Raw genomic sequence first — 57,671 nt, 5'->3', positions numbered from 1 at the left:
GCAGCGACCAGATTAACCGTTATGTTTTTCATATCTGCAGCCACGGTGGCGGCAGGAACTGCTGTATACCTGTTTCTTATGAAAAGCATATTTGGCGCGGAATGTATGAAAAACTCCATACAGATGGTGTACTCAGCAGTGAGTCTGCCTGATATGAACCTGGGACAGATGCTTTTAGTGGGAGCCGGGGTTGGTTTCCTTACCATTATAGCTGCAGTTTTGTGCACACTGGTGATATCATCTATATGCAGGAGTGTTCAGGCAGCAGTCATCGCAGGCATGGTCCTCTGTCTGCTCCCCATTATTATCGGACAGATGAGCAGCGGAAATCTGGCCGGCTGGATACGCTGCATACTGCCCACAGGAGGGCTTGGTCTGGGAAGCAGCTTTTTCTATGAATTGTTTGATTTCAATTTCCTTTATCTGGGCGGGGTATCATTTTGGATACCGTTCGTGATACCTGTGGCTCTGGCGGTGGAAATTCCGCTGTTTGCGGGAATGACCATATATTTTTATAACAGACATATGGCCTGACAAGGAGCCAGGATGTAAGAATATTATAGAAGAAGAACACTTTTTTTAATGGGAAATACGCACAATGAATGCTATGATAAGTCCATAAGAATTGTATATATTATATAATACAAGGAGGACGAAATATGAAAAAAAGGATGATGAAACTGGCAGCCATATCCATGTCCGTACTTATGGCGGCAGCTTTGGGTGCGTGTGGTTCCAATGGAGGGGACAGCAGCAGCGGTACAGAGGAAGGCAAAAAAGAAGACAGCGCCACATCCTCCGACAGCAAGGACGGGGATAAAGAAATTATCATGTGGGCTAACGGTACGGAAGACCCGGACAAGAGTATCTGGAATTATGCGATAGACAAATACAATGACGGCAAAGGGAAAGAGACCGGCTATCAGGTGACCTATGTTCCCACCCAGAATGATACCTACAAGGAAAAACTGGTGGTGGCTGTCAGCTCAGGTGAATGCCCTGACATCTATCAGACCTGGTCCGGCGGTCCTATGATCGAGTACGTGGAAGCAGGATTCGGTCAGCCTCTTGATGAGTACATCGAAAAATACGGTCTGAAGGATGTACTTATGGACGCAGCTCTGGAACAGGGAACTTACAATGGAAAAGTATATGGACTTCCGGTGCTGAATGTGGCTATCTCCGGTATTTATTACAATAAAGATATGTTCGAGCAGTATAATTTGGAAGTGCCCACAACCATCAGCGAGCTGGAAAAAGTATGCAATACTCTCGTAGAGAACGGGATCACCCCATTCGCACTGGCCAATGCCTCCAAATGGACAGGCTCCATGTACTTCATGAACCTGGCTACCCGTTACGGCGGTCTGGAACCTTTCCAGAAAGCAGTTTCCGGCGAGGGAACCTTTGAGGATGAGAGCTTTGTCTATGCTGGGGAGAAGATTCAGGAGTGGGTCGAAAAAGGATATTTCCCGGAAGGTGTGAACTCTCTGAGTGAGGATGACGGACAGGGCAAACAGCTTTTATATCAGGATAAAGCTGCCATGACCTGTATCGGTTCCTGGTATACCGGAACTATTAAACAGGACAGCGAAGAGTTCTACAACAAATTGGGCTGGTTCCCGTTCCCGGCAGTTGATGACTCCTCAGCGGATGCTTCTATCATCATAGGTACCATCGGGGATGGATTCCTGACATTTAACTGTACAGGTGAGAAGCTGGATGCGGCGTTTGAGATGGCAAGCTACTATTTTGATGATGAGGAATTGGATTTCATGGTAGAGAACGGCAAGATTCCTCCGGTCAAAAAAGCAAAAGACATGATCACAGATCCGGTCAGCCAGCAGATCCTGGAGGCCGCCACGAATGCGTCCTCTGTACAGCTCTGGTATGACCAGTACCTGCCGCCGGTTGTATCTGAGGCACATAAAGATACCTGTCAGGAATTATTCGGTCTCACAATGACACCGGAAGAGGCCAATAAAGAACTGCAGAAAGCAATGGATGAGTATAACAGCAGCCACGGCGAGGAATAAAGGCTGATACAAAAATAAGATGAGTTTTCGGCAGAAAGCCGGCAATGGATGGATTTCATTGTCGGCTTTTTCTCTTTTTTCTGTTTTGTCAGAGGAAGATTTGGAAAAAATATATAAATAATCCGCCTTTCAGGTAAGAATATTATATAATGAGGACACTTTATTTTATGGTTATTAGTTCAAAAGTGGACTATGATATAAGACATAAAGATAACTGTTCAGTGCATTCACAGTTACAAGCAAATATCCATGCAGAATCGCCTGTGGTGATGGGATTTTTACTTGGCTTCTGAACGTTTTCTTACGGTCAGCGCAGTAAATGCGCAGACCTACTGAATGGTTACACGTAAAGTAACATATGTATTTCATTTAAAGGAGGAAAAAAATGAAGAAAAGAATGACAAAACTGGTTGCTCTTTCTATGACCGCACTCATGGCAGCAACACTGGCGGCATGCGGCAGTGATGGAGGGAACAGCGGCGGAAGCGAAAGTAAAACCTCAGGGGAAGACACAACAGCAAAGAAAGAGTCCGGTGATGACAGCAAGGAGATCATTTATTGGAATATCGGTACAGAAAGCCCGGACAAAGATGTTATTGCAAAGGCAGTAGACAAATTTAACTCCGAGACAGAATCAGGCTATACCGTTACAACCGTGCCGACACAGAACGATACTTATAAAGAGAAACTGGTGGTTGCCATGAGCTCAGGCGAGTGCCCGGATATGTATTCCAACTGGTCCGGCGGTCCTATGTATGAATACATAGATTCCGGTTTCGGACAGCCCATCGACGACCTGTTCAATGCATCTGATATCAAGGATAAACTCATGGATGCCGCTGTTTCCCAGGCTACATACAATGACCATGTGTACGCAGTTCCTTATCAGAATGTATCCCTTGCAGGTATTTTCTACAACAAGGAAATGTTTGAAAAATATGGCCTCTCAGAACCGAAAACACTCAGTGACTTAGAGAATATCTGTAAGACACTCAAAGACAACGGCATTACTCCTTTTGCCCTAGCTAACGGTTCTAAATGGACAGGATCCATGTACTTCATGAGCCTTGCAGCACGTTACGGCGGACTGGAACCATTCCAGAAAGCAGTTGCAGGCGAAGGCAAATTTACAGATGACTGCTTCATCAAAGCCGGTGAGAAGATCCAGGAATGGGTGAATGCAGGCTACTTCCCGGAAGGTGTAAACTCTCTGAGTGAGGATGACGGACAGGCAAAACAGCTCATGTATCAGGAGACTGCAGGCATGCTCCTGTGCGGTTCCTGGTATACAGGTACCTTCTCCTCTGACAGTGAAGACTTCTATCAGAAAATTGACTGGTTCCCATTCCCGGCAATTGAAGGCTCTGATGCAGACGCTACCATCCAGATCGGTACAGTAGGTGACCAGTTCATCACATTCAACTGTGAAGGCGACAAGCTGGCAGCAGCATTTGAATGCGCAGAGGCACATCTCTCTGATGAAGTTATTGACTTTGAGATTGAAAAAGGAAAGATTCCGCCAGTAAAAGGAATCGAAGAGAAGATCACAGACCCGGTTGCCAAAAAGATTGTTGAGACAGCCAATAACGCTCCGGAAATCCAGCTTTGGTATGACCAGTATCTGCCGCCGGCAGTTGCAACTGCTCATCTTGATGGATTACAGGAAGTGTTCGGTCTGACCATGACTCCGCAGGAAGCACAGGATTCCATGCAGAAGGCAATGGATGAGTATTTAAGCACTAAGGCTGAATAATTTTACATGATAAAAAGCGCTCTGTCCCTTGCGGGCAGGGCGCTTTCTAGTACATGATTTTTCTGTTTTTAAAAGACAAATATTTATAGATAATGCGTAGATTGTTCTATGTCTTTTCAGTACCCGGTTTGTTAGTATATATAATAAGAAAAGAAAGGGTAACGAAACAGTTACGTAAAAGATTTCAGAAACAAAAAGGAGGGCTTCTATTATGAATGAAAAAGGTATTTCTCTGGCCCAGATGAGGCAGAGAAACACACGAAGAGTTGCGGCGCTTTTCCTGGCACCGGTCACCATTTTAATGGTAATATTTATTTTCTATCCCATCGTAGATACTTTTATTACAAGTGGTTACCAGTGGAACGGAATCTCCGCGGCTAAGAAATTTATCGGAATCGGAAACTGGAAAAAACTTATTGCAGATACCAGCTTTTGGGTTGCGTTCAAGAACAATGTTATCATTATGATCTTATCTATCTGTATCCAGATCCCCATTGGACTTGCGCTGGCAACATTCCTGGATTTCGGAGGGAAGAAACTTACTCCTTTTAAGGTTATCTGGTTTATTCCCCTGCTGATGTCATCTGTTGCGATCGGTTTTCTTTTTACATATGCACTGGCAACAAACGGCGGTCTCGTAAGCACCATCTCAGGCTGGTTCGGAGGCGGCAACATTGACCTTCTGGGAAATCCCAAGACAGCTTTGCTGACGGTTATCATGGTCATCTGCTGGCAGTTCACCCCATTCTATATGGTGTACTTTATGGCAGCGTTTACCAACATTCCATATGATGTATTTGAAGCGGCAAGGATTGACGGAGCCACCAGAGGACAGTATTTCTGGAGAATAGCACTTCCCCTTCTGGTTCCATCCATGAAGAGTGCGGCGATCCTCTCCATGGTAGGATCTCTGAAATACTTTGATTTGATCTATGTTATGACCGGCGGCGGTCCAGGAACCTCTACGGAATTGATGGCAACCTATATGTATAAGCAGTCCTTTAAGACGTTTAATATGGGTTATGGTTCCGCAGTAGCCGGCGGTATGTTTATCCTGATCAGTATGGTATCCCTGATCACCATGAAGCTGTTAAATGGAAAGAAGGAGGACTGAAAAAATGGATAATTATAAGAAGAGCAGAGTAAAAAGTGTAACAGCCTGGACGGTTGCCTTTATTCTGGCGATTTTCTGGCTGGCAGTATCCTTTATGCCTTTTGTATTTATGGTATTGAACTCTTTCAAAGAGAAGTTTGAGATGCTGACAAAAGGTGTGTTCCAGCTTCCGGATGCCTTGAACTGGAACAACTACACAGAAGTGTTAAAAGGCGGATTCGGTACATATTTTAAAAACAGTGTGATCGTTCTTGCTATCTCCCTGATACTTTTACTGTTTATTGCTTCCTGCGCATCCTATCCGCTTGCAAGATTTAAATTTAAACTGGCCAATCCGATCTATGCGCTGATCGTGGCATGTATGTCCATACCAGTGCATATTACCCTGATCCCTGTGTTCAAGATGGCAAAAAGTACAGGTCTGTATGACAGTATCTGGGCACTGATTGGACCTTATATCGCTTTTGCGGTTCCTATTTCTGTTTTTATTCTCACAAGCTTTATGAAAGAGATTCCGCGGGAGATTGAAGAGTCCGCTGAGATCGACGGCTGCGGCAAGATCCAGATGTTCTTTTCTATGATCCTTCCGCTGGCAAAACCCGGCCTTGCTACATTGGCAATTTACAACGGTGTAAATATGTGGAATGAGTTCTCCTTTGCCTACACACTGACACAGTCATCTGCCAACCGTACCCTGCCTCTGGCAATCTGGGAATTCCAGGGCCAGTACTCTATGAATACACCTATGATCATGGCTGTTTTGACACTGACTCTTCTGCCAATGATCATCATGTTCATCATTTTCCAGGATAAGCTGGTAAAAGGTATGACTGCAGGAGCTGTTAAAGGCTGAGTGCTGCTGTGACTTCAAAGCTGCTGCCGGATGTATATCCAGGCGGCAGCTTTTTCTGACTGAGAAAAAATGCTTTCCCGTAAATTGCGATGCAAGGCTTGGCAAAAACAATTTTCAGACACAAATTGGCTGTGGAATATGGTATGATATAGGACAGAAAACAGTAGAAGGGCAGGAACATTTATGAGAAAGTGGATGGAAAAAATAAGCCGATGGAAATTTGACAGAAAAATGCAGCTTCTTGTGACGGTATCCATTATAGCCACCACACTTATTGTACTGGTGGTATCCACAATATCTTCTGTCACATCCATGAAACAGCAGTCCATAGAGCTTTTGCAAGCACAGAACAGCACAACGGCTGAAAACTTTAAAAGCTCACTGGACAATTATAAAACACTTGCAATCGCCACAGTTATGGACACATCCATTCAGCAGTACCTGAAGACGGCTAATTTTTCTAAAGAGACAGGCGGGCTGAAAAACAATGCGTATAATATACTGGCGAGTATTTCCAACATGCATTCAGATATGAATTTTATTGCCATTGTGGGAAAGTCCCCGGATGACTACATATACAAGGGGCAGATCGCCATATCAGCCGCACAGTTTTCCCAGGTTTACACCTTTGACTCCCAACAGTGCAAAACGGTGCAGGACACCTCTATTAAGATGTGCTTCAACAATGCGTATTTTAACGGAAGTAAATATACGCTGAATATTTATTTCCCCATCTATGACACGAACCGGGTACTGGGGGAGCTGGGGCTTCTCTGTATGAACTTTACAGATCCGAGTCTGCAGCAGATCCTGGAATACGACAGTTCAAAAAGGCTGGAGTCCATGGTGGTTGATACAGATGGAATGATGATCTCCGCCAGAGATAAGGAGAAGATTGGGACGAATGTGGACTTTATCCCAAAGATGAAGGGAGTATCCGGCACTTTTAGTAAGGACGGCAGGCTGTATATCTACCAGAAGGTCTCCGACTGGCGTTTCTATGTAGTGAGCAGTGTGCCTATGATGGAGCTTTACAAATCCAGTATCCGGACCATTTTCCTCATGGCATTCATCTTGCTGTTTCTGCTCACATTGAGCCTTATGGTGGTCAAGCGTATCATCAGCAAGGTATACCGTCCGTTGGACAAGGTGGTGCGGAAAATGGACGATGTGGCGTCAGGTTCCCTGAAAACACGTATCAACGTGGAACATATGGGGGAAGATTTTACCAAGCTTGCAGTTGGGTTTAACTCCATGATGGAGGAGATCCTGGTACTTATGGACCAGGTGAAAATGGAGCAGCATCAGATAGAACAGATCCGTTTTAATGCCCTCCAGTCCCAGATACAGCCCCATTTCCTGTACAATACCCTGGAGTGTATCCACTGGCAGGCCATGGTGGACGGCAATGAAGAGATATCTACGCTTGTGAAGGCTCTGGCAAAGTATTACCGCATCTGTTTAAGCGGCGGTCATGATGTGATCCCGCTGAAAATGGAGCTGGAACATGTGCGAAATTATCTGATCATCCAGAATATGCGGTATGATGACATTATCGGAAGTGAATTTGACGTGGAGGAGGCTGCATCCGATGTGATGATCCCTAAGCTTACACTGCAGCCGTTGGTGGAGAATTCCATATACCATGGAATCAAGGTGAAGGAGGGAAAGACAGGAAGCTTATTCCTGAAAGTGAGAAAGCGAAGCAGCGATGTCCTCATCACCCTGGCGGATACGGGAACCGGCATGAGCCAGCAGCAGATTGATGAGATGAACCAGCATCTCTCAGAATATGACGATTCTTTTGGCTATGGTGTGAGAAATGTAAATAAAAGGATTGAGCTTCTCTATGGGGAGGAGTTCGGACTTTACTATCTGAGAAACGAATCCGGCGGGGTGACAGTGGAGATACGCCTGCCTTATGTGACACAAGTGGAAGACGGTATCATACGGGGAGAGATGATTCATGTATAAAATTTTGATTGTTGACGACGAGAAAATGATTCGCCTGGGCATGAAAAAAGTTCTGCCCTGGGAGAGCCTTGGAATCAGTGAAGTGTACGACGCGGCCTCAGGGAAGGAAGCATTGGGTATCATCAGAGAGAAGAAACCGGAAATTATGATTTCTGATATCCAGATGACAGAGATGACTGGTCTGGAACTCATTGAGGAGGCACGGAAGATAGTTCCCGAGCTTAGGGTCATCGTGCTCACAGGATATGATAATTTTGAGTACGCGAGGCAGAGCCTCCGCCTTCAGGTACAGGACTTTTTCCTGAAGCCCATTGAGGAGGAGGAGCTTGCGAGGGCTGTGAGCAAGCAGGTGAATTATCTGGAGGACTTAAAAGCAGAGGAAAAGAATCTGAGACTTCTCCAGAGGACCCAGGGAACGGCAGAACAGACAGAGCTGGAGCATTACATGAGGAATCTGGTGCACAAGCGGGAGGATATGTGCGGCATTATGGATAATCTGAGAGAATATTATCACATTGATACAGAACGTGATCTAAAGCTCATGTTGATCGTGCCCACTCTGTATATGAATCAGCAGCCGGCGGAAGAGAACTTCCAGGCCATGTCTGTGAAAAATATCTGCATGGGCATGGTGGATGCCCAGGAGAGGGGAATCACCTTCTCAGACGATGACAGCACCATTGCCATCGCCTGGTTCGAGGCAGAGACGGGAGACGTGGTGCTGGATGCCATTGAGGAACTGTCAGATATCCTCAGGGATGAATTTGACGTAAAACCCAAGATGGTGGTGGGCAGCGCAGTGCATGGATTTTGCAATCTCTTCATCTCTTACAATGACGCCCGTTATCTGCTGGACAATGAAAAAGAGGGAATACGTGATATTGTACAGACCTTCGGCGCGCAGAATAAGGCGGATATTTTCAGAGATATCTATGCGGAGTTAAAGTGTATCATGTGCGCAAATGTGGGAAATACGGATTATGTCATGAAAGCATTTAATACATTTTCAAAAGCGACCCAGTCCTATAATCTGTCACCGGCTATGGTGCGCAGAAACTGTTTTGAGATCGCGTCTGCCCTCTATTTTTCCTATTTGGGAGATTCCGGGGAGGTGGAATCGGGAAAACTGGATTCCCTCTCAAAAAGTCTCATCTGCGCTGACAGGGAGGAGGCATGTGAGGTGACACGCATGTTCATCTCCCAGCTTCTGTGCAAAGAGGAAGAGAATGTCCATGAGATCATAACAAAGGCAAAGCATTACATAGACGAACATCTGACAGAGGAGCTTTCCGTATCCAATATCGCGGCAAGCCTGTATATCACGCCCAATTATTTTTCCAGACTTTTTAAGCGTGTGACAAAGGAGGGCTGCAACGAATACATAGTGAGAAAGCGCATAGAGAAGGCAAAATCTCTGTTGGAAACCACCAGCATGAAGACCGGAAAAATTGCTATGATGGTGGGATACCGGGATACGAATTACTTCTCTCTGGCGTTTAAGAAGCACACAGGAAAGTCCCCCACAAAGTACAGGGAGGAGATACAGCATTTCGTATAGGAGAAAGGCGGAAATTTATAGAAGGAAGTAACTTTTTTTTATTACGGTTGGAATACAGGTATGGTACACTATGCTTAAAGGTATATAGTGCCATACCTTTTTGCAGTAGATACACTTTGCCGCAGAGAGGACAAACGCAGTTACTGTTCATGGGTCCGTGAATAATAACCAAACGCAAAAAATGAGCAGGAAACAGCAAGGAAATATGTGCATCCCCGTCACGTATGGTGTAAGATGAAAACAGAAAACGGGAATCCATGTGAAATGGTTCCGGAATATAAAAAATTAAAGGAGAAAGATTGATGAGAGACCACAAAAAAGAGAGAGCAGCCGCCAGAGAAAAAGCGAGAGAACTGGTATCTAAAATGACATTGATGGAAAAAGCATCCCAGTTAAAGTATGACGCATCCCCGGTGGAACGTCTGGATGTCCCCACCTATAACTATTGGAATGAGGCTCTGCACGGCGTTGCAAGGGCAGGTGTGGCAACCATGTTCCCTCAGGCCATCGGTATGGCAGCGGCTTTTGACGACGAGGAAATGAAAAAGGTGGGCGATATCATTGCCACAGAGGGACGTGCAAAGTACAATGAGTATTCCAAACACGGAGACAGGGATATCTACAAAGGACTGACCTTCTGGTCCCCAAATGTAAACATTTTCCGTGACCCGCGCTGGGGAAGAGGCCACGAGACATACGGAGAGGACCCGTATCTGACATCCAGATTAGGTGTGAAATTTGTGGAAGGCATCCAGGGTGACGGGGAAGTGATGAAAGCCGCAGCCTGTGCCAAGCATTACGCAGTTCACAGCGGTCCGGAATCCATCCGTCACGAATTCGATGCTGAGACAACCATGAAGGATATGTGGGAGACATATCTGCCGGCTTTCGAGGCTCTGGTCACAGAGGCTGACGTGGAATCTGTCATGGGTGCTTATAACAGAACAAACGGAGAGCCGTGCTGCGGCCATACCTATCTGATGGAAGAAGTTCTCAGGGGAAAATGGAACTTTGAAGGACATTTCACCTCTGACTGTTGGGCCATCAAAGATTTCCACGAGAACCACAAGGTGACGAAAAATGCCAGAGAGTCCGCTGCCCTTGCGCTGAAAAAGGGATGTGATGTAAACTGCGGCAATACATATCTGCATCTTCTGGGTGCCATTGAGGATGGACTGATCACAGAGGAGGATATCACACTGGCAGCGGAGAGACTGTTCACAACCCGTTTCCTTTTGGGACTTTTTGACGGAAGTGAGTATGACAATATTCCGTATGAAGTGGTTGAGTGCAAAGAGCATGTGGAAAAAGCTCTGGATATGGCAAGAAAGGGCTGTGTTCTTTTAAAGAATGACGGTGTTCTGCCTCTCGATAAATCTAAACTAAAGACCATCGGTGTCATTGGTCCTAATGCAGACAGTCGTGCGTCCCTTATCGGAAACTATCACGGAACCTCATCCAGATATATCACAGTTCTGGAAGGTATCCAGGATGAAGTGGGAGATGATGTGCGTGTACTCTATTCTGAGGGCTGCCATCTGTATAAAGACAAAGTGGAAAATCTGGCCTGGAACCAGGACAGGATCTCAGAAGCAGTTATCACAGCAGAGCACAGCGATGTGGTAGTTCTCTGTGTGGGACTGGATGAGTCTCTGGAAGGTGAGGAGGGAGATACCGGAAACAGTGATGCCTCCGGCGACAAACACGACCTTCATCTGCCGAAAGTACAGGAGGAACTCATAGAAAAGGTGACTGCTGTGGGCAAACCTACTATCGTGGTGCTTATGGCAGGCAGTGCCATTGATATGAACTATGCGGATGAAAACTGCAATGGTATCCTGCTCGCATGGTATCCGGGCGCAAGAGGCGGAAAAGCAGTGGCAGACCTGCTGTTTGGCAAAGTTTCACCATCAGGAAAACTTCCGATCACCTTCTACAGGGATTTAGAGGGAATGCCGGAGTTTACCGATTACAGCATGAAGAACCGCACCTACCGTTATATGGAAAAAGAGGCACTTTATCCATTCGGCTACGGACTCACATACGGCGATGTAAAAGTGACGGACGCAGAGATCACAGGAAAGGTGACAGCCCAGTCAGATATTGAAGTGAAGCTCACCGTTAAAAATGAGGGCAGCGCGGCAACAGAAGACGTGGTGGAAATCTATATCAAGGATATGGAATCCCCCCTTGCAGTGCGTAATTACAGCCTGTGCGCATTTAAGCGTGTGTCCCTTGCAGCAGGTGAGAGCAGGACCATTACTGTGACAGTTGCCAATGTAGCCATGAATGTGGTGGATGAGGCAGGCGAACGTCATATTGACAGCAGACACTTTAAACTGTTTGCGGGAACCTCTCAGCCGGATGCAAGAAGTGAGCAGTTGACAGGCAGAAAAACAGTGGAGCTGGATGTGATCTTATAAGACAGGAGAGATGAATATGAGGAAAATTTTACGGAAACTGATGATTTTGGGTATCGTCTCATCTCTGACAGCCGGAGTGATCTCAGGCTGCGGTCAGGAGACAAAAGCGGAATCTGCGTCCCGGGAAAAGACAGAAAAAGCAGAGACGGAAAAGGGAAAAAGTGAAGCAAAGGCCGCGGAAGAGAAACCCGGGACAGCAGTGTCGGAACATCCTCAGTTCATCCCGGACGGTGTCCGCAGGCTTGTGCTGGTACAGGACGGAAACGAAATTTTTAATCTCTCCAAAGAGCCGGCTGATTATAAGATGGATTTTGATTATTGGGAGATACTAAACCCCTATGATGAGATCGTCACAGTCAACACGGAAACCATGTACACGCTGTTTGATATCCTGAAGGAAATGGATTTTACGGCTCCGGTGGCAGTGGAGGAGGGTGTGGATACAGGAATCACAGGAACCTCCACCATTATGACCATTGATTTTGTGAATACCATGGATGCGGATACTGCCAAGAAGACAAAGTATGCGGACAGTACCGCAACTCTTCTCATAGGCAGTGAAGACGGAGAGGGAAACCGCTATGTGGCAGTAGAGGGATATGAGGACGTAGTGTACAAGATTCCTTCCGCCTTGCTGGATGCGGTTTATGGACTGAATCCTTTTGACTATATCCTGAAGATTCCGGCGCTGGTCAACATTGAAACCGTGGAACGTGTGGAAATCAAGACCGACAGCAAGGAGCACACCATGGAACCGGGCGGGGACCAGTATAAAATGGACGGAAAGAAAGTGGAAAAAGAGGACTTTACAGCCGTCTATCAGGCTCTTTTAAGTGTAATGCTGGATTCGGAGATAGAGGAGGGCGGCCTGCAAAAAGGCAGCAGGGATGTGAAGCTGCAGGTAGTCTTTAAAAGGAACACAGAGGATGCCCCTGATGTAGAGCTGACATATTATCCTTATGATGATACATATGACAGTGTTTCCATTAACGGCAGTGAGCGTTTCCTGGTAAAATCAGCGGATGTGGACGCGCTGACAGAACAGATAAGAGATGCATTTTAAAATTTAGAGGAAGAACCATATTGCATGGATGTGTGCGGTATGGTTCTTTTTTCTAAGTTATAGTATGATGAGAAGAAGAGGCATGAAAATATTTCTGAATTTAATCATTCATATAATTCTTTTGTGAAAGTCTGTAATAACTCTGCAACATGGGTAGATTATGCTGTAAATGTAAAAAGAAAACAGGATTCAGGAAAAGGAGGCAGAATTATGATGTGGAAAAAATTAAAACAGCATAAGGCAGCAGCGGCGGCTGTCACAGTAACCCTGTGCGTCACTGCGGCAGCGGGGACCATAGCCGTTTACGGACAGAACGCGGCAGAGAAGCAGGTGAAAGAGGCCGCAGAGGAGAAACTGGCACAGGATGAAACGGCAGTCTATATACCCTGGGATGAGGATACGCTGTACAAAGAGGCGGTGACAGACCAGAATATCGTAAAACAGGTGTGTGAAAAATACGGTCTGGATTATGACAGTGTCACCATGAAAGATGTCACCCGTGAAATGAGGAATTATGAAGAGGCTCTCTGGCTTCTCAATGAGATGGGAGGAAAACCCCTCCTGACGGAAAAGGGAGAGGGCATGGACTCTCTGGAAACCTATCTTGGTGATATCTATGCTTTTAACGGGGGAAAGCAGGTCATTGAGTCCTACTGCGAAGAACACGGACTGGATGCAGAGAGTGCAAAGATAAAGGATTTGACAGCGGAGGATCTGGTCGCTATAGGAGAAAACGCCTATAACACCTCAGACCATCCGAAAAACTGACAGAAAGGCAGATACAAATGGCAGATATTTTAATAGTGGAAGATGAGCGGTCCATAAATGAGCTGATGAAAAGAACACTCACCATGACGGGCCACAAATGCTGTCAGGTATACACCGGCAGAGAGGCTCTCAGGGCAGCAGTAAATGAAAAACCGGATATCGTACTTCTGGATATTAATCTCCCGGATATGGACGGCTTTCAGGTGATGGAGCAGATAGGGGATGTTCCGGTCATCTACGTGACAGCCCGAGATGAGGTCACAGACCGAGTAAGAGGGCTGAACAGCGGCGCGGAGGATTATATTGTAAAACCCTTTGCCATGGAAGAGCTGGTTGCCAGGGTCCAGGTAGTGCTCAGAAGGTTCCACAGGGAAGAAAAGATATTTGCCATTGATGGGGTGAGGGTAGACGTGGAGAGACACCGGGTCACCAGAGGCGGGGCGGATGTGGAGCTTACCAACCGGGAGTTCGAGCTTCTGCGGGTACTGCTGGTCAACAGAAATATAGCTCTTTCCAGAAACCAGCTTCTGGATCTGGCCTGGGGGATGGATTTTTTCGGAGATGACAGAACTGTGGATGTGCATATCCAGAGGATACGGAAGAAACTGGGACTCGAGGATTATATCAAGACAGTATTCAAATACGGATACAGACTGGAGATATGATATGCAGCTTTGGAAGAAAAATTATCTGGCAGCGTATATTCTATTTCTGGTGATCTTGAATCTGTCCATGCTTCTTCTGGCTACCATGGGATTTAAAAATGATCTGGAAACCCGCATGAACGATGTCATAAAAAGACAGCAGCAGTTTGCCTATACAGTAGAAGGGCTGATGGGTTCAGAGGATGGGGAGGAGAAGCTGCTTTACCTGGGGCAGGGCTATTACCGGAATAGAACTTATATCAACGTGAGCCGCGGGGAGAGGACCGTTGTGAACCACCTTCCGGCGGGCGTGGGGATTATGGGCAATGCGGATATTGTGACCTATAAAGGGGAACGCTATGCAGTCATCATCGGTCAGGCAGGAACCGGGGAGGAAGGCTGTGAGGTGGTGTATATGGAGAACATTCAGGATTTATACCGGGGGCAGAGCAGAAGACTGCTGTATTTCCTGGTTACAGCCCTGCTTCTGGAGACAGTGATAGGCACTATGCTCTACATGACCATGAAAAAGATTTATATGCCGATCAATAATATTGCCCACGAACTGAGGACACCTCTGACTGTACTGCAGGGCTATGGACAGTATATCCAGATGGGAAATATTACAGAGGAGGACCGTTTCTTTGCAGGGGAACAGATCGTAAAGGAGGCCGGCAGTCTCAGGGAAACTGTGGACAGACTTTTGGTCATGGGAAACCTGAGAGAAGGGAATATAAAATACCAGAGGCTGCAGATGCGGGAACTGCTTGGTGAGATGAAAAAAGCATATCCCGGCATTCATGTGGAAAATCACATGGACGTCATAGAGGGGGACGGCTCTCTTATCCTTTGTCTGTTTAAAAACCTGATCAGTAATGCCGTAAAAGCAGGGAAGCATGTGACCGTGACTGCCTCGGACAACTGTGTCTGTATATGGAATGACGGAAAATATATAGAAAAGCAGAAGTTAAACTACCTGAACCGGAATCATGAGTTTCCAAGAGCTGAGGCTGAGCGCAACGGTTACGGAATCGGCCTATGTTATGAGATCGTAAAACTCCATGGGTGGAAGATGGACTACGAATCCTCAGAGGAAGAGGGGACAACCGTAAAAATAAAAATGTGACAGAAGGTCACATTTTTATTCGTGCAGTTCCAGGGGAAGACCGTCCGGGTCAAAAAAGAAGGTCATCTTTTTTCCTGTAAAATCATCGGTGCGGACAGGTTCTGTCTCGATTCCTTTTGCGTTCAGCCAAGCAACGGCATCCTCCATATTATCGACAGCAAAGGCCAGGTGGCGAAGTCCGCAGGCCTCAGGGCGGTTTACACGGGCCGGTGGGTTTTTTACTCCGAATATCTCCAGCTCACAGTCACCCAGACGCAGATCCAGCTTCCAGTCGTCCCGCTCTTCCCGATAATTTTCCCGTATGATCTCGAATCCTAGTTGGTTTACATAAAAATCCCTGGATTTTTTATAATCAGACACAATAATGGCAACATGGTGTATTTTATCAAGCTTCATAATAGATCCTCCTCAATTTAAAGTAAAAACAGCAGCCAAGTTCAAGCAGATACCCTTGATCCACTGGTGCCATTATATCATACCTTCCCATGAAACACTAGCCGGGGCATAAATTGCAAAGTGCCTATTAGAGTATGAACTTTATAAAGTTTTGGAATTTTTAAATAATATCTTTATAATTTCTTTCGGATTTTTACAATTCCTTCTTGTTTTTTCGTTGGTAAGATAAAGCCATAATAAAGAAAAGGAAAAAAGAAGGAGGGGAAAGAAATGGCTAGAGACATGGTGGTAAGAATCTCAGAGGGTGTGAGAAGACAGTTTGCACAGGAAAGATTTATAGAAGCAGAATATGACAGGGCCTATTCCCTGACAAGTTTAATATTATTTTTCTTTTCTGCGTCAACCGTAGGATGGCTATGGGAAGTATTTCTTCATATTTTCATGGACGGAGCGATCATCAACAGGGGCACCACATGGGGACCGTGGCTTCCCATATATGGTGTGGGCGGTGTGATGACTCTGGTGCTTTTGAAAAGATTTGCTGCAAAGCCGGTTCATGTATTTGTCTTTGCGTACATAGGAAGCGGTATCCTGGAATATACCACAGGATGGGCACTGGAACAGTTCCGGGGCGTAAAGTATTGGGATTACAGTGAGAGCCTGTTTAACATTAACGGAAGGGTATGTCTGGAAGTTCTGACACTGTTTGCCGTAGGCGCATGTGTGATTCTCTATATAGCCGCACCTGCAATGGATAACCTGTTCAGAAAAATCCCGAAGACGCCAAAAGTGGTTCTCTGTGTTGTGCTGGTCGCCCTGTTCGCAGTGGATCTGGTATTTTCAGCTATATATCCGAAGATGGGTCCTGGCATTACCATGGATGTATCTGAGACAACGAGATGGATTTTTTAACGCCGGAGGCGTAGACTAATAGATTTGACATAGGAAAAAAGGTATTGCGTAAAAGCGATACCTTTTTTGCTGTCTATATGAAAAATACTGCTTGTTTTACCCGGTGAAAAAAGCTATTCTGTAAGAAAGACCCAACGGAAAAAGGAGGAAATTATGTTTCACACAATTGATCTTGAGAACTGGGAGAGAAAAGAAATATTTCAGCGCTTTGCAGGATATACCTATAATCTGACTTCAGAGGTGGATGTGACAGGATTTTTGGAAGGCATACATGGAAAGGGATATAAGTTCTATCCGTCTGTCTGCTGGTGCATTGCCAATACGGTAAACAGTGATGCGGATTTCCGCTTTGCAAAGGTGGATGGGTCCATAGGGTATTATGAGCGGCTGAATCCGTGTTACACGCTTATGCGGAGAGGGGAAGGGCATCTGTTCACCCATATGGTCACAGAGTTCAGCGGTGATTTTAAGAGGTTTTATGAGGCATTTCTGGAAGATAAAGAGAAGGCGGAGAACGGCAGTTCCCTGTATTATTACGGAAAACCTGTTCCGGGATGTGTGGATATCACCATTCTGCCCAACACGTCATACCAGTCTATCTGTTATGTGCGCCCGGCCTCTTTCGTAAATCCGGAGTCAGGCAGTGAAAGCTACATCCCATTCATCACAGTGGGAAAATATCAGGAGAAAGACGGAAGGATTAAAATGCCCGTGACCGGAAACTTTAACCATGTGGCAAATGACGGCTATCATGCGGAGAAATTTTTCCGGATGCTGCAGGAGAATCTGGATGCCTTTTCTTCTCTTATTTAGAAAAATGCTGCCGTTGTGTTTAGATCATGCCGGAGCACATTAACCTGTGCTCCGGCATGGGAATCCTGCAGGCAGCAGTCTCTTTTATTCTCCCTGGTACTGGAACCAGTCAAAATCAACATAGCTGGTGCTTGGTTCGTGAGCAGAGCTGGTATACATGCCCAGATAAACGCCTGTAAAGCCGTTGTTTACAACAGAGCTTAAAAGAGAGGCGTCCACACCGGACAGGAAAGGAATCATTTCTGACTCGCTGTATCCGTAGTAAAAATCATAGTCCGTAGTGTTTCCCTGAACACTTAGATAAAGACGTCTGCTGTCTTTAAGCTCGGTTTCCTTTACCAGAGTACGGCAGCCGTTTTCTGTTTTGTAGAACTGCAGGTAAGGGGTGGTGCCCTTTTTCTTCATGACCATCAGATAGTGAAAGCGGTCATCCTGTACCAGTGCGATCCCTGCCTCTTCGCAGTCTGAGGCCGGATGGAATTCCATGGCAGTTTTAGCCAGAAAGCTCTTATGGCGTTGCCTGCGTCCCACAAAAGAAGGAGTACAGATCTCTTCCATCACCTGTGGTCTTGTCATGAGCCGCAGATATCCGGGTCGTTCTGTGAGAGAATAGAAAGGTTCCACCGGTGGGTGAATGGTATTCCACTGCATCTGAAGAGCTTCATCCTCAAAGTTGTCACACTCCGGCATAAGAGGATATACGGTGCGCGGCAGCTTCGGAAGGCGCTCCTCCTCCTGCACGAGTCCTGTTTCGTTGTCGATCATAGGCCAGCCGTCCTCTGCCCATACAAAAGGAACCATAAAGGTTTCACGGCCAAGGTTGTAGTGCCCGCCTTCATAAGGGCGTACAGCCAGCAGTACCATCCACCATTCCCCGTTCTGGGTCTCTACGATATCAGCATGTCCGGTAACGGAAATAGGGTTTAAAAGCGGCATATGCCGGTGGGTCACAATGGGATTTCTGGGACAGATCTCATAATCCCCGTCAATGGTGCGGCAGCGGGCCATCTGTACACTGTGGGTTACAAAGGTGCCGCCCTCTGCCACTAACAGATAATAATAGCCGTCTTTTTTATAGATATGGGGAGCCTCGATCCATTTGCTCCTGGTTTTTTTGCCATCCCATATTATAGTCCTGGGTCCTTTGAACTGCAGTGTCTCAGGGTCCAGTTCATTTAAGTAAATGCCGTGATGCCCTTCGTAGAGCTTTTCATCACTGATGAAATTTCCCACGTACCAGACAGATCCGTCTTCGTCAAAGAACAGGCTGGAATCAATGCCGTCGGCTCCCTCCACCACAATGGGGTCACTCCACGGTCCCGCAGGATTTTTAGCTGTTATGATATAATTATCACGTTTTGCTTCACGTCCTTCGGAAACGAACGTATTAATAATATAAAAGGTTCCTTTGTGGAATCGGATGCTGGGTGCCCAAAGTCCCTCGCTGGTTTCGCAGTTTTTGTAATTGAGCTGTTCAGGTCTGTGGATGCCATGACCGATCTGTTCCCAGTGGACCAGGTCCTTGCTGTGGAATATAGGTAGTCCGGGATAGTACACGAAAGATGAGGTCACCATATAGTAATCATCCCCCACACGACAGATGGATGGGTCCGGATAAAAACCGGGCAGAAGCGGGTTGTGGAACGTTTCTTTCAACATATCATATTCTCCTTTACTAAATTTCTCCATTTTCTCCATTATAAGCAGGGAATTCGTTTTGGTAAATAGAAAAAAACGCCTTTTCCCTGGAAAAAAACGCGAAAAAAACATTTTTACAAAACCTGCTCCGTATAGTATAATGGGCAATACAATGACAAGATAACAGAATACATATGAACAGGAGTAAACTATGGATTTATTTACGTTATTTACATTGGCGGTTGGCCTGTCCATGGATGCCTTTGCTGTCTCCATATGCAAAGGGCTTTCCATGGAGAAGCTGAGGATAAAGAACATGGCAGCCGTAGGTCTTTGGTTTGGGGGATTCCAGGCTTTGATGCCGGTGATCGGTTATCTGCTGGGCGTACAGTTCAAAGATAAGATAACCGCAATCGACCATTGGATCGCGTTCATCCTGCTGGGATTTATCGGTATCAATATGATCCGGGAATCCCTGGACAAAGAGGAATCCTGTCCCGTGGCAGGGGTGGATGCAAAAACTATGTTTCCACTGGCTGTGGCAACCAGCATTGATGCTTTGGCGGTGGGAATCACTTTTGCCTTTCTGGATGTGGCGATCGTGCCGGCGGCCGCTTTTATCGGTCTTGTCACATTTGTCTGTTCCGTCTTTGGGGTAAAAGTAGGCAATGTCTTTGGGACGAAATACAAAGCCAAAGCGGAACTTGCCGGCGGTATTATCCTGGTGCTTCTCGGATTGAAAATATTACTGGAACATCTGGGCATACTGGGATAAACAAATAGGAAAAAAAGAGAGGAGAATTGAGATGAAAAAATTATTGAAAAGCCTGCCCGTGCGCCTTTTGATCGGCGTAGTCCTGGGTATGGTCATCGGCCTTTTTGCAAATGAGGCAGTTATGAATGTAGTGGTAACTATCAAATATATTCTGGGGCAGGTCATCACCTTCTGCGTTCCTCTGATCATCATCGGATTTATTGCGCCGTCCATTACCAAGATGGGGAACAATGCCTCTAAGATGCTGGGAGTGGCGCTGGTTATAGCCTATACTTCTTCTATCGGGGCTGCATTGATGGCAATGGGAGCGGGTTACGGACTGATCCCTCATCTGTCCATACAGTCTGAGGTGGAGGGGCTGAAGGAACTGCCGAATGTGGTGTTCCAGCTTGATATTCCCCAGATCATGCCGGTTATGAGTGCGCTGGTATTCTCCATTATGCTCGGTCTGGCAGCAGCGTGGACGAAAGCCCGCTATACAACAGCGATCCTGGATGAGTTCCAGAAAATCGTGCTGAAGATCGTGACAAAATTCATCATTCCTATTCTGCCGTTTTTTATCGCGTCAACCTTCTGCGGATTGGCATATGAGGGAACGATCACAAAGCAGCTCCCTGTGTTCCTGAAAGTCATTGTTATCGTTATGGCAGGACATTACATCTGGCTTGCGCTGCTCTACGGCATAGCCGGTGCATACTCAGGGAAAAATCCACTGGAAGTGCTGAAATATTACGGCCCTGCTTATCTGACTGCTGTGGGTACCATGTCCAGCGCCGCCACCCTTGCAGTGGCACTCGAGGGCGCCAGAAAATCAAAGGTACTGAGGAAAGATATGGTGAACTTCGGCATTCCGCTATTTGCCAATATCCATCTGTGCGGCTCTGTTCTGACAGAGGTGTTCTTTGTCATGACGGTATCCAAGATATTATACGGCGAGCTGCCGTCTGTGGGGATGATGGTGCTGTTCTGCATGCTTTTGGGCGTGTTTGCCATCGGAGCGCCGGGAGTGCCGGGAGGTACGGTTATGGCTTCCCTGGGATTGATCACAGGTGTTCTTCTTTTTGACGAGACTGGAACAGCGCTGATGCTTACCATCTTTGCGCTTCAGGACAGCTTTGGAACTGCCTGCAATGTGACAGGAGACGGGGCGTTGACCCTGTTTTTGACCGGATTCGCGGAGAAACATCATGTGAAGGAGCAGGCGTTGAATATAGAATTCTGATCACTGCATGTATAAAAAAGAAAGATTCTAAGTCTGCGCAGAGGCTGCATTTTTTGCAGTCCCTGCGTTTATGCTGTCCGGGGAAAAACGTTATATCATGGTATTATAACCGGAGCGGCAAAAGGAAACGTTGTTCTGAAAAAAACACTTGTGTTTGCAGGGCGAATATGGTAAAGTATAAAACGTTGTGAAAACAACGGCTCTGGAGAGTCTCAAGTAAGAGCGCCGAAGGTGTACGGCAGTTTCATTAGCTGCCAATCTCTCAGGCAAAAGGACAGAGTATACAAAGGTAAAATCTTGTATATATTTTGTCGTACTCTTATGGAGACTGTGGAAAGCCACAGTCTTTTTTTGTTTCGTTTTAAACGGAAGAAAATATGTAAAAAAGAGAGGACGGAAGAAGAAATGTTACAGGTAGTTTTGCAGCAATTGGATCGTTTTATCGCATGGTTTGACGAGGTGGTTTGGGGACCGCCGCTGATAATTTTAATTCTCAGCACAGGGATTTATCTGTCTTTGAGAATGGGTTTTCTGCAGATACGGCATCTGGGGAAAGCGCTGAAGTTCATGGTTAAGAATGAAGACAGCGGGAATGGTGAGGTGACCAGTTTTGGTGCTCTCTGCACAGCTATGTCAGCCACCATCGGTACAGGAAATATTGTAGGAGTGGCAACCGCCCTTGCGGCAGGCGGCCCGGGAGCTTTGTTCTGGATGGTACTGGCAGCCTTTTTCGGAATGGCTACCAAATATGCCGAGGGGGTGCTTGCAATCAAATACCGCACCATTGACGGGAACGGACATGTGCTGGGCGGACCCTTTTATTACATAGAAAATGGTATGGGAGTCAGATGGAGATGGCTGGCTAAAATCTTTGCATTTTTCGGGGCAGGTGTGGGCCTTCTGGGAATCGGTACTTTTACCCAGGTAAATGGTATTTCCTCTGCGGTCTGCAACTTCTTTGACCCGGAAAAAGCCAACACGATATCTTTGTTTGGAGGAAGTTACTCCATAGCGACTGTCATTGCGGGCCTTATCCTGACTGTATGCGTAGGCCTGGTGGTCATCGGCGGACTGAAGAGGATCGCGCAGGTTTCCCAGGTTGTAGTGCCGTTTATGGCTGTATTGTATTTTGTATTTGCGCTTATTATTATAGTGACCCATCTGGGAGAAATCCCGGCTGCGGCATTGGCAATCGTAAAGAGTGCGTTTTCCGGCAGTGCCCTGGCAGGCGGAGCCATGGGTACTATGATGGTTGCCATGCAGAAGGGAATTGCCAGGGGTATATTCTCCAACGAGGCAGGCCTGGGAAGTGCGCCGATTGCGGCAGCAGCGGCACAGACTGATTCCCCGGTACGCCAGGGACTTGTATCCATGACGGGTACTTTTATTGATACCATTGTGATCTGTACCATGACGGGCCTTTCCATCGTGGTGACAGGCACCTGGAATACAGGACTGGAGGGCGTGGCAATCACCACTGCGGCGTTCCAGAAGGGATTGCCGTTTCCGCCGGTGGTGGCATCTGTGGTTCTGATGGTGTGTCTGGTATTTTTTGCATTTACCACGATCCTGGGCTGGAACTATTACGGGGAGCGCTGTATTGAATATCTGTTTAACAGGAACAGGAAGGTGGTAAAAGGGTACCGCTGGCTGTATATTCTGGCAATTTTTATCGGGCCGTATATGACGGTGCAGGCGGTGTGGAACATTGCGGATATCTTTAATGCTCTGATGGCTTTTCCGAACCTGATCGCACTGGTGGCGCTGAGCCGTGTGGTATTCTCGGAGACGAAAAACTATTTTGGAAAGTCTGACGATGAAAAAGGGGAAATCAGCCCAAACGTTCAGGCAGAATCTTAAAGAGAGGCGCATAAAGGACCAAATACAAGAAATGGTGAAAAATAGCATGTGAATAGAAAAAAGCATGTGAACAAATAGCATGTGTATAGAAGTATCCGGAGGGAAAATTGGTGTCAGCCGGTCTGACAAGTGTAAATTTTCTTTCCGGATTTTTTATATGACATAATTGGATAAAAATAGTAAAGATTAGACTATACAAACTTAGAAAAATACATTATAATAAGAATAAGAAATTTTTACGGTTTAAGGAAAATTAAGAGATTTGCTGTTGCAACTTGTCGAGAAAAAAGGTATCATGAAATGGAATATCTAGTGTAAGTGGAGATGGGAGTATAATGATGGAAGACGAAAGAGATCTGGAGTACGAGCGGCGAAGGCAGGAACGCATGCGCAGACGAAGACTCGAAAAGAAGCGGCAGATGCGCAGACGAAGGATAATGCGCCTGGTAGCTATGGCAGCAGTGCTGGTGTTGGTGATCGGACTTGTGGGGACGGGCATACATAAACTGATTTCGGGAAAGACAGGGGTTCCGAAAGAGGGAGCTGTGGAGGTTAAAGCCCAGACAACTACCCAGGAGGACACAACAGCGGCGACGAAGCAGCCGGTTATGGGAGCGGCGGATCTGTCAAAGATGACATCCTCAGGTGTGATGGGCTGGCAGCAGGACGACAAGGGCTGGTGGTACCGTGACACAGATGGAACCTTTTTCAAAAACGGCTGGAAAGAGATCGACGGCTCTAAGTATTATTTTGATGAGAACGGCTACATGAAGACCGGTTGGCTGGAGCTGGACGGTGAGGACTACTTTTTTGATGACAGCGGGAAATACGACGAGACAAAGAAGCGGCCAATGGTTGCTTTGACTTTTGATGATGGTCCGGGGGAATATACGGAAGAACTGCTGGATTGTCTCACAAAAAATAATGCCAAGGCTACCTTTTTCATGCTGGGGCCTCAGGCAGAGGCATATCCTGAAATTGTGAAGGATTTAAAGGATGCCGGAATGGAGCTGGGTAATCATACATGGAGTCATGAAAACCTGACTACATTAGGTGCCAGCGGGGTAACGGACGAAGTTACAAGAACCAATGATGCGATCAAAAAAGCAGCAGGGGAACCTGCAACGGTTATGCGTCCGCCGGGAGGCGCGTATAATGAGGAGGTACAGGCCGCAATTGGCATGCCGCTTATCATGTGGAGTATTGATACAAGAGACTGGGCAACCAAGAGTGAAGACCAGACTTATCAGGTAACTGTGGATAACGTGAAGGATGGTTCTGTAGTTCTCATGCATGACATCCATCAGTGGTCCGTGAAGGCCGCGATCCGGGCAATCCCGGAACTGGTTGAACAGGGCTACAAGCTGGTAACTGTAAGTGAACTGGCAGAGGCAAAAGGCGTGAAACTGGAAAATGGCGCGGCTCATTACTTCTTTGGCGAAGGTGAGCAGCAGGTAGAGTAAAAACGCAGATCAACAGATACATAACCTCTCAGGTGTAAAATCCTGAGAGGTATTTTTTTCCCTTTACGCAAAACTGGCATGGTTAAAAATGTTAGAACTGGCATTTGTAAAAAGGACAGATGGCAGATATAATTCATAACATCATAAATTCTACACATGTCTATCCCGGGAAGATGTTTAAACTGATATGGGTATGAGTTTATCACATTCACTTTAAAGGGAAAAGCAGAAAGGGAGATAAGAATGGAAAACAGATATGAGTTAAATAAAGAACTGGCCCAGATGCTGAAAGGCGGAGTCATCATGGATGTGACCACACCGGAACAGGCGGAGATAGCAGAGGAGGCGGGAGCCTGCGCAGTAATGGCGCTGGAAAAGATACCTGCGGATATCCGGGCCGCAGGAGGCGTGGCAAGGATGAGTGATCCAAAAATGATCCAGGGAATCCAGTCCGCGGTATCCATACCGGTTATGGCAAAATGCAGGATCGGACATTTCGCGGAGGCACAGATCCTGGAGGCCATAGAGATTGATTACATAGACGAAAGCGAAGTTTTATCCCCTGCGGATGACGTATATCACATAGACAAGAGGAAGTTCAAAGTGCCTTTTGTCTGTGGGGCAAAAGATCTAGGAGAGGCACTGCGCAGGATCAATGAGGGGGCATCCATGATCCGCACAAAGGGGGAGCCGGGTACAGGAGATGTGGTCCAGGCTGTGCGCCATATGCGATTGATGCAGGGGGAAATCCGCAGGATCACCTCTATGGAGGAGGATGAATTATACAATAAGGCAAAAGAACTTGCCGTTCCCTATGATCTGGTGGTGTATGTGAGAGAGCATGGAAGGCTTCCTGTTGTGAACTTCGCAGCAGGCGGCGTGGCAACTCCCGCAGACGCGGCGCTGATGATGCAGCTCGGGGCAGAGGGAGTCTTTGTAGGCTCCGGTATCTTTAAGTCCGGGAATCCCCGGAAGCGGGCAGCGGCGATCGTAAAGGCTGTGACAAATTTCAGGGATGCAAAAATGATAGCAGAACTGTCCATGGACCTGGGTGAAGCTATGGTGGGTATCAATGAGCAGGAAATAGAGCTGCTCATGGCTGAGAGAGGTAAATGATGAGGATCGGTATTCTGGCACTTCAGGGTGCCTTTGCAGAACACAGAGATATGCTGGAAAGCCTGGGGGCGGATTGTACAGAGATCAGGCAGAGAAAAGATTTCCGAGAAGACCTGGACGCTCTGATCCTTCCCGGCGGTGAGAGCACAGTTATGAAAAAGCTGCTCGGGGAGCTGGGGCTTCTGAATCCCATCAGAAAAAGTATTGAGGACGGTATGCCGGTCATGGGAACCTGTGCCGGACTGATCCTGCTGGCTGAGAACGTGGATGGAGGGGAGCCATGCTTCGGAACCATGCCGGTTACTGTCAGGCGCAACGCCTATGGCAGACAATTGGGAAGCTTTCAGACTGTGGAGGAAGTGAAAGGAGTGGGCCAGTTCCCTATGACCTTTATACGGGCGCCCTATATAGAAAAAGTCAGAGAGGATGTGGAAATCCTGGCCGTCACAGAAGGGAATATAACGGCAGCACGCTATGGCAGCCAGTTAGGGCTGGCTTTTCATCCGGAGCTTACCGGTGATCCGGGAATACACAGATATTTTATAGAAGAGATTTGCTAGCTATTCAGTAGGTCTGAAGGGGAGTTTAAACAGGGGAGGTCCGAATTCGGACCTCCCCATTTATTACAGAGGAATTATTCCCCGTAATATGCTTTCAGATAGAGTTCTTTCATCTCAGACATCAGCGGATATCTGGGATTGGCACCGGTACACTGGTCATTGAAGGCATCCTCAACCATCTGGTCCAGGGTAGCCAGGAATGCTTTTTCGTCAATGCCGTATTCTTTTATGGTACGTTTGATCCCAACTCTCTCTTTCAGTTTGGCGATGGCTTCGATGAAATTGTCAAACACTTCATCGTCATTTCTGCCTTTGATGCCGATGAATCGCGCAACCTCGCAGTATCTCTCTTTTGCATGCGGATAGGGATACTGTGAAAAGGTGCCCATCTTAACCGGTGACGGGTCTGCATTGTAGCGCATGACCAGTTCGATCAGCAGGGAGTTGGCAATACCGTGCTGGATGTGGTGGTAGGCGCCCAGCTTATGTGCCATAGAGTGGCAGATGCCCAGGAAAGCATTGGCAAAAGCCATGCCGGCCAGCGTGGAGGCATTGGCCATCTTTTCCCTTGCAATGGGGTCAGCAGCGCCGTTCTCGTAAGCGGATGGCAGATAATCAAAGATAAGCTGTACTGCTTTCAGCGCAATACCGTCTGTGTAATCGGTGGCCATTATAGAGGCGTATGCTTCTAAGGCGTGAGTCAGTGCGTCAATACCGGAGGAGCTTGTCAGTCCTTTTGGCTGGCTCATCATGAAGTCTACATCTATGATGGCCATATTCGGCAGAAGTTCATAGTCTGCGATAGGCCATTTGGTTCCCGTAGTCTTGTCTGTGATGATAGCAAAAGGCGTCACCTCTGAACCGGTACCTGAGGAGGTGGGGACAGATACCATCATTGCCTTTTCGCCCATTTTCGGGAATTCAAAGACTCTCTTGCGGATATCCATGAAATCCATAGCCAGGTCCTCAAAATTGCATTCGGGATGTTCATACATGAGCCACATGATCTTGGCAGCGTCCATAGCAGAACCGCCGCCCAGGGCAATGATCACATCAGGACCGAAGGCGTTTAACTGCTCCAGGCCTTTTTGTGCACACTGCAGGGTGGGATCAGGTGTTACATCAAAGAAACAACTGTACGGTATCCCCATCTCGTCCAGTTTATCTGTGATCGGCTTTGTGTGGCCGTTCTGATAGAGGAATGTATCAGTTACCAGGAAGGCCTTTTTCTTGTCGTATACGTTCTTCAGCTCATCGAGAGCGACCGGCAGACAGCCTTTCTTGAAATATACCTTTTCCGGGACTCTGAACCAAAGCATGTTCTCTCTCCTTTCGGCAACGGTTTTGGTGTTCAGCAGGTGCTTGACACCTACGTTCTCAGATACAGAGTTGCCGCCGTAGGAACCGCAGCCCAGGGTCAGGGACGGAGCCAGCTTGAAGTTATAGAGATCACCGATACCTCCGTGGGAGGATGGGGTGTTGACCAGGATACGGCAGGCCTTCATGCGGTCTGCGTGCTGCGCCATCTTCTCTGTCTGGGAGGGATGGATATACAGGGATGCAGTATGTCCATAGCCGCCGTCTTTGATCAGCTGGTCAGCCATGTCAAGGGCAGTATCAAAATCCTTTGCTTTATAAAGCGCCAGGACAGGTGATAATTTTTCATGTGCAAAAGGTTCAGAGACATCCACAGAAGTTACCTCTCCGATGAGGATCTTCGTCTCTTTTGGTACCGTGACGCCTGCCATCTCGGCAATGACCGCTGCAGGCTGGCCTACGATCTTGGGATTGACGGTTCCGGCTTCTGTAAGGATGATCTTGCGTACCTTGTCCAGATCTGTCTTGTTCAGTACATGGCATCCCCTCTTTATGAATTCCTTCTTTACCTCATCATAGATATCTGAAATTGCAGTGACGGACTGTTCGGATGCACATATCATACCATTGTCAAAGGTCTTGGAATGGATAACAGAATATACGGCAGTTGGGATGTCGCAGGAACTGTCCATGATAACAGGAACATTGCCGGGGCCTACGCCGATGGCCGGTTTCCCGGAGGAGTATGCCGCTTTTACCATTCCGGGACCGCCTGTAGCCAGGATAACATCCACGGATTTCATCAGTTCATTGGAAAGCTCAATGGTAGGTTCCTCGATCCATCCGATAATGCCTTCCGGTGCCCCTGCTTTTACAGCGGCATCCAGTACGATCTTGGCTGCTTCGATGGTACACTTCTTGGCTCTGGGATGGGGACTGATGATGATGGCGTTTCTGGTTTTCAGACAGATCAGACATTTGAAAATAGCTGTAGATGTGGGGTTCGTGGTGGGAATGACCGCACCTACGATGCCAACAGGTTCAGCAATTTTTTTAATGCCGTATGAGGTGTCCTGATCCACTACGCCGCAGGTCTTAACCCTTTTATATGTGTTATAGGTATACTCTGCTGCGTAATGATTTTTGATGACTTTGTCCTCCACAATGCCCATACCGGTCTCAGCAACAGCCAGCTTTGCCAGCGGGATACGCTGCTTATTCGCTGCCATGGCTGCCTCAAAAAAGATTCTGTCAACCTGCTCTTGTGTGAAGGCGGAAAACTTTTTCTGTGCTTCTTTCATGGAAGCGATTCGCTGCTTGAGTGCTTCCACGCTGTTGATGGGTTCCGGGGCTTTGTTCTCTGGTTTTTTTGCCATAGAAATCCTCCTTAAAAAATTTGGTTTTTGGTTTGCGCCCTTACTCATATGAAGTACCTGAAGTTTTATGTTCCGTCTTGTCAGTTGTGTAGTTTATTTTACCATAAAATGGATTAAAACACAACAAAAAAGCATTAATATTTTGCATAAAATAACAAAAGTCAGAATATTACAGAATATTCTGAAAAACAGAGACAAAAAGATACCGCCATTGCTCAAACTGAGATGGCGGTATCTTTTTATCATAACTGTCATGGATCAGATCAGTTATATTATTTTTTGATTCCTTCGCGTTTGCGAAGACGGGAATCCAGGGTCTTTTTACGGATACGGAGTGACTTGGGGGTTACCTCAAGCAGCTCGTCTGTGTCAATGAATTCCAGAGCCTGTTCCAGGCTGAGAACCTTTGGCGGTGTCAGCTTCAGGGCTTCATCAGCGGAGGAGGAGCGCGTATTGGTCAGATGCTTTGTCTTACATACATTCAGTTCAATATCCTCAGGCTTTGCGCTCTCACCGATTATCATGCCGCTGTATACCTTCTCACCGGCGCCCACAAAGAGCGTACCTCTGTCCTGCGCGGAGAAGAGTCCATAGGTCACAGTTTCCCCTGCTTCAAAAGCGATCAGGGAACCGAGCTTACGGTAGAACATATCACCTTTGTACGGAGCGTAGCCGTCGAAGGCTGTGTTCATGATCCCGGTGCCTTTTGTGGAGGTGAGGAAATCACCGCGGAAACCGATAAGCCCTCTGGAAGGAATATGGTATTCTAAGCGGACGGTTCCGTCGCTTGCGGGACTCATGCCCTGCAGTTCACCTTTACGTTCGTTTAATTTATTGATGATAGTTCCGGAAAATTCTTCCGGCACATCGATATATGCGATCTCGATGGGCTCCAGCTTTTTCCCGCGCTCATCCTCCTGGTAGATGACTTCGGCTTTGCTGACTGCGAATTCATAACCTTCACGGCGCATATTTTCAATCAATACAGAGAGATGAAGCTCACCTCGTCCGGATACCTTAAAGCAGTCGGTGCTGTCGGTATCCTCCACACGCAGGCTCACGTCTGTGTTCAGCTCGCGCATCAGACGTTCCCTTAAATGGCGGGAGGTGATGAACTTTCCTTCCTGGCCGGCCAGAGGGCTGTCATTTACCAGGAAATTCATGGAAATGGTTGGCTCGGAAATTTTCTGGAACGGAATGGCTTCAGGATTCTCTGGTGAGCAGAGGGTATCTCCGATATGGATATCCGCAATGCCGGATATAGCCACGATGGAACCGTAACCGGCTTCCTTTACCTCAACTTTTCCAAGTCCGTCAAATTCATAGAGCTTGCTGATCTTAACTTTTTTCTTTTTATCCGGGTCGTGATGATTCAGAAGAAGGACCTCCTGATTCACTGAGATCGTGCCGTTCTCCACTTTGCCGACACCGATACGGCCCACATATTCATTGTAGTCAATGGTGCTGATGAGAACCTGTGTGCCTGCCTCCGGGTCTCCGGTAGGAGCGGGGATATATTTGAGGATAGTCTCAAATAAAGGCTCCATATTCTCCGGTGAGTCCGACAGGTCCAGAACAGCGTGTCCTGCTTTTGCAGAGGCATACAGGAACGGACAGTCAAGCTGGTCATCAGAGGCGTCCAGATCCATGAGAAGTTCTAAGACTTCATCTATAACCTCATCTGGACGTGCTTCAGGACGGTCGATCTTATTGATGCATACAATAACATGCAGGTCAAGCTCCAGGGCTTTTTTCAGTACGAACTTTGTCTGGGGCATAGCGCCCTCGAAGGCATCTACCAGAAGGATAACGCCGTCCACCATTTTCAGGACACGCTCCACTTCACCGCCGAAATCTGCATGGCCCGGCGTATCTATGATATTGATCTTTGTATCCTTATAGTATATAGCTGTATTTTTAGAAAGTATCGTGATACCGCGCTCGCGTTCAATATCATTGGAGTCCATGACGCGTTCCTGGACTTCCTGGTTTTCGCGGAAGACACCGCTCTGTTTCAGTAGCTGATCCACCAGCGTGGTTTTGCCGTGGTCAACATGGGCAATGATTGCTACATTTCTGATGTTTTCTCTTTTCGTTTTCATAAATAACCTCTTTTCTAATGGAAAAACCGCTGTTTTACGGCTAAATCCAGTCACATTCTATCACACTTATGAGTAAATACAAAGCGGAAATAAATATTTTTTCAAAAAAAATAAAAAAAGTTGTTCTAAAAAAAGTATGACCAGAATAAATATGATATAGACAAAATACAAGTCAGAGGAAGGGGTAAATAATTCAATGGCAGATAAAATAATTGAAAACAATCAGGTATCCATCATGGGAGCCATCGCATCGGAGTTCGAGAAAAGTCACGAGGTATACGGAGAAGGATTTTACATGGTAGATGTGCTGGTAAAGCGTCTAAGCGGTTCTGAGGACAGAATACCGCTCATGGTTTCCGAGAGGCTGGTGGATGTGACACAGAGCTATATCGGCGAGTACATACAGGTGCAGGGGCAGTTCCGCTCCTACAACAGGCATGAGGAGAAGAAAAACCGGCTGGTTCTCTCTGTATTTGTGCGGGAGCTTACATTTGTGGAGGAAGAAGATGAATCTATTGAGACAAATCTCATTGAACTCAACGGGTATATCTGTAAACCTCCGGTCCACCGCATGACGCCGCTGGGCAGGGAAATCGCGGATATCCTTCTGGCTGTCAACAGGCCGTACGGAAAATCCGACTACATACCGTGTATCTGCTGGGGCAGAAACGCCAATTTCGCCAAATCCTTCGAGGTAGGCGGACGCCTGCATATCTGGGGAAGGATCCAGAGCAGGGAATATATTAAGAAGCTCAGTGAGACTGATACAGAAAAGAGGATCGCCTACGAAGTATCAGTGAGCAAGCTGGAGTATGGTGAGACCTACAGCTAAAGGGATGGAAATACGTTACTGTTCATAGATCCCTAATGAAGGAAGCCTGAGATTCCAATATTGCATTATTTGGTCATGTGTAGTAATATATACACAACTCTTAAATAAAGCGTTATAGAATCCGCAAGAGGTGTAATGTATGGAAAATGAAGGATTAGTGCAGATATACTGCGGACCCGGCAAGGGCAAAACCAGTGTGGCCATCGGGCAGGCGATACGTGCTGTGGGCCACGGGAAGACGGCCATTGTCATCCAGTGCCTGAAAGGAAGAGCAACTTCTGAACTGGATTATCTGTCTGTTCTGGAGCCGAACGTGAGACTGTTCCGGTTTGAGAAGAAGGATAAGTATTATGAAGACCTGTCCGACGAAGAGAAGCAGGAAGAAAACTGCAATATCAGGAACGGCCTCAACTATGCCAGAAAGGTATTGGTCACGCAGGAATGCGACATGCTGATCCTGGACGAAATTCTGGGAGCTGTGGAATTCGGTATTATAACCGAGGAAGAGGTAGAGGAACTGATCCGGACCAAGGATGAAGAGACAGAACTGATCCTGACCGGAAATGTAGTTCCCGAACGTCTGAAGGAGGCAGCTGACAGGGTTGTTTCCCTGGAGGTTATAAAATAAAGGCTGTTCGGGCAGCCCAAAAAGTTGAGATGACACAGGATGGTAACTATTCAGCATTGTTTTTTGCCGCAGTGGTAGAGATACTGGCAGTTACACAGGAAGAAAAAGCAGTATTGCAGACATAAGGAGGAGAAAAATGGCTATTTTTACAGGTGCAGGTGTTGCTATTGTCACACCGATGAAAGAAAATGGTGATGTAAATTTTGAAAAACTGGGAGAAATCCTGGAGGAGCAGATCAAAGAGGGAACAGATTCTATAGTGATCTGCGGAACCACAGGAGAATCTTCCACACTCACTCATGAAGAACATCTGGAGACCATTAAGTACACAATTGATAAAGTGAATAAGAGAATTCCGGTAATTGCCGGAACTGGTTCCAACTGTACAGAGACCGCAATTTACTTATCCACAGAGGCAGAGAAATATGGCGCAGACGGAGTTCTTCTTGTGACTCCTTACTATAATAAAGCTACTCAGAAGGGCCTGATCGAGCATTACACTAAGATCGCGAATTCTATCAAGATTCCGGTGATCCTCTACAATGTGCCAAGCCGTACCGGCATCAATATCCAGCCTAAGACGGTTGCATATTTAGTGGAACATGTGGACAACATTGTTGGTATCAAGGAAGCTTCCGGGGATATTGCGCAGGTTGCTGAGATGGCAGCTCTGACAAAAGGAAAACTTGATATCTACTCCGGAAATGACAACCAGATCGTACCGCTTCTTTCCCTGGGCGGAAAGGGTGTTATCTCTGTGCTCTCCAATGTTGCACCGAGATTCACACATGATATGGTAGAAAAATATTTGAATGGTGACGTAAAGGAAAGCTGTGACATGCAGTTGGATGCCATGCCTTTGATCAACGCCCTGTTCTCAGAAGTCAACCCCATCCCTGTTAAGGCTGCTATGAACCTGATGGGCATGGAGGTAGGTCCGCTCCGCTCACCGCTGACAGAGATGGAGGAGGCCAACAAAGAAAAGCTGAAAGAGGAAATGGTGAAATTCGGTCTGAAACTGGCATAACGAAAACCATTGCCCCGCAGATTTAATGGATAGCTGCAGAAAGAGGAACAAAAGATGATCAGAATAATTATGAGCGGCTGCAACGGCCATATGGGTCAGGTCATATCCGGACTTGTGAAGGATGACCCGGAGGCTGAGATCGCAGCAGGTATTGATCTTGTAGATAACCGTGACAACGGATATCCGGTGTTCACGAATATAAATGATTGTGATGTGCAGGCGGATGCCATGATCGATTTTTCATCCGCGAAAGCTACGGAAGGTGTATTGGCCTACTGTACGGCTAAGAAGCTTCCCCTGGTCCTGTGTACCACAGGGCTTAGCGAGGAACAGCTTGCGCAGGTGGCTAAGGCTTCCGAGAGCACAGCAGTGCTCCGTTCTGCCAATATGTCCCTGGGTATCAATACACTTCTGAAGCTGGTACAGGAGGCTGCTAAGGTCCTGGCCGGCGCCGGTTTTGACATGGAAATCGTGGAGAAGCACCACAACCAGAAGGTAGACGCGCCAAGCGGCACGGCACTGGCATTGGCAGACAGCCTGAATGAGGCTATGGACAACCAGTATCACTATGTCTATGACAGGAGTCAGACACGTGAGAAGCGTGACGCAAAAGAAATCGGTCTGTCTGCTGTCCGCGGAGGAAGCATCGTGGGAGAGCACGAGGTGATTTTCGCGGGTCCTGATGAGGTGATCGAATTCAAGCACACAGCCTACTCAAAAGCCGTATTTGGCAAAGGAGCTGTGGAGGCGGCCAAATTCCTGAAGGGAAAAGGCCCGGGCATGTACAACATGAGCAATGTGATCAACGGATAGTTTATAGCAGTAGGCGAAGTGCCCGCTGGGGAATGTCTTCTGTCATAAATAAATTTTAAAAAATTAAATTTTGAACCGCCGTAAGACTGTGCAGACGCAGTGTTGTTTTACGGCGGTTTTTCCATTTTCTCCGACATATGTGAGCATACATAAATTCTTACGGAAACGCACATATTAATCGTGACAGTAAAAGGTGCGAAGTGCCTTTTATCGTTAAGTACAAAGAGGAAAAGGAGAAATAACCATGCGTAAGGTGAAGAAACTTTTATTAAGTGTCCTTCTGGCCGGTGTACTGTGCGTGACAGCCGGATGCGGTGCCACAGATAATGGTGACAACAAAGCTGCCACAGAGGACAACAATGCCGGTGACAACAAAGCCGGAGACGACAAGGCAGACAACAAGAACGGAACAAAGGACGGCAGTGCTACTGACAAGAATAATGGTAATTCCGCCACAGATAACGGTGCAGCCAATGACACAGGCACAGGAAGCGGAGAGGCCGGCACAGGCGACGGCATGGTAGGCGATCTGGGTGAAGACATCAAAGACGGTGTGGAAGACCTGGGCGATGATGTAAGAAACGGAGCAGAGGATGTAGGAGACGCAGTGGAAAATAATGCTGACAATGCTACAGACAACAATGCCAGAAATAACAACAACAATACTACCACAAACACTCCGTAATCTTTGTATGGGGCAGATACACCAGGAAACCGGGTATCTGCCGCTACATATTCCGCGATGCACACAAAGTGCCCCGCGGGATAATTGGCTAACTCGGGATTTTGCTGCGCAAAACACCTCGCGGGATAATATCTGCGAACAGTAACTACAAAAAACTTATAATGGTTAAAATTTTCTAAAAACTGTTGAACAAACGCAGGAATATTGATATAATAAGAATACATTACAGGAGTAAAGGTCCTGTAAAATACACGTTAAAGGGGTTGGACATCATGAAGTTTATTATAAGCGGAAGAAACATCGATATTACAGACGGATTAAGAAATGCAGTAGAGGACAAGCTTGGAAAGCTGGAAAAATTCTTCACAGATGACACCGAGATACATGTAACACTGAGCGTAGAAAAAGAACGTCAGAAAATTGAGGTGACTATTCCGGTGAAAGGTAATATCATCCGCTCTGAACAGGTGAGCAACGATATGTATGTCTCCATCGACCTGGTAGAAGAAATCATCGAAAGACAGTTACGAAAATATAGGAAAAAAATCATTGATAAAAAACAAAACGCAGGAACCTTCCAGCAGGCATTTATGGAAAAGGACTTTGAGGATGAGAATACCAATGAGATCAAGATTATCCGTACCAAGAAATTTGGATTCAAACCCATGTATCCGGAAGACGCATGTGTACAGATGGAACTTCTGGGACACAACTTTTTCGTATTCCTGAATGCTGAGACAGAAGAAGTGAATGTTGTTTATAAGAGAAAGGGTAATACTTACGGGCTGATCGAGCCGGATTTTACTGAATGATCGATAAACTTACAGGCTGCGGAGAGATCCGCAGCCTTAGAGTATGTTAAAAAATGTGTTCAATAGGATGTGTGTCACAGGATGTTTAGACACACCAAGGACAGCAGACAAAGTCATTTATACTATGAGGCACTTGTATATTAGAATAAAAAATATACTGTGCTTCATTTTTTATTCTAATAAATTTGAGCGTGTTTGAAAATTTATTCTTTTAAAGTGTGATACACAGCCTGCCGAAAGCAATTTTTAAACAGACTCTTAGCCCCGACACAGAAGGACAGGGAAAGTCGGGAAAGTGCACATACATGATCGTATAATACGATTACAGTGAGACAGGGAAGGAAGGTACTTTATGAACGGTTGGAATGAGGGTATCACCAATGCGATCGCATATATAGAAGATAATCTGACTGCTGATATTGATATAAATGAAATAGCCGGCAAAGCCTATGTGTCAAGCTTTTACTTTCAAAAAATATTCAATGTACTATGCGGGTTTACAGTTGGTGAATATATAAGAAACCGCCGTTTGACCCTTGCTGCACAGGAACTTTGTTCTTCTGATATAAAAGTGATCGATGCTGCCATGAAGTACGGGTATGATTCACCTGACAGCTTTTCCAGGGCATTCACAAAGTTTCATGGGGTAAATCCTTCCGCAGCAAGAGAACAAGGCAGTAACCTGAATTTCTTTGCGCCGCTGAAAATCAAACTCACATTGGAGGGTGGTACTATGTTAGAGTACAAAATTGTTGAAAAATCACAGTTTACAGTAATGGGAAGGCTGCGCAGGTTTCAGACAGAAACTGCCTATGGTGAAATTCCTAAATTCTGGAAGGAGCATATGAAAAGTGATGAGGACAAAGTTGTGTGCGGGATGTATGGAATCTGTATGGACAGTGACGGAAAAAACTTTGATTATTTGATCGCCGATAATTATATTCCATGGAATGAAATTCCGGACGGTTATGAAACCAGAGTGATCCCCGCAGGTACATGGGCTGTATTTCCCTGCCGTGGTGCGCTGCCGGAGGCACTGCAGAATGTGAATACAAAAATATGGAGCGAATGGATGCCATCCTGTAAGACATATAAGCTGGCAGGCAATTACAATATTGAGATGTATACACCACTATGCGAAAACCCGGAGGATGATTATAATGAAATCTGGATACCTGTTGAGAAGGTATGATTTTGCTTGTTTTATAACAAAATGACAAGAGCAGTGACTGATAAGCCGCCAGATATATGAAAATATCCGACGGCTTTTTATAAAAGGTGCAGGTGATTTATTTGGAGATATTAAATTCAGCCGTTTCCTGGGCGGTTTTTAATTCCTCATCCAGAGAGGCATTCTGTTGTATCACATTGGACAGAGCAGTACACATGGCATCTCTGGCGTCATAATAGTAAGGACTGGTTACACTGGATGGAATCTCAGAGGAATATTCAACGATCTTTTTGTAGACTGCATCCTTGCCGAAGAAATCTACCGGTTCTTCATAGAGAGGGGAATCTCCGGCAGGCAGCCATGTGGACAGGGCGCCTTTGGACAGAATATCATCGTAAAGTGCCTGGCTTCCTGCAAATGTGGATTTGAAAAAATCCTGAGCCAGTTTTTGGTTTTTGCACTGGGAGGTAATAGCCCATGTGGAACCGCCATTACTGGAATAATTTGTGGCATTAGGAATGCTGTCAAGGCGTGGGAGATTGGTGACTGCCCATTTCCCTGCCTGGTCTTCTTTGGCTTCAACGGATGCGATGATCCAGCATCCGTTCATGGCGCCTGCCACGGTACCGTTATTGATAGAGGCAATATACTGATCCCATCCTGGCATTTCTTCCAGGGTGTTGTCTCTGACCATCTGTATATAGATGGACATACATTCTTTGAGTACATCATTCTGATCTAAATTGGGGCTTCCGTCTTCCTGGAAAAGCGAGGCGCCACAGGACTGCAGCATCATCATAATGATATCAGGGGTTGCAGATTTGGCTGTAAGCATCGGCTGTCCTGTTTTCTCTTTTACTATTTTTGCTTTTTCCATATAGTCAGACCATGTGATATCTGTAAAGTCTTCCACTGTGAAACCGGCCTGTTCCAGATAGTCAGTGCGTATGCAGTTTACTGCGGTACCGCTGTCAAAGGGAATCCCCATATTTTTATTGTTTACCACAGAGTATGAAGTTTTAGCCGCGGAAAACTGGGAAAAATCAATGCCGGAGTCTGTCAGATCAGTAAAAATATCAGGATAATTCTGCGCGAATTTCTGAAAAGAGGCATCCTGTATCAGAAAAATATCCGGCAAAGCATCCAGTTCTCCCGCATTGGCGATAGTGGTAAGCTTTGTCTCGATATCCTGAGATTCAATCTCAGTGACTTTTACATGGAAATCCTCATGGCCGTCTGCTGCGTAGAGTTCAGCCGCTTTATTGATCGCGTAAATGTTAAAGTTTGGGTCCCATGTCCAGACTGTTAGTGTGTTGTCTTCAGAATCTGAAGCGCTGCTTTTCGGTGTGTCGTTTTCAGAGCCGGATGACGTGTCCGCCTTTTCACCGCAGGCTGATGCCGAAAAAACCATAAGACAGGTGAGCAGGACTGTAATTATTTTTCTTTTCAATGTAAAACCTCCTTTTTTACAAGAAATATAAACGTTTCGTGTTGGCTGTAGTGCTGATCAACCATTAGTCCGCCTTTGCAGGCTCCTCCAGGATCATACACTGGCGGGGAGACATGGGAACTAATCCGGATATTCTGTGTCCGCTGATGATGTCATGATAAGGGGTATCCAGATTTACATGTACGGTTTCATTGTTATGATTCATGAGGAAGGTGAATTTTTTTCCGTCTTTGATACGGAATGCTGCCTCAACATTCTCAGGCAGGTCGTATGTTGGTATGCTAAGACTGCGGCAGATGTCTGACAGCAGTTTTCTGATACATCCGTGCTCCGGGCTTGTGCCTATATAATAGGCGTGCCCGTCTCCATAAGCATTGACCGTCATACAGGGGGTATCACGATAAAAATCCTTTCCGTAGACCCCGATTGCCTTTGCCGATTCCAGACGGATGAGGTCACAGATTTCCCCGCATTCATATTGGGAACCATCATTCAAAACGATACTGTTTTTCATATCGGGATACATGCCGTCTATCTCCTCAACCCAGAGACCCAGTACATCACGGAAAGCACCGGGATAGCCGCCCAGTATTACATTATCTGTTCTGTCTGTGATACCGCTCAGAAAAGTGGTGATGAATGTACCGCCTGCGCTTACGTAGTCTTTTACTTTTTCAGAAAACTCAGGGGAACACATATAAAAGCATGGGGCTGCAATGAGGTCATATTTCTTATCCATACAGGTGGATTCACAGACAATATCAACGGATATACCCATTTCGTAGAAAGCACGGTAGTATTTCAGCACCTGGTCGTAATATTTTAAGTGGCAGTTGTGGATGGCAGATCCCTCAATGGCCCACCAGTTTTCCCAGTCAAAGAGAATGGCGGCCCTGGCATCTGGCATGGCGCCCTCTACAGTTTCCCCTAAATGTTCAAACTGCTCTCCGAGGCGAATCAGTTCGGCACCCATTCTGGTGTCCAGCCTGCCGCTGTGGGGAACCATGGCACCATGGAATTTTTCCACTCCGCCTCTGGACTGCCGCCACTGGAAAAATAGGTTGCTGTCAGCGCCGTGGGCGGTGCTTTGCCAGCAGATATCAGCAACTTCGCCCGGACGCTTGACGGGACCGTAATCTTCCCAGGAGATATTCCCAGGGTTCTGCTCCATCATATAGAATGGCTGTGATTTCATGGAGCGCATCAGGTCATGGATAAATGCAGGTTTATACATAGGGGTATGGATTGTGGGATAATTGTCCCAGGAAATCACATCAACTGCTTTTGATACCTCCCAATAATCATAAGTCTTTACCAGATCAGAAAAATTATTGGTGACAGGAAGCGCGGAATACTTCTGAATCTCCTTTTTTTCATTTTCAATACAGGTACGGACACTGCTGCTCATAAAACGCATATAATCAATATACTGGCCCTGGAAACAGGCTACATCGCGCCCGGCAAGCTGATTCTTCTTAATATCTGTAAGATAGCTGGGGGGAAGTATCTGTGTGAAGCTTGTATATGTATGTCCCCAGAAGGCGGTGTTCCACGCAGTGTTCACGGCATGGATGTCTATATACTTTCTTTTAAGCCAGTTACGGAACTCCTCTGCGCAGGCAGGGCAGTAGCAGTAAAAATGGTACTCATTATTAATGTGCCAGAGCTTTACCGCAGGATGATGCCCGTAACGTTTTGCCAATTCACCGGCAATCCTGGCGGAATATTTTCTGTATACACTGCTGTTCGGACATATTTTTTCCCGGGAGCCGCCCTGTACTCTGCGGCCTTCAATATCCACATGCATAATATCAGGATATTTTTGTTCCAGCCAGTAAGGCATTGCTGTTGTAGGGGTTGCGAGTATGACATCAATATGTTCTTTGTATAATCTGTCAAGAATCTGATCCATCCATTCAAAGTCAAATACCCCGTCTTCCGGTTCCAGCTTTGGCCATGCAAAGACACCTACGGTTGCGCAGTTGACATGCATTTCTTTCATGTAACGGATATCCTCATCTATTGTCTCAGGCCCCCATTGTTCCGGATTATAGTCTCCTCCATACCACATAATTATTGATTCCTCCTACTATTATATAAAGTCATAGTCTTTCTTTACCTTTTCTACAGGTTTGACTATGCTATTTTAAGATACTGTGGATTGGTTATCACCTCCTACCACTTGATGGTTTAAAAAAGGCTCCAACCACAGTCTCTTTGTTTATTTGTTAATCAGTTAGTTACCGCATGACGGTTTATCAAGAAGTAGGTTACGATTGCAAGGAGCCCTGTGGATCTTAAGACAGTATCAATACTTTATATCAGGAGGTCCTATATGATTTACGTAGGAATTGATGTCGCAAAAGATAAGCATGATTGCTTTATCACAAACTCTGATGGCGAAGTCCTTTTCAAGGCTTTTACCATCAAAAACAATCTCGATGGGTTCGACGAGCTTTATCAGAAAATAGAATCCGTTATGGAAGATGCTTCTAAAGTAAAAGTAGGCCTAGAAGCCACTGGACACTATAGTTACAATCTTCTCGGATATCTGCTTGATAAAGGTCTGGCCACCTTTGTTATCAACCCGTTACATACTAATCTGTACAGAAAAAGTCTAAGCCTTAGACAGACGAAAACGGATAAAGTTGATGCCCATACAATTGCTTCTATGCTAATGTCTGACGTGAACTTAAAGTCCTACTCAGACACATCGTATCACAACGAAGAGCTTAAGTCACTTACTCGCTATCGTTTTGATAAAGTTAAAGAACGCGCGAAGCTTAAAACATCTATATCCCGTCTTGTATGTATCCTTTTCCCTGAGTTAGAAAAGCTTGTTCCAACACTTCATCAGAATTCTGTTTATGAGTTACTCTACGAATTTCCTGGTGCAAAACAGGTAGCTAATGCACATCTCACAAGACTTTCAAATCTTCTTGAAACCGCATCTAAAGGCCACTACACAAAAGAAACCTCTATCGCTTTTAGAGAGGCTGCAAGAACCTCTATCGGTTCAAATATGCCAGCTAAATCGCTTGAATTAAAGCACACCATTAAGCTCATTAGAGAGCTAGATTCTGAAATCGAAGAGATTGAAAACGAGATTAAAGTCATCATGGATGAAATCAATTCTCCAATCCTTAGCATTCCTGGAATCAGCTATCGAATGGGTGCCATGATTATTGCTGAAATAGGTGACTTTAGCCAATTCGACTCTCCAGATAAGATCCTTGCTTATGCAGGAATGTCGCCTTCTACCTATCAATCCGGCCAGTTAGATAACTGTTATGCCAGAATGGAAAAACGTGGTTCTAGATACCTTAGATATGCTCTGTTTAATGCAACCGCATATGTTTGTCTATGGGATCCAACCTACAAGGCTTATCTTGCCAAGAAACGAGCTGAAGGCAAGCATTACTATGTTGCAATGTCTCACGCGACCAAGAAACTAGTTCGGCTAATTTATCATCTCGAACGCACTGGACAGCAATACCAAAAAGCAATCTAATTCTTCCAACATCATATCTTCTTGTCAGAGCATCATACTCGATGCTCTATTTGTCATGCAATTTTCAAGGTACTGATTGCGATGAATAAGTCATCGCCACTATACTCAAAACATCTCTGTTTTTGAAACTATTTATTGACTTTCTTTAATAGTTAGTCTTTTTATTGAATGACTCTATAGTGTACCATTTGCAAATTGGTATACTAAAATAATAATACCAATAAGGAGAAATGGCAATCATTTATTTTTAAAATATATACCAATATTAAGGTTTGCAAATTGTATAAAAGTGCTATATAACAGTTAAAAAGGAATGCGCTGTTGCTTATCATGGTATATTATTGGTATAATATCTAAGAAACATCTGTGTATGGGAAATAAAAGATGTATGGTAATCAAGGAGAATATAGATGATCAACAAAGATGAAAACAAGCCAATCTATAAACAATTAGTGGATGAAATTCTGGAGGATATTAAGCAGGGCAGGCTAAATCCTGAGGACAAGCTGCCCACAGAAAGGGAATTGGCTGAACGCCTGGGAATCTCCAGAGGAACGGTAAAAAAGGCATATAAAGAACTTGCTGACAATGGGGTCATCGAAGTGATACAGGGCAGCGGCTCATATATACATAATAGTGCGATCATGACAGGGAATGAGAAGCGCATGGCTGCCATTGAGTTACTGGACAGTCTTCTTGACACACTGGAGGACTGGAATTTTTCTGTTCCGGAAATACTGAACCTGATGAACATAAGCATAGCGAAGAGAGAGGGCGAGAATGGAGGCCTGCGTGTGGCAGTTATCGACTGCAACGCTGAATCACTGGAAATTTTTAAAAAACAGCTTCTCTATATACCGGATATCAGTATCTCCGCCTTTTTGGTGGAAACGATTCTGCTGGACGACAATCCTCAGGCCCTGCTGTCCAGTTATGATTTGATACTGACCACAACAACACATTATGAACAGGTTGCAGAGCATATAGGGGAAAAGAAAAATATTCTGGTAAAGGTGGCTGTGGCGCCAAGCAGAGATACTATTGTGAATATTTCCAGACTGGACCCTTCAGCGTCAGTGGGGATTTTCTGCAGAACCAATAAGTTCGCACAGATCATCACAGACCAGCTTGCGTATTTTCTGCCAAAACTGAAATCTGTCAGCACACACTTTGAGAATACATTATCCGTGGAAGCAGACAGTATGCTGCTGGGACAATACGATGCCATTGTCATTAATCCTGACTCCATACTGCTGGAGCAGCGGGTCACAGACGGACTGCTGGAACAGTACATTGCGAAAGGCGGGAAAGTCATACCATTCCATTATCTGATAGATAATGGCAGTTTGATCTATCTGGAGGAGCGGATAACAGCGGTGCTGAGAGAAAAGCATCCGGGTCAGGGGACGGATCTGCCCCGCTGAGGGACTCTTTTTTTATGTTGTTTTCAAAGAAAGAAAGTGTTACAATGTAAAGTAATGTGGAATAATATCCACGAAAATAGGGTTTCCTATTTTGGGGAAGTCCTGCTGCAGTCTGAAAATTGGAAAATTAGGAGCATAAAACATGAGTTTAGTTCAAAAAATGTTTGGAACCCACAGTGAGAGGGAATTAAAACGTATCACTGCCACTGTGGACAAAATCGAAGCTCTGCGCCCCACCATGCAGGCGTTAAGTGACGACGAGCTGCGCGGTAAGACCAGAGAATATAAAAAACGTCTGGAAGAGGGAGAGACACTGGATGACCTGCTGCCGGAAGCATTTGCTACGGTGAGGGAAGCTGCCAAGCGAGTGCTGAATATGGAGCACTACAGAGTGCAGCTCATCGGTGGTATTATTCTTCATCAGGGACGTATTGCCGAGATGAAGACCGGTGAAGGTAAAACCCTTGTCTCCACACTTCCCGCATATTTAAATGCCCTGGAAGGTGAAGGCGTACACATTGTAACTGTCAACGATTACCTGGCACACCGTGACGCGGAGTGGATGGGCAAGGTGCATGAGTTCCTGGGACTGACGGTTGGTGTGGTCCTGAACTCCATGAAAAACGACGAGAGACGCGCGCAGTATGCGTGTGATATCACTTATGTGACCAACAACGAGCTGGGATTTGACTATCTGCGTGACAACATGGTCATCTACAAAGAGCAGCTTGTACAGAGAGACCTGCACTATGCCATCATCGATGAGGTGGACTCTGTGCTGGTCGATGAGGCAAGAACACCTCTTATTATTTCCGGACAGAGCGGAAAGTCTACCCGTCTCTACGAAGTCTGCGATATACTGGCAAAACAGTTGGAGCGCGGTGAAGCCAGCGGGGAAATGACAAAGATGACAGCCATCATGGGTGAGGAGATCATCGAGACCGGAGATTTCATTGTCAATGAGAAGGACAAGATTGTCAACCTGACTGAGCAGGGTGTCCATAAAGTAGAGAAATTCTTCAGCATTGAAAACCTGGCAGATCCGGAGAATCTGGAGATCCAGCATAATATCATACTTGCGCTGCGCGCCCACAACCTCATGTTCCGTGACCAGGATTATGTGGTCAAAGACGACGAAGTCCTGATCGTGGATGAGTTCACAGGACGTATCATGCCGGGACGCCGTTACTCAGATGGTCTTCATCAGGCGATCGAGGCAAAAGAGCATGTGAAGGTGAGAAGAGAGAGCAAGACACTGGCAACTATCACTTTCCAGAACTTCTTTAATAAATACAATAAAAAGTCAGGTATGACAGGTACTGCGCTCACGGAGGAGAAAGAGTTCCGTGACATTTACGGCATGGACGTTATCGAGATTCCCACCAACAAACCGGTGGCGCGTATTGACAGCGACGATGCTGTTTATATGACAAAGAAAGAAAAATTCAATGCAGTTGTGGAGGCCATCAAGGAAGCACATGCAAAGAAGCAGCCGGTGCTTGTTGGTACTATCACCATTGAGACCTCCGAGCTTTTAAGTCGCATGCTGAAACGCGAAGGCATCCAGCACCAGGTATTGAACGCCAAGTTCCATGAGATGGAGGCTGAGATCGTAGCTCATGCCGGTGAAGCCGGAACTGTTACCATTGCCACCAATATGGCAGGCCGTGGTACTGATATTAAGCTGGACGATGTGTCCAGACAGGCAGGCGGCCTGAAGATCATCGGTACCGAACGCCATGAGTCAAGGCGAATTGACAACCAGTTGCGAGGCCGTTCCGGACGTCAGGGAGACCCGGGTGAATCCCGCTTCTACATTTCCCTGGAAGATGATCTGATGCGTCTGTTCGGTTCCGAGAAGCTGATGAGTGTGTTCAAATCCTTAGGCGTTGCGGAAAATGAACAGATCGAGCACAAAATGCTTTCCAGTGCTATTGAGAAAGCCCAGAAGAAGATCGAGGGCAATAACTACGGAATCCGTAAAAACCTGCTGGAATATGACCAGGTAAACAACGAGCAGCGTGAGATCATCTACAAAGAGAGACGCCGTGTTCTGGATGGGGAAAACATGCGGGAATCCATCTACAAGATGATCACTGATACCGTAGAGCACGCAGTTGACATGTGCATCTCCGATGATCTGGATTCAGAAGAATGGGATCTGGGAGAGCTGGACAGCGTTCTTCTGCCTACGATTCCGCTGGGACCAATCACAAAAGAAAAAGTAAAAGGTCTGAAGAAGAACCAGTTAAAACAGAACCTCAAGGAAGAGGCAGTCAAGCTCTATGAGGAAAAAGAGGCGGAGTTCCCGGAACCGGAGCAGCTTCGCGAACTGGAGCGCGTGATCCTTCTGAAAGTGATCGACCAGAAATGGATGGACCACATCGACGATATGGACCAGCTCCGTCAGGGTATCGGCCTACAGGCATACGGCCAGCGTGATCCCAAGGTGGAATACAAGATGCAGGCATATGAAATGTTTGACACCATGATCTCCGCTATCCAGGAGACGACTCTGCGTCTGCTGTACCACGTAAGGATCGAGCAGAAGGTGGAGAGAGAACAGGTGGCACAGGTGACAGGCACCAACAAGGATGAATCAGGTCCTAAGAAACCGGTGCAGAGAGCAGAGAAAAAGGTATATCCCAATGATCCCTGCCCCTGCGGAAGCGGTAAGAAATACAAACAGTGCTGCGGCAGAAAGCCGGTTTAAGCAGCACTGTAAAAGATCACAGTAAGATACGGGGCTGTTACATCCGGAGATCCTCCGGGCTGCAACGGCCCCGGCATATGTCAGCACCCGGGTGTGTGAAAAACACACTTTATGTGAGCAGGAAGGTGAGAAAATGGGACAGATGGTGGATTTCACCATGGAGCGCGAGGGTCTGGTAAAACCCGGCGACCGCGTAGAGCTGAAAGAAGACAGGGCCAGCACCATGTCAGGTATGATGTATTATTATACCATCAAGGACGCCATAGCCATGTCCAGCAATCTGAAACGGCCGCTCACAAAGCTTGCAGGCACTGTGCGCAAGGTCGAACAGCAGGTATCCATTTACATGGTGACTGTGGAGATCGACGAAGAATAAAAATAAAAAAAATATTCACAGAAAGAGGTGAAGCTAAATGGTAGAATTAGACCAGTTCAAATATACTTTGAACAACTACACAGGACCATTAGTGGAAGTGAGGGATTCACTTTAACCTGGCTAATAAGGAAAAGCGGGTTGAAGAATTAGAGAGGGAAATGGAGGCGCCGGATTTCTGGGATAACCCGGAGCGGTCCCAGAAAATGATGAAGGAGCTGAGCACCCTCAAAGAAGATATAGAGATCTACAATAAGCTCCAGAACCAGAAGGAAGAGATCGAGCTGATGATCGAGATGGGATACGAGGAGAATGATGCCTCCGTCATCCCGGATATCCAGGAAATGCTGGACGAGTTTATCACAGATTTTGAAAATATTCGTGTCAAAACCCTTTTGTCAGGGGAGTATGACAAGGACAATGCCATTGTCACCCTCCATGCAGGGGCCGGCGGAACCGAGTCCTGCGACTGGGCAAGTATGCTGTACCGTATGTATATGAAATGGGCTGACCGCCATGGTTTCAGCACAGAGGTACTGGATTATCTGGACGGGGATGAGGCGGGTATCAAGTCTGTAACCTTCCAGGTCAACGGTGAGAATGCCTATGGATATCTGAAGTCCGAAAAAGGTGTCCACCGTCTTGTACGCATTTCCCCTTTCAACGCAGCGGGAAAGAGGCAGACATCCTTTGTGTCCTGCGATGTTATGCCGGATATCGAGGAGGATGTGGACGTTGAGATCAAGGATGATGATCTGAGAATAGACACCTACCGTTCCAGCGGCGCGGGCGGACAGCATATCAATAAAACATCTTCCGCCATACGAATCACCCACCTTCCCACAGGGATCGTGGTACAGTGTCAGAATGAGCGGTCACAGTTCCAGAATAAAGATAAAGCCATGCAGATGCTGAAAGCCAAACTGTATCTTCTGAAACAGCAGGAGCAGGAACAGAAGCTCTCAGGCATCCAGGGAGAACTGACGGATATCGGCTGGGGAAGTCAGATCCGTTCATATGTCATGCAGCCGTATACCATGGTAAAAGACCATCGTACAAACGAGGAGTCCGGCAATGTGGATGCGGTCATGAATGGTGCCATTGATAGTTTTATCAATGCTTATTTGAAGTGGATTGCTTTGGGAAATAAGAAAAACAGTTGATAAAATTGCCTAAATGTGCTAATATCTTTTGGAGACATACAAATGTATTTCAAGAACAAACAAAGGGGAAGGACATGTCGGACAATAAAAGGTATTTTGTAGTAACAGAAAAAGCAGTGCCGGAAGTCCTCTTGAAAGTAGTGGAAGCTAAGAAACTACTGGAATCCAAGAGGTCTGTTACGGTACAGGAAGCAGTGGAAGCTGTGGGTATCAGCAGAAGTTCCTTTTATAAATATAAGGATGATATCTTTCCTTTTAAAGAGAAAACCAAAGGACAGAACATTACATTTATACTTCAGATGGATGACGAACCGGGGCTGCTCTCTGCGGTCCTTCGGACCATTGCCCAGTATCACGGCAACATTCTGACCGTACACCAGAGTATCCCCATCAACGGGATCGCCAGTCTGACTATCAGCGTGGAAATCCTGCCCACACAGGGGGACGCGGAGGCTATGGTGGACGAGATCGAGCACATCGAGGGCGTTCATTATCTGAAAATCTTAGGCAGGGAGTAGAAGCATGATACAGATAGCAGTTTTAGGATACGGAACCGTAGGTTCAGGCGTTGTGGAAGTTATCAACACCAATCATGAGAGCATCAACAAAAAAGCCGGCGAGGAGATCAACATCAAATATGTGTTGGACTTAAGAGAATTCCCGGGAGATCCGGTAGAAAATGTTCTCGTGCATGATTATGAGACCATTATCAATGATCCGGAAGTACAGATCATCGTTGAGGTTATGGGAGGCGTGGAGCCTGCTTATACCTTTACAAAGCGTGCGCTGGAAGCAGGCAAATGTGTCTGCACCTCCAACAAGGAGCTGGTGGCAAGACACGGACTGGAGCTTTTGGAGATTGCCAGAGAAAAGGACATCAACTATTTATTTGAGGCCAGCTGCGGCGGCGGGATTCCCATTATCCGTCCTCTGAACTCTTCTCTGACAGCGGACGAGATAGACGAGATTTCCGGTATTTTAAATGGAACAACCAACTATATCCTCACCAAAATGGCAGAGGAGAATGCGGATTTTGAGGACGTGCTGAAAGAGGCGCAGGAGAAGGGGTATGCGGAGCGCAATCCGGAAGCGGATGTGGAAGGCTATGATGCCTGCAGGAAGATTGCCATTCTCTCCTCTCTAGCATTTGGATGCCATGTGGATTACGAGGACATCTATACAGAAGGTATTACAAAGATCACCGTAGAGGATGTAAAATACGCCAAAGGACTGGGCATGAGTATCAAACTGCTGGCAACCAGCAAGAGGGAAGACGGCAGATTCTATGCCATGGTAAGCCCGGTGCTGGTAGGCCAGGACAGCCCGCTCTACAGTGTGAACGGTGTCTTCAACGCCATCTTTATACACGGCAATGTGCTGGGCGACGCTATGTTTTACGGCAGCGGCGCCGGCAAGCTTCCCACTGCAAGCGCGGTGGTAGGCGATGTGGTTGACTGTGCAAAGCATCTGCACAGAAATATCATGATGAGCTGGAGCAGCAAACGCCTGGAACTGATGGATATCAAGGATGTGGAGCATCCCTTCTTTGTGCGCATCAAGGGCAGCATGACAGGGGATATCGGCAGTGTGGAAGAAGTTTTCGGACAGGTAAAGACAGTAGGTGTGCCTGACGTTGCAGGCGAATTCGGTTTTGTCACAGCTCCTATGAGTGAGGCGGAATTTGAAGAAAAGGCTGCCGGACTTCCTGACATTATCTCAAGGATCCGCATTCGTGCATAGAGGTGTAAAGATGAAATACGTTTTGATATTAGGCGACGGTATGGCTGATGAGCCGTTGGAAGAACTGAGCGGCAGGACGCCTCTGGCTTATGCCCATACTCCGGCCATGGACCGATTGGCAGCAGTATCTGAGATCGGTATGGTGAAGACGGTGCCTGAAGGGATGAATCCCGGAAGCGATACGGCCAACCTGTCGGTTCTCGGCTACGACCCGAAAGTATACTATTCAGGACGTTCTCCCCTGGAAGCACTGAATATCGGTGTGGACATGAAGGACGGGGATGTTGCCATCCGCGCCAACATTGTCACGCTTTCCGAGGAAGAAGCGCGCTATGAGGATAAAAGGATTTTAGACCACAGCTCCGATGAGATCAGTACAGAAGACGCTGCGGTATTACTGGAAGCGGTAAAAAAAGAACTACAGAATGAAATGTTCCAGTTCTATGTTGGGACCAGCTACCGCCACTGCCTGATCTGGGCAAAAGGTGATGTGGTGCCTTTGACACCGCCTCATGACATCCGTGGAAAAGGCATTAAAGACTACCTGCCAAAGGAACAGCTTCTCCTGGACATGCAGAAAAAGAGTTATGAGATCCTGGTCCATCATCCTCTGAATGAGGAGAGAAAGAAAAAGGGCCTGAATCCGGCAAACAGCCTGTGGTTCTGGGGCGCCGGCACAAAACCAGCCCTGTCTTCCTTTGAGGAAAAATACCACAAAAAAGGCGCCATGATATCTGCGGTAGACCTGTTAAAAGGAATCGCTGTGGGTACGGATATGTACAACATAACCGTAGAGGGCGCAAACGGAGGCCTGCATACCAACTATGAGGGAAAAGCCCAGGCAGCCGTGGACGCACTGCTGAAAGAGGGATATGACTTTGCCTATATCCATGTGGAGGCTCCGGATGAGATGGGGCACCAGGGCAGTGTGGAGAAGAAGATAAAAGCCATCGAATACCTGGACGCCAGGGTCATTGGCCCGGTAAAGGAGGCGCTGGACGCTTCCGGCCAGGATTACAGGATGCTGGTCCTTCCGGATCACCCCACGCCCATCTGTGTGAAGACACATACAGCGAACCCGGTCCCTTATCTTTTGTATGACAGCAGGAAAAAAGAAGCTCATGACTGGAAGTACAATGAGGAAGAGGCAGGAAAGAGCGGGAAGCTGGTGGAAAAGGGCCACGAGCTGATGGGATATTTGTTTGAGATGTAGATGAACTTGATCGAGATTTGGATAATATGGAAAGGGCAGAATAGATAGTGCGGTGCATTGTCTGTTCTGCTCTTTTTTTATTTGTGATATAAGATCTTTTTGCGTCCCATGATAATTCTGTATTCCTGTAGAAATCTGAGTATTTGCATACAGATTTAAAAAGGCACAAATGTGCGAATATACAAGTGTTTATCTGTCACCTGAAAAAGAACGTAAAATGAATCATATAATTTGTTAAACATTGATTCATAAAATATCAGAATAATTAGGTAAGGAGATGTATTGAAATGAGTAAAGTGACAGAGATGACAAGAGAAAAATGGATTATGGATACTTTTCCCGAGTGGGGGACCTGGCTGAATGAGGAAATAGAACAGGAACAGGCAGCACCCGGGACGGTTGCAATGTGGTGGCTTGGCTGCACGGGGATTTGGGTAAAAACACCAGAAAACTGTAATATTACCATTGATCTGTGGTGTGGAAATGGAAAGAGAACACATGGGAATGGAAAAATGAAAGAGGGGCATCAGATGGCAAATATGAGTGGTGCCAGGAATATGCAGCCAAATTTAAGGGCAGTTCCGTTTGTATTAGATCCCTTTGGGGTAAAACATGTGGATGCGGTCTTAGCCACACATTATCATCAGGATCATATGAGTGCTGAATTTGCAGCCCATGTACTCCAAAGCCATATGACCACAACAGAAGAGAATGGAAAAGAGATACCAATTCCATTTATCGGACCAAAGAAGTCTGTGGAGACATGGGTAAAGTGGGGTGTTCCAAGAGAAAGATGCATACAGGTAAAACCGGGAGATACCATAAAAATAAAAGATTTAGAGATTGTCTGCCTGGATTCCTTTGACAGGACATGTCTTGTCACTACAGATTCTGCCGGCTCTGACAGGGAGGAACTGACGGGTATCTGCCCTGTTGATATGGATGAGAAAGCAGTAAATTATCTGATAAAAACGCCGGGCGGCAATATTTATCACAGTGGAGATTCGCACTATTCCATCTATTTTGCGAAACATGGAAAGGACTATGACATAGATGTGGCGTTCGGATCCTATGGAGAAAATCCTGTAGGTATAGCGGATAAAATGACCTCCTGCGACATTCTCAGAATGGCGGAGGCTCTCAGATGCAAGGTAGTGATTCCAATTCATTACGATGTGTGGAGTAATTTTATGGCTGATATCAATGAAATACGTGTTCTCTATCAGATGAAAAAAGAGAGGTTAGATTATCAGTTCCATCCGTTTTTCTGGGAAGTAGGAGGAAAATATGTATATCCCACGGACAAAGATAAACTGGCATATCACCACAGGAGGGGATTTGAAGACTGCTTTGAACATCCGCAGAACATTCCTTTCCGCTCTTGTCTGTAGAAGGAAAGCGGGGGATTTTCTATGGGGAAAGATTACACTTTGGGATTATATGAGAAGGCAATGCCGGAGTATTTGAGTTGGAAGGAAAAGCTGGAAGCAGCCAAAAAAGCCGGGTTCGATTTTGTCGAGATCAGTATTGATGAGACAGAGGAAAGACTCTCGCGTCTGGATATGAGCCAGGCAGAGAGAATGGAAATGTTAAATCTTATGCGCATTGTGGGAATTCCCATAAGAACCATGTGCCTGAGCGGACACAGAAAATATCCTCTGGGCAGCCATGACATAAAAATGCAGCAAAAAAGCATGGAAATCATGGAAAAGGCGATTCGACTTGCAGATGATCTTGGTATTCGTATTATTCAGCTTGCTGGCTATGATGTCTATTATGAAGATTCTGATGAAATTTCCAGGAATAATTTTATCAGGAATTTAAAGAAAGCAGCAGAGATGGCAGCAGAGGCAGGTATCATAATCGGTTTTGAAACCATGGAGACGGAATTTATGAATACAGTGCAGAAGGCTATGGAATATGTGTTGGCAGTTTCTTCTGCTTATTTAGAAGTGTATCCTGATATTGGGAATATTACCAATGCTGTCAGCGGAAAAAAAGAGGCGGTTAGGCAGGATCTGTGTTATGGGAAAGGGCATTTGGTTGCCATGCACTTAAAGGAAACGAAACCCGGCGTTTTCAGAGAGGTGGAGTTTGGAAAGGGGCACGTAGACTTTCAGACAGCAATAGAGACGGGCTGGGAGTTGGGGATAAGGAAATTTGTGACAGAGTTCTGGTATACCGGAAATCAAAACTGGGAGGCGAATCTCCTTAGGGCGAGACAAATGATGTCAGATATTCTTGATAAACAGAGAGGTGTAAAACAGGAGGCTGTATGACATGAAGGTAGAGAAAAAAGTGATTGGACATCTGGAGAAGTGCTATGCTGTTGCTCCGTTATATTACTATGATAAAAAGCATATTTTAGTGGCAGCAGAGAAAAAAAGTTCCTGTCTTCTGTTTGATACGGAGGGAAATCAGGAAGATGTTGTGTGGACAGAACCGGGCGGGACCATGAGTATGGTTCAGGTACCAGGAAGTGACGGGCAGTTTTTAGCGACCCATAGGTTTTATTCTCCCAATGATTCAAAGGATGCAGAGATTGTCTGTGTAACACCAAAGGCAAAGGGCAGATGGGCAGTTAATACAGTGGTTAAAATGCCATTTGTACATAGATTTGATATTTTGGAGAGAAATGGGGTCCATTATCTTATTGCATGTACCTTGAAATCCGATCACAGGTATAAGGATGACTGGTCTTCACCGGGGAAAGTGTATGCTGCAGTTCTGCCGGATGACCTGACAGCTTTCAGCGGGGAAAATCAACTCCATTTTGAAGTTATATGTAGCGAACTTACAAAAAACCATGGTTATTACCATATTCCGGAAGAGGACAAAGAAACAGCGGTCATCTCTGCTCAGGATGGGGTATTCCGTTTTATCCCCCCTTCCAACAGCAGTGGTAAATGGGAAATACAGAAAATACTGGATGAACCCTGCAGCGATGGTGTTTTGATCGATCTGGATGGAGACGGTGTAGAGGAGCTGGCCGTAATCTCCCCGTTTCACGGTGATACGATCAATATCTATAAAAAATATAATGATGTTTTTCAAAAAGTATATGCCTACGGGAAACCAGCAGAGTTTTCACATGCTATATTCGGAGGGGAACTGTGCGGCAGACCGGCAGTAGTGATAGGACATAGAAAGGGTGATCGCAGCCTCATAGCATTTTCATTCTGTCCTGAAACAGGTACCTACACCAGTCAGATATTGGACAGTGGAGGCGGGGCGGCAAATATATATAAATACAGCAAAGGAAATGCCGAATATATTGTAGCTGCCAACAGAGAGAATGATGAGATAGTCCTGTATAAATTCAGATGAAAAAAAAGCATCCATAAGAGGAGAGACCTGTTCCATCCAGTCAGTATAGTTTCCGGCTGGATGGAACACTGGCGGCTGAACAAATAAATATATGCCAGTAGTGAAATTATAGATTTAATTATAAAATTACTGTAGAAGATTCAATACAGCAGTAGCAGTTGTTCCATCAGTCACCAGGGTGTCGATCAGGTTTCCTTTTATTGCGGAGAGAATTGCCTGCGCTTTCAGAGGAGAAGAGGCCACCACCACCACATCAGGTACACTTTTGATATACTTAAAGGGGATACTCACACATTTCTGATTCCAGGCACAGTTGATTTCATTTCCGTTTTTGTCATAAAAATGAGCAAAAATAGAACCTACCGCACCTTTCTGTATCAATTCCTCATAGAGTTCAGGTGTCATATATCCCAGCCAGATATCTTTTTCTCCCACGCGTTCCACGTCAATTACGCTGGTTATTATCATATCGGAGAACATTCCCTTATTTAAGATCACGGCATTATTGCTGTCCTTGCAGATTTTTTCACGCACATAATCATCTTCAATATAAAGAGGCATATTCAGAAAGTCAGCATGTCCTCCCAGACGGTCCGCCATTCCGGCAACAATAGACTGAGGTGTACAGTTGGGCGTTTTACACGGCACTGCGCCCATAAGCTGTACAACGTCAACGGGAATATCTACCGGATACAGGAATTTAAGCATATCAGCCAGTGTAGTACCCCAGGCCGTACCGATTACCATATTTTTTTTCAGGCTGTCAGTCACATAAGATGCAGCCAAATTAGCCACATCTCTTTGCAGAAACCGCAGATCCCGGTTGCGGTTGTTCAGTATCAGTACATTTTTTAAAGGAAAACGGCTAAGAAATCGTTCTTCCAATTCATAATGGCGGTTATATTTTTCATAGCTGTAATCAATGGTTATTTTTACAATTCCCTTTTCCATGGCTTCTTTCAGGAGACGTGACACACGGGTTCTGGAAAGATACAAGCGGTCAGCTATCTCTGACTGGTCTAATCCGCGTTCGTAATAATCACAGGCTACTTCCGCAAGAAGACTTAATTTTTTAAGTTCTTTCTCTGTCATTACAAATACCTCTTATATTAATCTGAAAACAGTATAGCATGTTTAAAAATGTTAAGAAAGATATTTATGAAAAAATAATGGTAGGAAAACTTTGAGAAAAAAATAGATATTTCATGTGAATAGTTGAAAACATATCAAACAATGGAAAATCCAATCTTAAATATGTAAGTGTCCTGAATAAAAACGCACATTTGTGCAAAAAGGGCATAAAATGTGTGCTGTCTGCTGCGCGTGATATAGTAAAGTCATAAAAATTCTAAAAGACATTGTTCTAAGGAGGAATAAAGGAAATGGCAGAAAATTACAGAGAGCCGGAAATTATTTTTGATGGATGGGCAGCGCAGGAAGGTACCGGAATTATTGTCACTGGGGCTGCAAGCGGTATTGGAGCTGCTACAGCAATTTTGGCAGCACAGGATGGATTAAAGGTGGCAGCGTGGGACATGTATGCAGATGGTGTCAGGGAAACCATAGAGCGGGCAGGAAGTGCAGGAAGGAATATCAAGCCCATTCAGGCTGACTTGTCCAAGGATGCGGATGTGGAGCGGGCTATGAAGGAAACACTGAAATTCTGTAGGCCTCTCTATTTGGCGAATGTGGCAGGTCCCAAGATGCTGAACAGTCAGTGGGAATTTGAAGAGGTTATTGCCGTAGCGGTAGGCCTGATCCACAGACTGTGCCGTGCATTTGAAGCAACGGATCCGGGTCCAGGCTCAGCGATTGTAAATGTAGCAGCTCTGGCGGGTATCTGGGAAGGCGGCGGCGGAGATCCCTGGTATGCGTCTGCAAAATCGGCCATCGCAGGTTATACCAGACATCAGGCAATAGAATTAAACGGTAAGACAAGAATTAACTGTGTATGCCCGGGAGGGCCTATCCATACGCCGAGAAATCACAGCGCTGTGGAAGGTGAATTTATGCAGCATCTGATTGATATCAATCCCATGGGACGGCCGGGACGGCCGGAGGAAGAGGCAGCAGCGATCATGTTTCTGCTCTCTCCGGCATCCAGCTATATAAACGGTGTGATACTGCCGGTTGACGGTGGCCTGCATTTGGCCAGATAAATTGTGAGGAGATTAAGATATGATAACAGAAGCCAGAAAAAAGGATGTATTTAAAAACTTACAGAAATTGGAGGCATATCAGGAAATTCAGAATGAAATGGGAAGGACAGTAGCTGCCTTTAATTTCAGACAAGCAGATAAGATACTATTGCATTTTGCATTGGAAGAAGAAGATGTATCCCTGGAGTATGCGGATGAGGGTGTTTTTCAAGGACCAGAAGCAGTCAAAGTGATCGTGGAGGAAGTTGTGGGGAAGACCCCGGTAAAGGGAGAGATGCTGGATTTACAGCTCACGACACCTATGATCGAGGTGGCTGAAGATTTACATACTGCCAAGGCTGTCTGGTGGTGCCCGGGAGGCGGTGCTGTTGTGAAAGAAGGTAGTGAGCCGGAGGCGATTTGGGCATGGGGAATGATCGGTGCAGATTTTATCAGAGAGGGTGAAGAGTGGAAAATCTGGCATTTTCATTATTTCCGCTATATCAAATGTTCTTATGACAAGGGGTGGACAGAAGATACCAGTATGATAAACAGGCCGAATACCCCGGTGCATCCGTTGGCAAAGCCAACAACTTATCACAACCCGTATTCCCCTCTCGCAGTCAGGGAGGCTGTCCCGGCATGTCCAAGACCATATGCTGTCCACGAAGGTACTGCTGACTGGATGCTGTGCAGAGATAAGACAAAATAGAAAGTGAGGGAGCAGATATGGGGATTAGCATGGAGGATATCAATGGACTTTGCGAGGCGGAGTTTGCCAGGCTGGAGCAGCGTGTGGAAAAACTTCTCTCTGTATGGGAAATTAAGAATCTGAGAGGACAGGCAGCTGCATTCCATGATGACCAGCATATTGGGGAAAAAAGAAGAGAGCTTAAAGCGCTCAGACACCCGGATTTTGATGTAGAAGGAGAGATGAAATTCAGAGCAAAGGCTGTTGTGGACAGTCTGGAAGGAAATTCTCTGATTCATCCGCTGACAACACCCATTATAGAAGTGAATGATGATTGTACAAAAGCCAGGGCAGTGTGGTGGTCATTGGGAGTAGAAGGTTTATCAAAATTTCGTGAAAAACCGATGGCATTGATCAGCCTTGGAATGGTGCCAGGAACTCATGTCAGGGAAGATGGAGAATGGAAAATACTATCGGGCGCATGGCAGAGAACCACTAAAAATGAATATCACCAGGGATGGGTAAAGAATATGGAACCCACGAATACCAGGCCGCCGCTGACACCTGAACAGGACAGAAATTTCCTCGGGAAATATGCTTATCGGAAAGATGAAGTGAGAAAACCGGTGCCGGAACCTCCGGGAAAGGATACATGGAAGATGTTTCCAGTTGAGACGGATGACGGCTGGATGTATATTAACCTTATGACAAAAAAGGACCGGGACACTTTTACTGTTTGAGGAAGAAAGCAAAAGACGAGGAAAAATAAAGTCAGAAAAGGTAGGTGGAATATGGCTAGATATACGTTGAAGAGATTTCTCCAGATTATTCCCGTTTTGATCGGGGTTTCTTTTCTGGTCTTTCTGCTCTTATATTTATCTCCGGGAGATCCTGCAAGGATGGTGTTGGGAGACAATGCTACCGTGGAGCAGATAGATGAGTTTCATGCAAGATATGATTTGGATAAACCCCTGCTGATCCAGTATGGGAAATATATGTGGAATATTGTGACAAAAGGGGATTTTGGGATTTCTTACCGCTCGGGCCGGTCTGTTACAGCGGAGATCGTGGAACGGTTTCCAAAAACTTTTGTACTTG

At 46.1% G+C, this 57,671-nt stretch carries 49 protein-coding genes and 1 riboswitch (2 of these 50 only partly in view); of the genes, 42 read left to right on the top strand and 7 right to left on the bottom strand.

Translation table 11 applies throughout. From position 1 onward, the window contains the following. The 12 genes from BLCOC_RS23970 to BLCOC_RS23915 all read left to right on the top strand — a co-directional run. Positions 1-534: the final stretch of an ABC transporter permease gene (locus tag BLCOC_RS23970; protein WP_115623577.1), read on the top strand. Its footprint begins 711 nt before the window's first position; only the last 534 of its 1,245 coding nucleotides appear in the window; its start codon lies beyond the left edge, outside the window; the stop codon is at positions 532-534. A gap of 125 nt (positions 535-659) precedes the next feature. Beyond that, positions 660-2,036 carry an extracellular solute-binding protein gene (locus BLCOC_RS23965; RefSeq protein WP_029471233.1) on the top strand — a complete coding sequence of 459 codons (1,377 nt, stop codon included), beginning with the start codon at positions 660-662 and terminating at the stop codon, positions 2,034-2,036. A gap of 385 nt (positions 2,037-2,421) precedes the next feature. Beyond that, positions 2,422-3,789, top strand: coding sequence for an extracellular solute-binding protein (locus tag BLCOC_RS23960; RefSeq protein WP_029471232.1), 1,368 nt, complete (start codon positions 2,422-2,424; stop codon positions 3,787-3,789). Positions 3,790-4,000: 211 nt separating this feature from the next. After that, positions 4,001-4,903, top strand: coding sequence for a carbohydrate ABC transporter permease (locus tag BLCOC_RS23955; RefSeq protein ID WP_115623576.1), 903 nt, complete (start codon positions 4,001-4,003; stop codon positions 4,901-4,903). A gap of 4 nt (positions 4,904-4,907) precedes the next feature. Further along, on the top strand, positions 4,908-5,756 hold the full coding sequence (locus tag BLCOC_RS23950) for a carbohydrate ABC transporter permease (protein ID WP_018593193.1): 849 nt from the start codon (positions 4,908-4,910) through the stop codon (positions 5,754-5,756). A gap of 183 nt (positions 5,757-5,939) precedes the next feature. Continuing rightward, positions 5,940-7,730 (top strand): sensor histidine kinase, encoded by a 1,791-nt coding sequence (locus BLCOC_RS23945; RefSeq protein WP_029471229.1) that lies wholly within the window; start codon positions 5,940-5,942, stop codon positions 7,728-7,730. Continuing rightward, positions 7,723-9,288, top strand: a complete 1,566-nt coding sequence (locus tag BLCOC_RS23940; protein ID WP_029471228.1) for a response regulator transcription factor — start codon at positions 7,723-7,725, stop codon at positions 9,286-9,288. The genes BLCOC_RS23945 and BLCOC_RS23940 overlap by 8 nt, the downstream gene beginning before the upstream one ends. Positions 9,289-9,590: 302 nt before the next feature. Beyond that, on the top strand, positions 9,591-11,711 hold the full coding sequence (locus BLCOC_RS23935) for a glycoside hydrolase family 3 C-terminal domain-containing protein (RefSeq protein ID WP_115623574.1): 2,121 nt from the start codon (positions 9,591-9,593) through the stop codon (positions 11,709-11,711). A gap of 16 nt (positions 11,712-11,727) precedes the next feature. After that, the gene (locus tag BLCOC_RS23930) at positions 11,728-12,774 is read left to right on the top strand and encodes a hypothetical protein (protein WP_115623573.1); all 1,047 of its coding nucleotides are present in this window, start codon (positions 11,728-11,730) and stop codon (positions 12,772-12,774) included. Between the two features lie 210 nt (positions 12,775-12,984). Then, on the top strand, positions 12,985-13,542 hold the full coding sequence (locus tag BLCOC_RS23925) for a hypothetical protein (protein WP_115623572.1): 558 nt from the start codon (positions 12,985-12,987) through the stop codon (positions 13,540-13,542). Between the two features lie 17 nt (positions 13,543-13,559). After that, positions 13,560-14,207, top strand: a complete 648-nt coding sequence (locus tag BLCOC_RS23920) for a response regulator transcription factor (protein ID WP_029471224.1) — start codon at positions 13,560-13,562, stop codon at positions 14,205-14,207. A gap of 1 nt (position 14,208) precedes the next feature. Further along, positions 14,209-15,312: a sensor histidine kinase gene (locus BLCOC_RS23915; RefSeq protein ID WP_165907289.1), complete on the top strand. Its 1,104-nt coding sequence runs from the start codon at positions 14,209-14,211 to the stop codon at positions 15,310-15,312. Positions 15,313-15,327: 15 nt separating this feature from the next. Here the strand turns inward: BLCOC_RS23915 and gloA2 are convergent, their stop codons facing one another. Next, positions 15,328-15,708 carry an SMU1112c/YaeR family gloxylase I-like metalloprotein gene (gene gloA2, locus BLCOC_RS23910; protein WP_115623570.1) on the bottom strand — a complete coding sequence of 127 codons (381 nt, stop codon included), beginning with the start codon at positions 15,706-15,708 and terminating at the stop codon, positions 15,328-15,330. Between the two features lie 270 nt (positions 15,709-15,978). Here gloA2 and BLCOC_RS23905 point away from each other — a divergent pair, with 270 nt between their 5' ends. Continuing rightward, positions 15,979-16,620: a putative ABC transporter permease gene (locus BLCOC_RS23905; RefSeq protein WP_018593183.1), complete on the top strand. Its 642-nt coding sequence runs from the start codon at positions 15,979-15,981 to the stop codon at positions 16,618-16,620. A gap of 153 nt (positions 16,621-16,773) precedes the next feature. After that, positions 16,774-17,433, top strand: a complete 660-nt coding sequence (locus BLCOC_RS23900) for a CatA-like O-acetyltransferase (RefSeq protein WP_029471221.1) — start codon at positions 16,774-16,776, stop codon at positions 17,431-17,433. An 84-nt stretch (positions 17,434-17,517) separates the two neighbouring features. Here the strand turns inward: BLCOC_RS23900 and BLCOC_RS23895 are convergent, their stop codons facing one another. Further along, on the bottom strand, positions 17,518-19,092 hold the full coding sequence (locus BLCOC_RS23895) for a glycoside hydrolase family 43 protein (protein WP_165907290.1): 1,575 nt from the start codon (positions 19,090-19,092) through the stop codon (positions 17,518-17,520). 190 nt (positions 19,093-19,282) lie between these two features. Here BLCOC_RS23895 and BLCOC_RS23890 point away from each other — a divergent pair, with 190 nt between their 5' ends. The 6 genes from BLCOC_RS23890 to pdxT all read left to right on the top strand — a co-directional run bounded on the left by BLCOC_RS23890 (position 19,283) and on the right by pdxT (position 26,067). After that, on the top strand, positions 19,283-19,846 hold the full coding sequence (locus tag BLCOC_RS23890; protein WP_026255259.1) for a manganese efflux pump MntP: 564 nt from the start codon (positions 19,283-19,285) through the stop codon (positions 19,844-19,846). Between the two features lie 31 nt (positions 19,847-19,877). Continuing rightward, on the top strand, positions 19,878-21,068 hold the full coding sequence (locus BLCOC_RS23885; RefSeq protein ID WP_115623569.1) for a dicarboxylate/amino acid:cation symporter: 1,191 nt from the start codon (positions 19,878-19,880) through the stop codon (positions 21,066-21,068). Positions 21,069-21,260: 192 nt separating this feature from the next. Then, a riboswitch (glycine riboswitch) is annotated at positions 21,261-21,356 on the top strand. Between the two features lie 117 nt (positions 21,357-21,473). Next, positions 21,474-22,928, top strand: coding sequence for an alanine/glycine:cation symporter family protein (locus tag BLCOC_RS23880; protein WP_115625480.1), 1,455 nt, complete (start codon positions 21,474-21,476; stop codon positions 22,926-22,928). A gap of 335 nt (positions 22,929-23,263) precedes the next feature. Beyond that, entirely contained in the window at positions 23,264-24,391 is a 1,128-nt protein-coding gene (locus tag BLCOC_RS23875; RefSeq protein ID WP_029471219.1) for a polysaccharide deacetylase family protein, read from the top strand. Positions 24,392-24,634: 243 nt separating this feature from the next. Beyond that, entirely contained in the window at positions 24,635-25,507 is an 873-nt protein-coding gene (gene pdxS / locus BLCOC_RS23870; protein ID WP_115623568.1) for a pyridoxal 5'-phosphate synthase lyase subunit PdxS, read from the top strand. Beyond that, complete coding sequence (gene pdxT / locus BLCOC_RS23865; RefSeq protein ID WP_115623567.1) at positions 25,507-26,067, top strand: pyridoxal 5'-phosphate synthase glutaminase subunit PdxT; 561 nt, start codon at positions 25,507-25,509, stop codon at positions 26,065-26,067. The genes pdxS and pdxT overlap by 1 nt, the downstream gene beginning before the upstream one ends. A 74-nt stretch (positions 26,068-26,141) precedes the next feature. On the opposite strand, the gene adhE is transcribed toward pdxT, so the two are convergent. Together adhE and typA are read right to left on the bottom strand one after the other, a co-directional pair. Next, the gene (gene adhE / locus BLCOC_RS23860) at positions 26,142-28,760 is read right to left on the bottom strand and encodes a bifunctional acetaldehyde-CoA/alcohol dehydrogenase (protein WP_115623566.1); all 2,619 of its coding nucleotides are present in this window, start codon (positions 28,758-28,760) and stop codon (positions 26,142-26,144) included. Positions 28,761-29,032: 272 nt separating this feature from the next. Then, a complete protein-coding gene (gene typA, locus BLCOC_RS23855) occupies positions 29,033-30,862 on the bottom strand; it encodes a translational GTPase TypA (protein WP_018593170.1) in 1,830 nt (609 codons plus the stop codon). A gap of 196 nt (positions 30,863-31,058) precedes the next feature. Here typA and BLCOC_RS23850 point away from each other — a divergent pair, with 196 nt between their 5' ends. The 7 genes from BLCOC_RS23850 to BLCOC_RS23820 all read left to right on the top strand — a co-directional run bounded on the left by BLCOC_RS23850 (position 31,059) and on the right by BLCOC_RS23820 (position 36,851). Further along, positions 31,059-31,694: a single-stranded DNA-binding protein gene (locus BLCOC_RS23850; RefSeq protein ID WP_018593169.1), complete on the top strand. Its 636-nt coding sequence runs from the start codon at positions 31,059-31,061 to the stop codon at positions 31,692-31,694. 139 nt (positions 31,695-31,833) lie between these two features. Beyond that, positions 31,834-32,322 carry a cob(I)yrinic acid a,c-diamide adenosyltransferase gene (locus BLCOC_RS23845; RefSeq protein ID WP_018593168.1) on the top strand — a complete coding sequence of 163 codons (489 nt, stop codon included), beginning with the start codon at positions 31,834-31,836 and terminating at the stop codon, positions 32,320-32,322. 136 nt (positions 32,323-32,458) lie between these two features. Then, complete coding sequence (gene dapA / locus BLCOC_RS23840; protein ID WP_115623564.1) at positions 32,459-33,349, top strand: 4-hydroxy-tetrahydrodipicolinate synthase; 891 nt, start codon at positions 32,459-32,461, stop codon at positions 33,347-33,349. A gap of 54 nt (positions 33,350-33,403) precedes the next feature. Beyond that, a complete protein-coding gene (gene dapB, locus BLCOC_RS23835) occupies positions 33,404-34,162 on the top strand; it encodes a 4-hydroxy-tetrahydrodipicolinate reductase (RefSeq protein WP_115623563.1) in 759 nt (252 codons plus the stop codon). A 244-nt stretch (positions 34,163-34,406) separates the two neighbouring features. Continuing rightward, positions 34,407-34,847, top strand: a complete 441-nt coding sequence (locus BLCOC_RS23830; RefSeq protein WP_029471214.1) for a hypothetical protein — start codon at positions 34,407-34,409, stop codon at positions 34,845-34,847. Positions 34,848-35,119: 272 nt separating this feature from the next. Continuing rightward, positions 35,120-35,659, top strand: a complete 540-nt coding sequence (gene hpf / locus BLCOC_RS23825) for a ribosome hibernation-promoting factor, HPF/YfiA family (RefSeq protein WP_029471213.1) — start codon at positions 35,120-35,122, stop codon at positions 35,657-35,659. Between the two features lie 352 nt (positions 35,660-36,011). Continuing rightward, positions 36,012-36,851: an AraC family transcriptional regulator gene (locus BLCOC_RS23820; RefSeq protein ID WP_115623562.1), complete on the top strand. Its 840-nt coding sequence runs from the start codon at positions 36,012-36,014 to the stop codon at positions 36,849-36,851. Positions 36,852-36,948: 97 nt separating this feature from the next. Here the strand turns inward: BLCOC_RS23820 and BLCOC_RS23815 are convergent, their stop codons facing one another. Further along, on the bottom strand, positions 36,949-38,280 hold the full coding sequence (locus tag BLCOC_RS23815; RefSeq protein WP_115623561.1) for an ABC transporter substrate-binding protein: 1,332 nt from the start codon (positions 38,278-38,280) through the stop codon (positions 36,949-36,951). Positions 38,281-38,344: 64 nt separating this feature from the next. Beyond that, positions 38,345-40,351 (bottom strand): beta-galactosidase, encoded by a 2,007-nt coding sequence (locus BLCOC_RS23810; RefSeq protein WP_115623560.1) that lies wholly within the window; start codon positions 40,349-40,351, stop codon positions 38,345-38,347. Between the two features lie 264 nt (positions 40,352-40,615). On the opposite strand from BLCOC_RS23810, the gene BLCOC_RS23805 reads away from it, so the two are divergent. The 11 genes from BLCOC_RS23805 to BLCOC_RS23755 all read left to right on the top strand — a co-directional run bounded on the left by BLCOC_RS23805 (position 40,616) and on the right by BLCOC_RS23755 (position 53,744). Beyond that, entirely contained in the window at positions 40,616-41,791 is a 1,176-nt protein-coding gene (locus BLCOC_RS23805; protein WP_115622538.1) for an IS110 family RNA-guided transposase, read from the top strand. Between the two features lie 410 nt (positions 41,792-42,201). Next, positions 42,202-43,215, top strand: a complete 1,014-nt coding sequence (locus BLCOC_RS23800) for a GntR family transcriptional regulator (RefSeq protein WP_115623559.1) — start codon at positions 42,202-42,204, stop codon at positions 43,213-43,215. A 142-nt stretch (positions 43,216-43,357) separates the two neighbouring features. After that, on the top strand, positions 43,358-45,928 hold the full coding sequence (gene secA / locus BLCOC_RS23795) for a preprotein translocase subunit SecA (RefSeq protein WP_029471209.1): 2,571 nt from the start codon (positions 43,358-43,360) through the stop codon (positions 45,926-45,928). A 133-nt stretch (positions 45,929-46,061) separates the two neighbouring features. Continuing rightward, positions 46,062-46,304, top strand: a complete 243-nt coding sequence (locus BLCOC_RS23790; RefSeq protein ID WP_018593157.1) for a hypothetical protein — start codon at positions 46,062-46,064, stop codon at positions 46,302-46,304. Positions 46,305-46,341: 37 nt separating this feature from the next. Then, positions 46,342-47,464 (top strand): peptide chain release factor 2 gene (prfB, locus tag BLCOC_RS23785; RefSeq protein WP_115623558.1). Its coding sequence is split into 2 segments (ribosomal slippage): positions 46,342-46,416 and positions 46,418-47,464, totalling 1,122 coding nucleotides; the frame shifts between segments, so codons are not numbered across the junction. Positions 47,465-47,538: 74 nt separating this feature from the next. After that, complete coding sequence (locus tag BLCOC_RS23780) at positions 47,539-47,982, top strand: ACT domain-containing protein (RefSeq protein ID WP_018593155.1); 444 nt, start codon at positions 47,539-47,541, stop codon at positions 47,980-47,982. Positions 47,983-47,986: 4 nt separating this feature from the next. Continuing rightward, on the top strand, positions 47,987-49,204 hold the full coding sequence (locus tag BLCOC_RS23775; protein ID WP_018593154.1) for a homoserine dehydrogenase: 1,218 nt from the start codon (positions 47,987-47,989) through the stop codon (positions 49,202-49,204). A gap of 10 nt (positions 49,205-49,214) precedes the next feature. Further along, entirely contained in the window at positions 49,215-50,417 is a 1,203-nt protein-coding gene (locus BLCOC_RS23770) for a cofactor-independent phosphoglycerate mutase (RefSeq protein WP_115623557.1), read from the top strand. A gap of 287 nt (positions 50,418-50,704) precedes the next feature. Next, the gene (gene ulaG, locus BLCOC_RS23765) at positions 50,705-51,808 is read left to right on the top strand and encodes an L-ascorbate 6-phosphate lactonase (protein WP_029471207.1); all 1,104 of its coding nucleotides are present in this window, start codon (positions 50,705-50,707) and stop codon (positions 51,806-51,808) included. A gap of 21 nt (positions 51,809-51,829) precedes the next feature. After that, positions 51,830-52,696 (top strand): L-ribulose-5-phosphate 3-epimerase, encoded by an 867-nt coding sequence (locus BLCOC_RS23760; RefSeq protein WP_029471206.1) that lies wholly within the window; start codon positions 51,830-51,832, stop codon positions 52,694-52,696. A 1-nt stretch (position 52,697) separates the two neighbouring features. Then, on the top strand, positions 52,698-53,744 hold the full coding sequence (locus tag BLCOC_RS23755; protein ID WP_115623556.1) for a hypothetical protein: 1,047 nt from the start codon (positions 52,698-52,700) through the stop codon (positions 53,742-53,744). 126 nt (positions 53,745-53,870) lie between these two features. On the opposite strand, the gene BLCOC_RS23750 is transcribed toward BLCOC_RS23755, so the two are convergent. Then, entirely contained in the window at positions 53,871-54,836 is a 966-nt protein-coding gene (locus BLCOC_RS23750; RefSeq protein WP_029471204.1) for a sugar-binding transcriptional regulator, read from the bottom strand. Positions 54,837-55,126: 290 nt separating this feature from the next. Here BLCOC_RS23750 and BLCOC_RS23745 point away from each other — a divergent pair, with 290 nt between their 5' ends. The 4 genes in view from BLCOC_RS23745 to BLCOC_RS23730 are tightly spaced (at most 51 nt apart) and all read left to right on the top strand, a layout consistent with a single transcriptional unit that may run on beyond the window. Next, positions 55,127-55,903, top strand: a complete 777-nt coding sequence (locus tag BLCOC_RS23745; protein ID WP_115623555.1) for an SDR family NAD(P)-dependent oxidoreductase — start codon at positions 55,127-55,129, stop codon at positions 55,901-55,903. Between the two features lie 19 nt (positions 55,904-55,922). Next, positions 55,923-56,594 (top strand): nuclear transport factor 2 family protein, encoded by a 672-nt coding sequence (locus BLCOC_RS23740; protein WP_029471201.1) that lies wholly within the window; start codon positions 55,923-55,925, stop codon positions 56,592-56,594. A gap of 17 nt (positions 56,595-56,611) precedes the next feature. Beyond that, positions 56,612-57,313 (top strand): nuclear transport factor 2 family protein, encoded by a 702-nt coding sequence (locus BLCOC_RS23735; protein ID WP_115623554.1) that lies wholly within the window; start codon positions 56,612-56,614, stop codon positions 57,311-57,313. 51 nt (positions 57,314-57,364) lie between these two features. Continuing rightward, a protein-coding gene (locus BLCOC_RS23730) for an ABC transporter permease (RefSeq protein ID WP_115623553.1) crosses the window boundary here: on the top strand, positions 57,365-57,671 show its 5' portion. It continues 671 nt past the right edge of the window; 307 of the gene's 978 nt are visible here — the first part of the coding sequence; the start codon lies at positions 57,365-57,367; its stop codon lies beyond the right edge, outside the window.

It is taken from the genome of Blautia coccoides, from assembly GCF_034355335.1.
GTDB classification, from domain to species: Bacteria; Bacillota; Clostridia; order Lachnospirales; family Lachnospiraceae; genus Blautia; species Blautia producta.
Note: the sequence above shows the minus strand (reverse complement) of the source record. Positions and strands in the feature narration are given on the sequence as shown.

Bases quoted from the DNA above. Each gene is read 5' to 3' on its own strand.
- BLCOC_RS23965 (WP_029471233.1), top strand. From the start codon at position 660: ATGAAAAAAAGGATGATGAAACTGGCAGCCATATCCATGTCCGTACTT.
- BLCOC_RS23960 (WP_029471232.1), top strand. From the start codon at position 2,422: ATGAAGAAAAGAATGACAAAACTGGTTGCTCTTTCTATGACCGCACTC.
- BLCOC_RS23955 (WP_115623576.1), top strand. From the start codon at position 4,001: ATGAATGAAAAAGGTATTTCTCTGGCCCAGATGAGGCAGAGAAACACA.
- BLCOC_RS23950 (WP_018593193.1), top strand. From the start codon at position 4,908: ATGGATAATTATAAGAAGAGCAGAGTAAAAAGTGTAACAGCCTGGACG.
- BLCOC_RS23945 (WP_029471229.1), top strand. From the start codon at position 5,940: ATGAGAAAGTGGATGGAAAAAATAAGCCGATGGAAATTTGACAGAAAA.
- BLCOC_RS23940 (WP_029471228.1), top strand. From the start codon at position 7,723: ATGTATAAAATTTTGATTGTTGACGACGAGAAAATGATTCGCCTGGGC.
- BLCOC_RS23935 (WP_115623574.1), top strand. From the start codon at position 9,591: ATGAGAGACCACAAAAAAGAGAGAGCAGCCGCCAGAGAAAAAGCGAGA.
- BLCOC_RS23930 (WP_115623573.1), top strand. From the start codon at position 11,728: ATGAGGAAAATTTTACGGAAACTGATGATTTTGGGTATCGTCTCATCT.
- BLCOC_RS23925 (WP_115623572.1), top strand. From the start codon at position 12,985: ATGATGTGGAAAAAATTAAAACAGCATAAGGCAGCAGCGGCGGCTGTC.
- BLCOC_RS23920 (WP_029471224.1), top strand. From the start codon at position 13,560: ATGGCAGATATTTTAATAGTGGAAGATGAGCGGTCCATAAATGAGCTG.
- BLCOC_RS23915 (WP_165907289.1), top strand. From the start codon at position 14,209: ATGCAGCTTTGGAAGAAAAATTATCTGGCAGCGTATATTCTATTTCTG.
- gloA2 (WP_115623570.1), bottom strand. From the start codon at position 15,708: ATGAAGCTTGATAAAATACACCATGTTGCCATTATTGTGTCTGATTAT.
- BLCOC_RS23905 (WP_018593183.1), top strand. From the start codon at position 15,979: ATGGCTAGAGACATGGTGGTAAGAATCTCAGAGGGTGTGAGAAGACAG.
- BLCOC_RS23900 (WP_029471221.1), top strand. From the start codon at position 16,774: ATGTTTCACACAATTGATCTTGAGAACTGGGAGAGAAAAGAAATATTT.
- BLCOC_RS23895 (WP_165907290.1), bottom strand. From the start codon at position 19,092: ATGTTGAAAGAAACGTTCCACAACCCGCTTCTGCCCGGTTTTTATCCG.
- BLCOC_RS23890 (WP_026255259.1), top strand. From the start codon at position 19,283: ATGGATTTATTTACGTTATTTACATTGGCGGTTGGCCTGTCCATGGAT.
- BLCOC_RS23885 (WP_115623569.1), top strand. From the start codon at position 19,878: ATGAAAAAATTATTGAAAAGCCTGCCCGTGCGCCTTTTGATCGGCGTA.
- BLCOC_RS23880 (WP_115625480.1), top strand. From the start codon at position 21,474: ATGTTACAGGTAGTTTTGCAGCAATTGGATCGTTTTATCGCATGGTTT.
- BLCOC_RS23875 (WP_029471219.1), top strand. From the start codon at position 23,264: ATGATGGAAGACGAAAGAGATCTGGAGTACGAGCGGCGAAGGCAGGAA.
- pdxS (WP_115623568.1), top strand. From the start codon at position 24,635: ATGGAAAACAGATATGAGTTAAATAAAGAACTGGCCCAGATGCTGAAA.
- pdxT (WP_115623567.1), top strand. From the start codon at position 25,507: ATGAGGATCGGTATTCTGGCACTTCAGGGTGCCTTTGCAGAACACAGA.
- adhE (WP_115623566.1), bottom strand. From the start codon at position 28,760: ATGGCAAAAAAACCAGAGAACAAAGCCCCGGAACCCATCAACAGCGTG.
- typA (WP_018593170.1), bottom strand. From the start codon at position 30,862: ATGAAAACGAAAAGAGAAAACATCAGAAATGTAGCAATCATTGCCCAT.
- BLCOC_RS23850 (WP_018593169.1), top strand. From the start codon at position 31,059: ATGGCAGATAAAATAATTGAAAACAATCAGGTATCCATCATGGGAGCC.
- BLCOC_RS23845 (WP_018593168.1), top strand. From the start codon at position 31,834: ATGGAAAATGAAGGATTAGTGCAGATATACTGCGGACCCGGCAAGGGC.
- dapA (WP_115623564.1), top strand. From the start codon at position 32,459: ATGGCTATTTTTACAGGTGCAGGTGTTGCTATTGTCACACCGATGAAA.
- dapB (WP_115623563.1), top strand. From the start codon at position 33,404: ATGATCAGAATAATTATGAGCGGCTGCAACGGCCATATGGGTCAGGTC.
- BLCOC_RS23830 (WP_029471214.1), top strand. From the start codon at position 34,407: ATGCGTAAGGTGAAGAAACTTTTATTAAGTGTCCTTCTGGCCGGTGTA.
- hpf (WP_029471213.1), top strand. From the start codon at position 35,120: ATGAAGTTTATTATAAGCGGAAGAAACATCGATATTACAGACGGATTA.
- BLCOC_RS23820 (WP_115623562.1), top strand. From the start codon at position 36,012: ATGAACGGTTGGAATGAGGGTATCACCAATGCGATCGCATATATAGAA.
- BLCOC_RS23810 (WP_115623560.1), bottom strand. From the start codon at position 40,351: ATGTGGTATGGAGGAGACTATAATCCGGAACAATGGGGGCCTGAGACA.
- BLCOC_RS23805 (WP_115622538.1), top strand. From the start codon at position 40,616: ATGATTTACGTAGGAATTGATGTCGCAAAAGATAAGCATGATTGCTTT.
- BLCOC_RS23800 (WP_115623559.1), top strand. From the start codon at position 42,202: ATGATCAACAAAGATGAAAACAAGCCAATCTATAAACAATTAGTGGAT.
- secA (WP_029471209.1), top strand. From the start codon at position 43,358: ATGAGTTTAGTTCAAAAAATGTTTGGAACCCACAGTGAGAGGGAATTA.
- BLCOC_RS23790 (WP_018593157.1), top strand. From the start codon at position 46,062: ATGGGACAGATGGTGGATTTCACCATGGAGCGCGAGGGTCTGGTAAAA.
- BLCOC_RS23780 (WP_018593155.1), top strand. From the start codon at position 47,539: ATGTCGGACAATAAAAGGTATTTTGTAGTAACAGAAAAAGCAGTGCCG.
- BLCOC_RS23775 (WP_018593154.1), top strand. From the start codon at position 47,987: ATGATACAGATAGCAGTTTTAGGATACGGAACCGTAGGTTCAGGCGTT.
- BLCOC_RS23770 (WP_115623557.1), top strand. From the start codon at position 49,215: ATGAAATACGTTTTGATATTAGGCGACGGTATGGCTGATGAGCCGTTG.
- ulaG (WP_029471207.1), top strand. From the start codon at position 50,705: ATGAGTAAAGTGACAGAGATGACAAGAGAAAAATGGATTATGGATACT.
- BLCOC_RS23760 (WP_029471206.1), top strand. From the start codon at position 51,830: ATGGGGAAAGATTACACTTTGGGATTATATGAGAAGGCAATGCCGGAG.
- BLCOC_RS23755 (WP_115623556.1), top strand. From the start codon at position 52,698: ATGAAGGTAGAGAAAAAAGTGATTGGACATCTGGAGAAGTGCTATGCT.
- BLCOC_RS23750 (WP_029471204.1), bottom strand. From the start codon at position 54,836: ATGACAGAGAAAGAACTTAAAAAATTAAGTCTTCTTGCGGAAGTAGCC.
- BLCOC_RS23745 (WP_115623555.1), top strand. From the start codon at position 55,127: ATGGCAGAAAATTACAGAGAGCCGGAAATTATTTTTGATGGATGGGCA.
- BLCOC_RS23740 (WP_029471201.1), top strand. From the start codon at position 55,923: ATGATAACAGAAGCCAGAAAAAAGGATGTATTTAAAAACTTACAGAAA.
- BLCOC_RS23735 (WP_115623554.1), top strand. From the start codon at position 56,612: ATGGGGATTAGCATGGAGGATATCAATGGACTTTGCGAGGCGGAGTTT.